Origin of the sequence: Pseudomonas sp. SJZ079, assembly GCF_007993865.1 — a bacterium.
Lineage (GTDB): Bacteria > Pseudomonadota > Gammaproteobacteria > Pseudomonadales > Pseudomonadaceae > Aquipseudomonas.
Genome location: NZ_VIUH01000031.1, coordinates 1 through 52,249 on the forward strand (window position 1 = coordinate 1; position 52,249 = coordinate 52,249).

Consider the following 52,249-nt stretch of genomic DNA (forward strand, 5'->3'; position numbering starts at 1 on the left):
AAACTGCAAACCTTTCCGGTGGACCGCCACCGCCGATTCAATCCTCGAAAAGTTGCATCGACTTTGTTCGCGTATTAGCGGGACAGAACACTAGCAGGCCGTTGAAAAATGTAGCGGACGACGGCTAGGCAAGGCGAAAGCGGCCTAAACAGTGCAGCTTACCTGTTGTAAATGAGCATTTTGAGGTCGATTTCAACGCTGCACAGCCTAGCGCAGTAGTTTTCAACGGCCTGTTAAGGGCTGGCCGCGGTCCAGACGCTCCGTATAATGAATGCATAACGCCATCGTGAATGGCTCAATTCGGACTCGTTATGACTGAACAGCAACCTATCGCCGTGCTCGGCGGCGGCAGCTTCGGCACCGCAATTGCAAACTTGTTGGCCGAGAACGGCCAGCGCGTGATGCTGTGGATGCGTGACCAGCAGCAGGCTGAGGCCATCCGCCTCACCGGTGAGAACCCGCGCTACCTTAAAGGCATCAAAATTCACCCAGGCGTCGAGCCCGTCACCGACCTGCCAACCACCTTGAGCGCTTGCCAGATGGTGTTTGTAGCATTGCCCTCCAGCGCTCTGCGTCAGGTGTTGCAGCCGCTGGCCGAGCAACTTAGCGGCAAGCTGATGATCAGCACCACCAAGGGCATCGAAGCGAAGAGTTTCAAGCTGATGAGCCAGATACTCGAGGAAGTCGCCCCGCAGGCGCGGGTCGGGGTACTGTCCGGGCCGAATCTGGCGCGCGAAGTCGCCGAGCACGCGCTGACTGCTTCGGTGATTGCCAGCGAGGATGAGGAACTGTGTCTGCGCGTACAGGACGTGCTGCACGGTCGCACCTTCCGCGTGTATGCCAGCGGCGACCGCTTTGGCGTGGAGTTGGGCGGGGCGCTGAAGAACGTCTATGCGATCATCGCCGGCATGGCTGCGGCGTTGGGCATGGGTGAAAACACCCGCAGTATGCTGATCACCCGTGCACTGGCGGAGATGACGCGCTTTGCCGTGCAGCTGGGCGCCAACCCGATGACCTTTCTGGGGCTGGCCGGGGTCGGCGATTTGATCGTCACCTGCTCCTCAGCTAAGAGTCGCAACTACCAAGTTGGCTACGCCCTGGGCGAAGGCTTGAGTCTGGAGGATGCAGTGCAGCGCCTGGGCGAGGTGGCGGAAGGGGTCAACACAATCAAGGTGCTGAAGGCCAAGGCCGAGGAAATAGATGTCTACATGCCCCTGGTTGCCGGGCTGCATGCCATTGTGTTTGAAGGCTGCACCCTGGACCAGGTAATCGAAGCGCTGATGCGTGCCGAGCCGAAGACCGATGTCGACTTTATTCCAACTACGGGTTTTTAACCCCGTGCTAATGCGTTATCAGGGAGAGTGTCATGAGCGAACAGAATAAAGAGTTGGAGCGCGAGTCCATCCTGCTGCGGATTCTCTGGATGGTGCTATTCGCCATCGTTTGGCAACTGGCCGAGGTGGTGCTAGGAGCTGTGGTACTGCTGCAACTGGGCTATCGGCTGTTTTACGGGGCGCCGAATGCCGGCTTGCTCGGCTTTGGCGACAGCCTGAGCCAATATTTGGCGCAGATTGGCCGTTTCGGCACGTTCAACAGCGATGAAAAGCCGTGGCCGCTTGCCGACTGGCCAACCCCTCAGCCGCCACAAGGCGAGGCGGCGCATGCGGTGCCGCCGGCTGCGCACCCCGTGCGTGACGAAGAACCTAAGCTGTGAGTGCTGTGCAGTGAGGCTCTGGCTGCTGCGGCATGGCGAAGCGCAGGCTCAGGCGCGCAGCGATGCCGAGCGCGAACTGACCGCGCATGGCCGGACGCAGGTTCGCCAAGCGGCGAGCCTGCTGCAGGGCCGCGCGCTCGGCGCGATCATGGCCAGCCCTTATGCGCGAGCCCAGCAAACCGCCACGCTGGTGCACGAGGTGGTGGGTTTCAGCGGTGCTATACAGACGGTGCCCTGGTTGACGCCCGATAGCGATCCGCGTGAGGTGTTAGCCCAGTTGGCTCATTTCGATAGCGGCGACCTGCTGCTGGTGAGTCATCAGCCTCTGGTCGGGGCCTTGGCGGGGCTGTTGATCAACGGCCACCGGCAACAACCGCTAGCCATGCACACCGCCAGCCTGGCTGAGCTGGAGGGTGATGATCTGCTCGCCGGCTTGATGGATCTGCGCAGTCTGATCCACCCCCATCACTGAACGAAATAGCGCTACACAGCGAAACATTTCTTAACTTGCGGCTCATCTTTGTGCATGGAATAGTCAGCCGAGCAATTGCTTGGTTGGCCCCCATAAGAACTACAAAGGAGGAAGCCCTGTGGCTAATGCGATTCGTTTGCCGCTTGAAGTGTTTTACGAACGCGAGACCCGTCATCCGAATAAACGCTACATGGTGCAACCTCTGCCGGATGGTCGCCTGCAAGAGTTGAGTTGGGCCGAGGTCGGCGAGCAAGCACGCCGCGCCGCCAACTGGTTGCGCAGCCGAGAGCTGCCACAAGGCAGTCGCATCGCAATCATCTCGAAGAACTGTGCCCACTGGATCGTTGCCGATCTCGCGATCTGGATGGCTGGGCACGTGTCGGTGCCGCTATACCCGAACCTCACCGCCGAGTCGGTGCGCCAAGTGCTTGAGCATTCCGAGGCGGCGCTGGTCTTTGTCGGCAAGCTGGATGACTGGCCAAGCATGGCGCCGGGCGTTCCCGACACGCTTCCCTGCGTTGGCCTGCCGCTGCGCCCGCATGCTGAGTTCAGCTATCTGTGGGATGACCTGCAGGCCTGCACGCCGATTCAGGATGACCCCAAGCCCGCGGCCAATCGGCTCGCCACCCTCATCTATACCTCCGGTACCACCGGCACGCCAAAGGGTGTGATGCACCACTTCAGCAACCTGGGTTTCGCCGCCAGTCATGCCACCGAGCTGTTTGGTGTCGCGGAAGAGGACCGGGTGCTGTCCTATCTGCCGCTGTGTCATGTGGCCGAGCGCATGTTTGTCGAGTTGGCGTCGATCTATGGTGGGCAGACGGTGTTCTTCGCCGACAACTTGGATACTTTTCTAGAGGACCTCAAGCGCGCGCGCCCGACGATGATTTTCGGCGTGCCGCGTATCTGGACCAAGTTCCAAATGGGCGTGTACAGCAAGATGTCGGCGGAAAAACTCGACTTCCTGCTCAAGCTGCCGTTGATCGGCCGTTTGGTGGGCAAGAAAGTCTTAGCCGGGCTGGGCCTGGACGCCGTGCGCTATGCGCTATCTGGTGCCGCCCCTGTACCGGAGGCCTTGCTCGACTGGTACAAGCGCCTCGGTCTGGATGTGCTTGAGGTGTATGGCATGACCGAGAACTGCGGCTATTCGCATGTCTGTCGACCAGGTCAATACCGGCAAGGCTGGATCGGCCAGAACAGTCCCGGGGTCGAGGTGCGAATCGCCGCAGATGGTGAGGTGCAGGCACGCAGCGGCGCGACCATGCAGGGGTATTACAAGGACCCGCAGAAGACCGCGGAAACCATCACCGACGATGGCTTTCTGCGCACTGGCGACAAGGGGGAGCAGGATGCCGCGGGCAACCTGCGCCTGACCGGACGGATTAAGGAAATTTTCAAGACCAGCAAGGGCAAGTATGTTGCCCCAGCCCCGATCGAGAACCGTCTGGCGGTACATTCGCGGATCGAGCAGGTCTGCGTGGTCGGCGATGGCCTGGTGCAGCCGATGGCCCTGTGCGTGCTCTCCGAGGTCGGTCGCCAGGAGGCCGCCAACGGCGCCCGTGGCGAGTTGGAAAAGAGCCTCAAGGTGCTACTGGCCGAGGTCAATGCGACGCTCGACAAGCACGAGCGGTTACAGGGGCTGGTGCTGGTCAAGGACGCCTGGTCGGTAGACAACGGCTTCCTGACGCCCACGCTGAAAATCAAGCGTAACGTGGTCGAGGGTACCTACGCTCCGCGTTTCGCCGAATGGCTCGAGAATCGTGAAGCAGTGCTGTGGAGCCAGTAACCTGTTCTCGGACCCGCTTAGGCCTTCGGCTTAGTGGGTCCGAGAACAGCAGCGTGGCGTTCTTGGACTTTCCGGCGACCTACTTTAGAAGGATTTCCCATGAGCCTGTGGCGGCAAACTCCGAATATCGAACAACTCAATGCGACCCTGAAGAACACCATCGGCGAGCAGCTGGATATTCGCTTCGAATCCTTCGATGCAGAGTCCATCAGCGCCAGCATGGTGATCGACTCGCGGACTCATCAGCCCTATGGCCTGCTGCACGGTGGTGCCTCGGTTGTGCTGGCGGAAACCCTTGGCTCGACCGCCAGCTACCTGTGCATCGATACCAGCAAGTTCTATTGCGTGGGTTTGGAGGTGAACGCCAATCACCTGCGCGGCCTGCGCAACGGGCGAGTCACGGCAGTGGCACGGCCTATCCATCTGGGTCGGACCACGCATGTCTGGGATATTCGCCTGAGCGGCGAGGATGGCAAATCCAGCTGCATCTCGCGCTTGACCATGGCCATTGTGCCGTTGGGCGATAAGCCCTTGCCGACGCACTGAGCGTTATCCTCTGAGTGCATGCCAGCCTGCGGGGAGGGCAGGCTGGCGTGCTTCCCATCACCTTTGGCCGTAGTGCCTTCATTCACTGGCGGTTTTGTCATTGCCGCATGGGCGCCGCTGCCGGACAATTCCCCGGTCTTCCCCTATAAGTCCGCCGTCATGCCCCAGCCTGTGTTTTTCGCCCACGCCAATGGTTTTCCTTCGGCCACCTACGGCAAATTGTTTGCTGCCTTGGCGCCCGAATATGGGGTGCAGCATTTGCAGCAGCATGGCCACGACCCGCGCTTTCCGGTGAATGAGAATTGGGCCAGTCTGGTCGAGGAGTTGCTGCATCACCTCGAACAGTGCGACGCCCCGGTATGGGGCGTCGGCCACTCCCTCGGTGGGGTGCTGCATTATCATGCGGCCTTGCTCCGACCCGAGTTGTACCGCGGCGTGGTGATGCTCGATTCACCGGTATTGACCCTGGCCGACCGGATCGTCATCCGGGCTGCCAAGCGCTTTGGCTTTATCGACCGCATTACCCCGGCCGGGCGCACGCTTGGTCGGCGTGAGGAGTTCAGCGACCTGGTCGAGGCGCGGCGCTATTTCGCCGGCAAGACCCTGTTCAGCCGCTTCGATCCCGAATGCCTCGATGCCTACGTGCAACATGGTTTGCAAGATAGCGGCGCAAGCCTGCGCCTGCGTTTCGATGCCGCCACGGAAATCAGCATCTATCGCAACGTGCCGCACACCAGCCCGGGTCGGCCGCAACAGCTACAAGTGCCGCTGGCCATGGTGCGCGGTCGGCACAGTCGGGTGGTGTTGCCGCACCACAGTCGATTGATTCGACGCATGCCCAGAGGCGAGTACTTAACCCTGCCGGGTGGGCATATGTTTCCGTTGGAGCGCCCGCAGGACACCGCCGAGCTACTCAAGTCGTTGTTCAAGCGCTGGGATGGCCAGCAGCCTGCCGAGGAATCAGCATGACAGTGACGTTTGAAGAGGTACGTCTGAGCCTGCCGCATATCGAACTGGCGGCGCACCTGTATGGCCCAGAAGATGGCCAGCCGGTCATTGCCTTGCACGGTTGGCTGGATAACGCCGCCAGCTTTGCCCGCTTGGCCCCCAAGTTGCCGGGGCTGCGCATTGTTGCTCTGGATTTCGCCGGACATGGTCATTCCGATCACCGTCCCGCCGGCGCCAGTTACGTGATCTGGGATCACGTTCACGATGTCTTGCAGGTAGCCGAGCAGTTCGGCTGGCAGCGTTTTTCCTTGTTGGGGCATTCGATGGGGGCCATCGTCTCGGTGCTGTTGGCGGCTGCGCTCCCTGAGCGGGTCGAGCGTCTGGCGCTGATCGATGGCCTGATTCCCTACACCGGCGAGCCGGACAGTGCGCCACAACGGCTGGGCGAAGCACTCAAGGCGCAGATGGCGCTGGCCGGCAAGCGTAAGCCGGTGTACGCCGAGTTCGAGCGGGCGGTCGAGGCGCGCATGCGCGGCGTTGGCGCGGTCAGTCGCGAAGCCGCCGAGTTGCTCGCGCAGCGCGGTTTGATGCCGACGCGTGGCGGTTACACCTGGCGCACCGACAGCCGTTTGACCCTGCCTTCGCCCATGCGCCTGACCCGGGCCCATGCGGCGGCGTTCGTTGAGCAACTGCAGTGCCCGGTCAATCTGGTGCTGGCGGAGCAGGGCATGCTCTTGGCGCAGCCCAGGTTCAAGGAGTTGCTGGCAGATCGACCGATCATCCAAAATCGCTTGCCGGGGGGGCATCACCTGCACCTGGACGATGAGGAGGGTGCGCAGTTGGTAGCAGACTGTTTCAATAGTTTCTTGCGCCCGTCTTGACTTGCCGGAGGCAACTGCGGAAGGTTGGGCTCAATGGAATGGAGAGCCCTATGATTGATCTTTACACCGCAGCGACCCCCAATGGCCACAAGGTGTCGATCGCTCTGGAAGAGCTCCAGTTGCCGTACAGCGTGCAGGCACTGAGCTTTGACAAGCACGAGCAGAAAGCCGCAGATTTTCTGAAAATCAATCCCAACGGGCGTATTCCCGCCATAGTCGACCGCGACAATGGCGACTTCGCCGTGTTCGAGTCCGGCGCCATCCTCATCTATTTGGCCGAGTTGACTGGGCAGCTGATGCCGCACGATGGCAAAGGCCGCTCGTTGGTCATGCAGTGGCTGATGTTCCAGATGGGCGGCGTCGGCCCGATGCAGGGGCAGGCCAACGTGTTCTTCCGCTATTTTCCGGAAAAACTGCAAGGCGCCATCGACCGCTACCAGCATGAAACGCGACGGCTTTACGAGGTATTGAATTCGCGGCTGGGCGAAGCCGAGTACCTGGCCGGCGACTACAGTATTGCTGACATCGCGACGTTCCCCTGGGTACGCATCCATGACTGGGCGGGCGTTTCGCTTGAGGGCCTCGAGCATGTGCAACGCTGGGTCGCGGCGCTGGAACAGCGTCCGGCGGTGCAACGCGGCTTGCTGGTGCCGCGCCGTGAAGAGGATGAAGAGCAGCTGGTCAAGGCCGCTCAAATGATGTTGATTCGATGAGGCCGTGCATGCGTTGGTTCAGTCTGTTTAGTGGGGTTTTGCTGAGTGGCATGGTGCTGGCGGCAGAGCCGGTCGGCAGCCACGATCTGGAAGTGCTGCCGCGCTTTCCTGGGAGCAAGATAGTCGCCTTCAGCGAAGAAGCGGAACAGGAGAGGCTTTATCCGCAAGGCACTATCCGGCGTATCAGTGGCCGCTTGCGCTATGAGTATGAACTGCCGCTACAGGGGCAGTTCACCGCGGTGACCTATGAGTTACCGAAAACCCATTCGGCCGATGAAGTCTTCACCGTCGCCCGTGAGACCCTGCAGGCGCAAGGCGCCGAGTTGCTGTACTGGTGCCAGGGGCGTGAGTGCGGCGCGAGTAGCCTGTGGGCCAACGCGGTGTTCGGCAAATCGATCCTCTATGGCTCCGATGATCAGCAAGCCTATGTTCTCATGCGCTTACCTGAGCCCCGGCAGAACAGCGTGCTGGCGCTCTACAGCATCACCCGCGGCAATCGTCGCGCCTACCTGCATGCCGAGCTGTTGGTGGCCAACGCTCCGCTGGCCGAAGTGTTGCCGACACCAGCCACCCTGCTGCGTCAGTTAAAGAGCAACGGCGAGTTGCGCTTGCCCAAACAGGTCGAGCCGACACCGGCCTGGGCCACCTTGCTGGCGCGTAGCCTCAACCTCGATAGCACCTTGCGCGTCAGTCTGGCCGGTGTGCAGGCCGAAGCCTGGCGTGAAGCGTTGGTCGAGCAACGGGTGCGGGCCGCACGACTTGAATTGGGCGATGCCGAGTCTGTGGGGTTGCGCATCAGCGTGCTGCGTTAACCGGGCAGCCTGGCGGATAATGCCGATGTAGTCCCCCAAAGCACCGGCTTGCCTATTGGCTGCGTAGGCCGGTTCGCTTGCCTCGTTCTGCCCGCTAGGGCTGTTTGTCTCTTTCTCTGCTGGAGCCGTATGAATGTTCAATAACGACCGCTTGCTGGTGCAGATTCTGCTCCTCGGGCTACTCGGCGCGAGCCTGTGGGTGCTCGCGCCGTTCTGGTCGGCATTGTTTTGGGCGGCGGTACTGTCTTTCGCCAGTTGGCCGTTGATGCGCACCCTGACGCGCTGGCTGAAGGGCCGCCAAGCCGCTGCTGCAGCCTTGTTGACCGCTGGCTGGACAATCCTGGTCGCGGTGCCTTTAGTGCTACTTGGCTTCAACCTGGCCGACCACATTCGCGAAGCCACGGCCTTGCTCAAAAACCTGCAGGTCGCCGGCCTGCCGCCACCGCCGAGTTGGCTTGAAGGCTTGCCATTCGTGGGCGAGCGCCTACTGGGGTTGTGGCAGACCATCGATCAGCAGGGCGCTGCGTTCTTCGATACCGTGCGGCCGTACCTCGGCCAGGTCGGCAACTGGCTGTTGGCGCGTAGCGCTCAGGTCGGCGGCGGTATGCTGGAGCTGGCCTTGAGCCTGATTCTGGTGTTTTTCTTCTACCGTGACGGCCCGCGTTTGGCCGCATTCGTGCACAGTCTGCTGGATCGCCTGATTGGCGGGCGCGCCGAGCATTACCTGGAGCTGATCGCCGGCACCGTGCAACGGGTGGTCAATGGGGTGATAGGCACTGCTGCGGCCCAGGCTCTGCTGGCCTATATCGGCTTCATGATCGCCGGGATCCCGGGTGCGCTTTTACTGGGCTTGATGACCTTTGCCTGCAGCCTGATCATGGTCCCGCCACTGATCTGGGGCCCCGCGGTACTGTGGCTGTTCTGGCAGGGCGAGGTGGGCATGGCAGTCTTTCTCGCCGTGTGGGGCTTCCTGATAATCAGCGGGGTCGACAATATCCTCAAGCCTTACCTGATCAGCCGCGGCGGCAACCTGCCGCTGGTGGTGGTGCTGCTCGGGGTGTTTGGCGGGATTCTGGCTTTTGGCTTCATGGGCTTGTTCCTCGGCCCCACCGTGCTCGCCGTCGCCTACAGCCTGCTCAGTGACTGGGTGGCGGGTAAGGCGCCGCCAGCCAGCCCTTCATCAGAGGATCAAGTCCGCTGATTCAAGGGCCAATGTCCGGCCCGCGTGTGAGCCGCATTTGTCTCGCGCGCAAGGATGTTGGCGCCCGTTTATGGCGTGTTGGAGGGGGCAGTACGCCATGGCGCTTTCAGGAGACTCAGTGATCGCCGCGTTCGTACCTATCCAGCGTGTCGCGGGCGATCTGCCGGCCAAGCATGATCAGCTCCGGTGCGCGATAGAACTCGAAGAACCGGCAGGCGCGCTTGGGCACGTTGATCAGGATATCGGGCGGGTAGCCGGCAATCTTGTACTGGGCCAGTGAGGTCTGCATCACCTCGAAACTCTGGTTGATCAACTCGAGCAAGGACGCCGGACCGCTCATGTCGGCGACTCGCGAGCCGCTGGCGGACTTGGTCGCAGCAGCACTTTCCGTTGAGTCGGCAGACTGCTGAGGCGCAGTTGCGGCGGCATGCTGTTGCTGGCTATGAGCCTCTACGATCGGGCTGGCGACTTCTGTTTCTTCCATCAGCAACAGTTCATCGTCCTCGCCCTGCTTGCGACGGAACGAGGGCAGGCGTGAGCCGAGCGAGGCCATCAACAGGTCGAAGCGGCCTTTCAGCGCCGGTGGCCGTTCGATGACCGGCAACTGGTAGTGGCGCTGGTTGTTCGAGTTGAGGTTGACCGCGATAATCAGGTCGCAGTGACTGGACACCACCGGCACGATCGGCAGGGGGTTGAGCAGGCTGCCGTCGACCAGCATGCGCTTGCCCTGGATCACCGGGGTGAACAGGCTGGGAATTGCCGCCGAGGCGCGCATGGCTTGGTGCAGGCAGCCCTCCTGGAACCAGATCTCCTGTTGGTTGGTCAGGTCGGTGGCCACCGCCGTGAAGGGAATCGGCAGGTCTTCGATATTGATCTCGCCGAGGATCTCGCGAATGTGACCGAAGACTTTCTCGCCGCGAATGGCGCCGAGGCGAAAACTTACATCGAGCAGACGCAGCACATCGAGATAGTCCAGGCTTTCGATCCATTCGCGGTATTGTCTGAGCTTGCCGGCCGCGTAGATGCCACCGACCACCGCGCCCATGGAGCAGCCCGCGATGCAGGCGATGTCATAACCGCGCGCTTCCAGCTCTTCAATTACGCCGATGTGCGCATAACCCCGCGCGCCCCCCGATCCCAGGACCAGTGCTACCCGTTGAGCCATTTATTAATCCCCCGTAACGCATTGTTTTATCAACATACGCGCGCCAGTCGCTGGCGCCAAGACGGCATTTGCTAGAATGCCGCCGCCTGTCGACCAGTTAAGTGAGATTTCATGAGCGAGCCCATCCGTTTGACCCAGTACAGCCACGGCGCTGGCTGCGGTTGCAAGATTTCCCCCAAGGTGCTGGACGTGATCCTGGCCGGCAGCGGTGCGCAGAATCTCGACCCCAAACTGTGGGTTGGCAATGCCTCGCGCGACGATGCGGCGGTTTATGCCATCGATGGCGAGCGCGGCGTGGTCTCGACCACCGACTTCTTCATGCCCATCGTCGACGATCCCTATGACTTCGGGCGGATCGCCGCGACCAACGCGATCAGCGATATCTATGCGATGGGCGGCGATCCGCTGATGGCCATCGCCATTCTCGGCTGGCCGGTCAATCTGTTGCCCGCAGAAGTTGCCCGCGAAGTGATTCGCGGCGGCCGCGCCGTGTGTGACGAGGCGGGCATCCCGCTGGCTGGCGGACACTCCATCGATGCCCCGGAACCGATCTTCGGCCTGGCCGTCACCGGTCTGGTGGAAAAGCGCCACATGAAGCGCAACGACACCGCGCAGGTCGGCGACAAGCTGTACCTGAGCAAACCGCTGGGGATCGGCATCCTCACCACCGCCGAGAAAAAAGCCAAGCTGCGCAGCGAAGACGTCGGCCTGGCACGCGACTGGATGTGCACCCTGAACAAACCCGGCAGCCGCTTCGGCAAACTCGCCGGGGTGACCGCGATGACCGACGTGACCGGCTTCGGCCTGCTCGGTCATCTGGTCGAGATGGCCGATGGCAGCGGCCTGACCGCACAGATCGAGTTCGCCAAGGTGCCGCGTCTGGGCAGCGTCGACTATTACCTGGAGCAGGGCTGCGTCCCTGGTGGCACCCAGCGTAATTTCGACAGCTACGGCGAGAAGATTGCGCCCTTGCCCGAAGCGCACAAACTCTTGCTCTGCGATCCGCAAACCAGTGGCGGTCTGCTGGTCGCGGTGACGGCCGACGGTGAGGCGGAGTTTCTCGCGGTCGCCAGCGAACTGGGGCTTTCCCTGCAACCCATCGGCCAGATGCTCGAGCGACAGCGTTTTGCGGTCGAGGTGCTGTGATGCGCGACAATACCGACGATTACCGCAGCATCTTTCTTAACGACACGCCGATGATGGACGCGCGCGCCCCGGTTGAGTTCGACAAGGGCGCCTTTCCCCACGCGATTAACCTGCCGCTGATGGACGACATCGAGCGGCAAAAGGTCGGCACCTGCTATAAACAGCACGGCCAGCAGGCGGCCATTGCGCTTGGGCATCAGTTGGTCAGCGGTGAAACCAAGGCCGCACGGATCGAGGCTTGGGCGGCGTTTGCCCAGGCCAACCCAGAGGGTTACCTGTACTGCTTTCGCGGTGGCCTGCGTTCGCAGACCGTCCAGCAATGGCTAAAAACCGAGGCGGGTATCGCCTATCCGCTGGTGCTGGGCGGCTACAAGGCGATGCGTAGCTTCCTTCTGCAAACCACCGAGCAGGCAGTCGCACAATGCGATTTCGTGCTGGTGGGCGGCATGACCGGTACCGGCAAGACCGAGGTGATCGCTCAGCTCGATAACAGCCTGGATCTGGAGGGGCACGCCAATCATCGCGGTTCCAGCTTTGGCAAACGTGCCACCGCGCAGCCGCAGCAGATTAATTTCGAGAACGCCCTGGCCATCGACATCCTGAAAAAGCGTGCGGCGGGCATGCAACAGTTCGTGCTCGAGGATGAAGGGCGGATTATCGGTAAGTCCTCGCTACCCTTGGAGTTGTACCAGGGCATGCAGGACTACCCTCTGGTGTGGCTGGAGGACAGCCTGGCCGGGCGCGTCGAGCGCATTCTCAAGGATTACGTGATCGACCTGTGTGCCGAGTTCATCGCCTTGCAGGGCGAAGAGTCGGGCTTCAAGGCGTTTTCCGAGCGCCTGCAACAGAGCCTGAAAAATATCCTCAAACGTCTGGGTGGCGAGCGTTATCAACGCCTGGCGGCGATCATGGATCAGGCCCTGCTGGAGCAGCAGAGTCATGGGGTGGTCGACCTGCATCGCGGTTGGATCGAGGCCCTGTTGGTCGAGTATTACGACCCCATGTATGCCTACCAGCGTGAGAACAAGGCGGGCCGGATCGAGTTCGTTGGCGAACAGGCCGCGGTGGTGGAGTTTCTCCGTCAGCGAGTCCAGTTATAAGGAGCTGGCACTTTTCCATCATATGCGCGTCATACTGAGTCACAGTACGTGGTCATTTATCCATTCGAAGGGTATGAGATATGAAAGCCTGGATCTGCTTGCCGTTAATCGCTTTGCTGCTGGCCGGCTGTGCCGGTAAAACCGTCTATCGTGACAGCTGTGCCAATCAGCTGAATGCCGCCTGGCAAGAGCTCGACCTGGCCAAGGCGGAAGGCTTTGCCGGCACCGTGAGTTACTCGAAGGCCTTGTCGCTGCTCACCGCGGCGAAAACCCAGCAACAGTTCGAGGCCTATAAGGGCTGCACCAGCAAAGCCGAGCGGGCGCGTTTCTATATCCGTGAATCGCGCGCGGGGCGCTGATGCAACTCGATTTCAGTAGCCTGACACCGCTGGATGCCTACCGTTGGCTCGCGTCCACTGTGACCCCCAGGCCCATCGCCTGGGTGTCCAGCGTGTCTGCAGACGGTATCAGCAATCTCGCCCCCTTCAGCTTCTTCCAGGTGATCAGTGATGAGCCGCCGACGCTGATGGTCAACGTCAACACGCGCGCTGACGGTGGCTTCAAGGACACCCTGCGCAATGTGCAGGCAACCGGGGAGCTGGTGATCCAGCTGGTGTCCTTCGCTCAAGCCGAGGCGATGAATGCCAGTGCCGCGGCCTTGCCCCATGGCGTCAGCGAGTTCGAGCGTTGCGGGATTGCCAGCTTGGCCGGCCAGCGGGTTGCCGTGCCGCGTGTCGCTGGGGCCGCCGTGGCTTTCGAGTGTCGCTTGGCGGAAGTCCAGCCCTATCCGCGTCATGCACCTAACAGTCACCTGATCTTCGCCGAAGTACTGCTCGCTCACCTGGACGATGCAGTGCTCAACGAGAAAGGTCGGATTGACCCCTACAGCCTCGATCTGGTAGGGCGCCTGGGTGGAACCTCCTACACCCGCACCCGCGATACCTTCGAGATGAGCCGCCCAGGCTGAAGCTGCCCTGAGTCCGTCACTGAGTCTGTACAGCCAGCTTGGTTTGACTGAGCTGACTGAACAGGACAGCTAATACCCCCCTACTTGCTGCCAGGCTGCGTCTGACCGTCTCCCCGGTTACTTCGCTACAGCCGCAAATATTCCACGTTGCCGGGATTAACTTTTCAGCAGTCGAGTCGATAACCCAGAACGATGAGCTAAAAACGACATTCGATTAGCTGAAAGCACCAATCGGACGGTCAGCTAGCTTGTTCTCTGTACAGCTATGCACATATGTTGCCGGCTGGGATTCGAGCGACATTACGCCGTTTGGTAGTCATCTTGGCAAAGGGGTGGAAAGCATGTGGAACGTCCTGCAACGGCGCGTCGCCAGTTTGAGTACGGCAAAGAAACTGGCATGGGGTTTCGGTGTCGTACTCTCGCTCACGGCGGTGGTTGCGGCCACGGGCTTCTCCGCGCTGCGTGACGTGGGTCAGCGTTCGGCGCTGCTGGAACGGATGAGTTCGATCAATAGCCAGGTGCTGCAGATCCGCCGCAGCGAACAGGACTTTGCCCTGACTGGCGACATGCAGCACGCCAAGCTGTTGCACGAACAGGCTCAGGCCATCCTCGAGCGCAGCGCGGCCTTGCAGGCAGAATTGCCCGCCGCTGAGCGGCCGTTGCTGGATGAAGTGGCGGCTGCCGTTGCCGAGTATCAGGCGGCGTTCGACCGTTACGTGGAGCAGACCGATAGCATGGGCCTGTCCCTGGATGCGGCCAACTGGTTGGTGGTCAGTTCATCCAACAGTCTGGATTTGCTCAAGGACGGCTTGTCGGAAGACGGTGTCGACCTGCTTAAAAGCAGCCTGGGCGAAGAAGGCGCCGAGTCGGTGGCGCAGGCGGGTCAGATCAGCAGCATCCATCAATTATTGCTGGAGGCGCTCGATCAGGCGCGCGTGCTTCTGGAGCAGAGTCGCCGCTCAAGCGAAGCCGCGCAGACCGAGATCAAACAAGCGCGCGATGCGCAGAAACTGGCCAGTGAGCTGCGTGATGCCATGAGTGATCCGGGTTATTCCTCGGTGCTGGGGGACGTCATCATCGGCATCGACTCCTTCAACGAGCGTCTGGCCGAGTACACGCGTCACCTGCAACAGCAGAAGCAGGAACATGCCCAGTTGGTGATGCAGGCCGAACGCATCGTGGCGCTGGTAGGCGAGGGCTATACCAAGCAGAGGGCCGGCATGAAAGCCCAGTTACAGACCAGTTCCTGGCTGATTTTCCTGGCCGCGGCCCTGGCCCTGATGATTGGCCTGCTGGCCACCCTGACCATTACCTTGTTGATCGTGCGTCCGCTCAAGCAGGTGATCCAGCATGCCCGTAATATCGCCGATGGCGACCTCAGCGTTGACATCGAGGTGCAGCGCACTGATGAAGTAGGACAGCTGCTGACAGCCATGCAAGCCATGTCGCTCAGCCTGCGTGAGATGGTTGGCCGCTTACAAGGGGGCGTGACGCAGATTTCCGCCTCGGCGCAGTCGCTGTCAGCCTTGACTGAGCAGACGCGCCAGGGTGTGAATGAACAGAAAGCGGAAACCGATCAGGTGGCCACCGCGATGAGCGAGATGACCGCCACGGTGCATGATGTCGCGCGCAACGCCGAGGCTGCCGCCGGCTCTGCCGAAGAAGCAGACAAGCGGGTCACCAGTGGCGCCGAAGTGGTGCAACAGACGTTAGCCCGGATCAACCAGTTAGCCGCTGCGATGGCCACCACCACTCAGAGCATCGAGCAGCTAAGCGAAGACGCTCAACGCATCGATTCGGTTCTGGATGTAATCAAGAGCGTGGCCGAGCAGACCAATTTGCTGGCCCTCAACGCGGCCATCGAGGCGGCCCGTGCCGGCGAGCAAGGCCGCGGTTTTGCGGTAGTAGCCGACGAGGTACGCGCCCTGGCCAAGCGCACGCAACAGTCCACCGCGGAAATCGAGGGGTTGATCGCCACCCTGCGTGAAGGCGTGCGCCGCTCGGTCGAGGACATGAGCAAGAGCGGTGTTCTGGTTGAACAGACGGTACAGGATGCCAATCAAACCGAGGGGGCACTGAAAGGCATTGCCGGTTCGGTGACGCAGATATTCGAGATGAACCAGCAGATTGCGGCGGCGGCGGAACAGCAGAGTGCGGTGGCGGAGGAGATCAGTCGCAGCGTCACCCTGATCCGTGATATCGCCGACCAGTCTTCCACGGCGATGGATGAGTCAGCAGGTTCGAGCATCAAACTCGCGGAGCTGGGTGTTGAACTGCAAGGTATGGCAGGGCATTTCCGTCTCTGAGGCAGGTTTCCTTCACAGTTTCATGAGTAAAGGTTACAGGGCGCTTTGCCCGCTTCGCGCTGACCAGTAGCATCGACCCACTTGCATAAGGAGTGGGCGATGCGTACGAAACTGGAAGCCTGTCAGGGTGCGGTGAACCAGGTGCTGCTGGGTAAGGAAGCGCAGGTGCGGTTGGCGCTGACCTGTTTGCTGGCGCGCGGCCACCTGTTGATCGAAGATCTGCCCGGTATGGGCAAAACCACCCTCAGTCACGCCCTGGCCAAGGTGCTCGGCCTGAGCTTCCAGCGTATCCAGTTCACCTCCGACCTGTTGCCAGGGGACATCCTCGGCACCTCGGTGTTCGATAAGGACAGCGGGCAGTTCGTCTTTCATCCGGGGCCGATTTTCGCCGAGTTGGTGCTGGCCGATGAGATCAACCGGGCCACACCGAAGAGCCAGAGCGCCTTGCTCGAAGCCATGGAGGAGGGCCAGGTGACCATCGAGGGCGCGACCCGACCGCTGCCCGAACCGTTCTTTGTGATCGCCACACAGAACCCGGTCAGCCAGGGCGGTACCTTCGCCTTGCCAGAGTCCCAACTCGACCGTTTCCTGATGCGCCTGTCGCTCGGCTATCCCGCCAAAGCCGCTGAGAAGGCCTTGTTGCTCGGCGACTCGCGGCGCTCGCTGTTGCCGCGGCTGGAAGCGATCTCCAGTCACAGTGAACTGGCCTCGATCCAGGCCGAGGTGCCGAAAATACGCGCCAGTGATGCTCTGGTCGATTACGTGCTGCGTCTGGTCGAGGCGACGCGCAGCCAGCCGCAATTCGCCTGGGGCCTGTCGCCACGTGCCAGCCTGGCCTTGCTGGCAGCCGCCCGGGCCTGGGCCTTGCTGGCCGAGCGCGACTATGTGATTCCCGAGGATGTGCAGGCGGTGCTGCCCTCGGTGGTCGGCCACCGCCTGCGCGAGCGGGCCGATCCGAGCGGGCATGGTGGCGGGGCGTTGGTGCAGTGGTTGCTGCGCGAGGTGCCGGCACTTTGAGTCGGCTGTTCAGGTCGCGCTGGAGTCGCTGGCTGGCACGGCGCATTCCCGCTGCCGCCAGTGTGCGCCTCACGCAACGGCAAATTTTCATCATTCCCAGCCAAGTCGGGGCGGCGTTCGCCCTGGCATTGGCCCTGATGCTGCTGGCGGCGATCAACTACCAGAACAGCCTGGCCTACGGCCTGACCTTTTTGCTCGGCTCGGTGTTCATCGTCGCCATCCTGCACACCTACCGCAACCTGGCCGGGCTGGTGCTCAAGGCCGGCAGCGCGGGTGCGGTGTTCGTCGGTGAGCAGGGGCGCTTTCGGTTGCGCCTGGAAAGCACGCAGCGGGCACATCAGGCGATCGCCCTGGGTTGGCCGCCGGGTGTCTTGCAGGTGCACGACGTGCCCGCCGAAGGCGTCAGCGAATGCGAGCTGAGCATTGCCACCCAGCGCCGTGGCTGGTTGCGCCCCGGGCGGCTGCGCGTCGAGAGCCGCTTCCCCCTGGGGATTCTGCTGGCTTGGAGCTGGGTCGACCTGGATCAGGCGCTGCTGGTCTACCCGCGGCCGCTGGCCGGCGAGTTGCCGCTGACCGCCGGTGCGGATGACGATCAGCAGGAGCAGGGCACACGCGCACAGGGGCAGGGTACGGACGACTTCCAGGGGCTGCGCGACTACCAGCCGGGAGACTCGAAGCGGCGCATGCACTGGAAGGCGTACTCGCGGGGGCAGGGGCTGCTGGTCAAGGACTTCGCCGTGCTCAGCGGGCGTGACCTGAGTTTGGACTTCGACGCGCTCACGGGCGATGTCGAGCTGCGTCTGTCGCGGCTCTGTCATTGGGTGCTGCAGCTGAGCGAGCGACAGCAGCCGTTTGCCTTGCGCTTGCCCGGTTGCCTAGTGGCGCAGGACAGTGGCGAACAGCATCGCGATGCCTGCCTGCGCGTCCTGGCGCTGTTTGGCAGTGCGCCATGAGTGCTCCAATCGGTATTCCACGTGTCAGCCTGAGTTGGCTGCTGGTCGCCCAGGCCCTGGTGATCATCCCTCACCTCGCGCATTTGCCGATGTGGATCATCGCCCTGTGGCTCGGCTGTGCGGGTTGGCGTATTCAGATTTTCCGCATGCGTGCGCGCTACCCCAATGCCTGGGCCAAGGCAGGGCTGATGCTGGGCGCGGCGGTCGGCGTGTTCGTTTCCCGGGGCAGCCTGATCGGTTTGGACGCCGGCGTGGTGCTGTTGATTGCCGCATTCATTCTTAAAATGCTGGAAATGCACACGCGCCGCGATGCCCTGGTGCTGATCTTTCTCGGCTTTTTCGCGGTGGTCACCGCCTACCTGTTCGATGACAGCATTCAGCTGGCCTTATTCAGTCTGTTGCCGGTGACGACGCTGTTGGCGGCGCTGATCGGCTTGCAGCAAAGTGGCCTGGCCATGCGTCCCTGGCCGACGGCCCGGTTGGCCGCAGGGTTGCTGGTGCAAGCGCTGCCGCTGATGTTGCTGTTGTTCGTGTTGTTTCCGCGGCTGGGGCCCCTGTGGTCGATGCCAGCGCCGCACAGCAAAGGTGTCACCGGCCTGTCCGACAGCATGGCACCGGCGGACATCGCCGAGCTGAGCCGCTCGGCGGCCTTGGCCTTTCGTGCCAGTTTCGACGGCGCGGTGCCGCCGCGTGATCAGCTGTATTGGCGTGCCCTGACGCTCGAGCGTTTCGATGGCCGGCGCTGGTCGCAGGCCAGCGCCGCGCAATTGCCCCTGGCGCCGGCTTGGGACAAACGCGGGGAGCCGCTGCGCTACAGCATCGTCATGCAGCCGAGCTCGCAGCGCTGGCTGTTTGGCCTGGACGTGGCCGAAACCACGCTCGATCAAGCGCGGCAGATGAACGACTTCCGTCTGCAACGGCAACAGCCGGTCGAGCGCTCCTTGCTCTATCAGGTGACATCCTGGCCCCAGGCACTACGTGAGCCTGCGGGTACCGCTACGGGTTTGCGCCGTGCCCTGCAGCTGCCGGCTACGGGGGATCCGCGCAGCCGGGTCTGGGCCGCTGAACTCAAACGGCGCTATCCGCAGCCCGAAGAGTTGGTGCAGGCGTTGCTCGGTCACTTCAATCGTGAGCCTTATGGCTACACCTTGCGCCCGCCACAGCTCGGGGTGAACAGCATTGATGATTTCCTCTTCGACACCCGCAATGGTTTCTGCGCGCATTACGCTGGCGCCATGACCTTCGTGCTGCGCGCGGCGGGCATTCCAGCACGGGTGGTGGCGGGATATCAGGGCGGGGAATACAACCCGAGCGGCAATTACCTGCAGGTGCGCCAGTTCGATGCCCATGCCTGGGTCGAGTACTGGCAAGCCGCCAGGGGCTGGGTGAGTGTCGATCCAACCTTCCAGGTGGCTCCGGAACGTATCGAACAAGGGCTGGAGCAGGCGCTGGCCGATGAGCAGAGCTTTCTCGAAGACTCGCCCTTTTCGCCACTGCGCTACCGCCAGTTGGGCTGGCTGAATCAGTTGCGCCTGAGCTGGGACAGTCTTAACTACGGCTGGCAGCGCTGGGTGCTGGGCTATCAGGGCGCGCAGCAGCTGGAAACCTTGCAACGCTGGTTTGGCCGTATCGATGCACGCTGGTTGGCGCTCTGCCTGGTTGGTGGCGGCGGGCTGCTGTTGAGCCTGTTGGCGCTTTGCTTATTCAAGCCCTGGCAGCGCGAGCGCGACGTACAACGCCGCTTGTTTCAACGTTTCGAGCAGCTACTGGCCCGGCATGCGGTGCGCCGCGCACCGGGCGAGGGTGCGCGTGCCTATGCCGAGCGTGCGATACAGGCACTGCCCGAGCAGGCGCAGGCGATACGCGCATTCGCTGCAGCCTATGAGACGCAGCAATATGCCGGTGGCGACGCCTCTCCGGCGGTCTTGCGCGAGCATCTGCGGGCATTACGCCGCGCGTTGCCGTGGCGCTTTACGACTGGTGGACGGGAGTAGCGATTCAGGCGTTGCTCGCGACGGGCGTCCGGTTAATCCAGTGTGGTTTTCAGCACGACAGGTTATCCGTGTGCAACGCTGCGACCAACGGGCAGGACACATTGCCTTTGCGCGTATGGCAGGCGCACACAAGCTCTGACAGCGCAGCCTCTATGCGCAACAGGTCCGCCAGTTTCTCCCGTACGTCCTCAAGCTTGTGTTCAGCCAGACGGCTGGCTTCCTCGCAGTGGGTGCCATCCTCCAGTCGCAGTAATTCGGCGATCTCCTCCAGGCTGAAACCGAGCCGCTGCGCCGACTTGATAAAGCGCAGCCGCGTCACATCCGTTTCGCCATAACGACGAATGCTGCCATAGGGCTTGTCCGGCTCGGGCAACAAGCCCTTGCGCTGATAGAAGCGAATGGTTTCCACGTTGACTGCCGCGGCCTTGGCGAAGGCGCCGATGGTCAAGCTTTCAGGTTTGCTGTGCATGGCGCTTGAATCCGTACATGACTACGGACTTAACCTTAAGCCATCGATCAAACACGCGAAAGGATGAGCCGATGGCTGAATCGAAACGTACGCGTGGGGTTCTCCTCGGCGGAGGTCTGGCGGCGATTCTCGCGTCGACCTGCTGCCTGGGGCCGCTGGTGTTGCTCGCATTGGGCTTCAGTGGCGCCTGGATCGGCAATCTCACGGTGCTGGAACCCTACCGGCCGCTGTTCATCGGCGCGGCGCTGGTGGCGTTGTTTTTCGCCTACCGGCGCATTTTTCGCCCGCCACCAGCCTGCGAGCCGGGTGAGGCCTGCGTGATCCCGCAGGTGCGAACGACCTACAGGTTGCTCTTCTGGATTGTGGTCATGGTGGTCGTGGTCGCGCTCGGCTTTCCCTATGCCGCGCCTTGGTTCTATTGATTGGAGCCCACTATGAAAAAGTCATTTGCCTGCCTCGCTCTCATTGCCTGGGTTTCCCCGGCATGGGCCGCCTCCCAAACCGTCACGCTATCGGTGCCTGGCATGACCTGCGCCGCCTGCCCGATCACGGTCAAACACGCGCTCTCCAGGGTCGAGGGGGTGAGCGCGATCAAGGTGAACGTCGAGAATCGCGAAGCCATCGTCACCTTCGATGACAGCAAGACCAACGTGCAGGCGCTGAGCAGGGCGACCGAAAACGCCGGCTACCCGTCTTCGGCTAAGGAGTAGCCATGGCAAGCCCGAAGACCTTGATGCGGGTCGGCGTGGTGGGCAGGGTGCTGCTGCACGCCGATTCTGATCATCCTACTGGGGCTGATCGGCCTGCCTGCGCTTACCGGGTTTATCGGCTTGGTCCTCCATGCCATCTGGCGCAAACGCGAAGCCCAAGCGGGTCGTACACCGACTGCAACTGGACAAGACCATGATTGAAATCAGCGTAGAGGGGATGACCTGTACGGCCTGCGCCACGCAGATCGAAGCGGCATTGCAGCAGCTTGTCGGAGTGAGGCAGGCCTCGGTGTCCTATACCGAGCGCAAAGCGAGGGTACTGACGCAGGCGGGTGCCAACCCTGGGCGAATACTCGCTGCCATCGCCGCATTAGGTTATCGAGCCGCTGTCGATGAGGCCGCCACCGTCGGTAGTGCGGAGCCAATCGCTCGCCCTGACAAGGACGACAGTCGCTTGCATATCGCCGTGATCGGTAGCGGCGGCGCCGCCATGGCGGCTGCCCTCAAGGCGGCTGAAGCCGGAGCCAGGGTCACCCTGATCGAGCGCGGCATCATTGGCGGAACCTGCGTCAACGTCGGCTGTGTGCCGTCGAAAATCATGATTCGCGCGGCGCATGTGGCCCATCTGCGCTGCGAGAGTCCGTTCGACGCTGGATTGCTCGCCACGCCGCCGATCATCCTGCGTGGTCGGCTGCTGGCGCAGCAACAGGCGCGTGTGGACGAGCTGCGCCACGCCAAATATCAAGGCATTTTGCACAGCACCCCGGCGATCAGCGTGCTGCGCGGAACAGCCCGCTTCCAGGACGGCCACACGCTTCGCGTGGAACTGGTCGAGGGTGGCGAGCGCATCCTTGCCTTCGACCGTTGCCTGGTGGCCACCGGTGCGAGCCCAGCCGTTCCGCCGATTCCCGGCCTCAAGGACACGCCGTACTGGACCTCCACCGAGGCCCTAGTGAGCGATGCGATTCCCACCCGCTTGGCCGTTATCGGTTCCTCAGTGGTCGCGCTGGAGCTGGCACAGGCCTTTGCCCGCTTGGGTAGCCAGGTGACGATCCTGGCGCGCCACACGCTGTTCTACCGTGAAGACCCGGCCATCGGCGAAGCGCTGACGGCGGCCTTGCACATGGAAGGCATCGAAGTGCTGGTGCACACGCAAGCCAGCCAAGTGTTCCATGACAATGGCGAGTTCGTTCTGAGTACCCACCGCGGCGAGTTGCGTGCCGACCAACTACTCGTCGCCACCGGGCGCACGCCCAACACCCTAGACATGAATCTGCAAGGCGTCGGGGTGAAGCTGGATCAGCGCGGTGCCATCCAAGTCGACCAGGGCATGCGCACCAGCGCAGCGGCCATCTATGCGGCCGGCGACTGCACCGATCAGCCGCAGTTCGTTTATGTAGCGGCAGCAGCCGGCACCCGTGCGGCGATCAATATGACCGGCGGCGAGGCGAGCCTCGATCTCGTCCTCATGCCCACCGTGGTCTTCACCGACCCACAGGTCGCCACCGTTGGCTACAACGAGGTGCAGGCGTACCAGGCCGGGTTCGAAACCGACAGCCGTACCTTGAGCCTGGATCATCTGCCGCGCGCGTTGGTCAACTTCGACACCCGTGGTTTCATCAAGCTGGTGGCCGAAGCGGGCTCCGGTCGCCTGCTGGGCGTGCAGGCGGTGTCTGCCGAGGCGGGAGAGTTGATCCAGACCGCCGCCCTTGCCATTCGGGCGCGCATGACGGTGCAGGAGCTGGCCGACCAGTTGTTTCCCTACCTGACCATGGTCGAGGGGTTGAAGCTCGCGGCGCAGACCTTTTTCAAGGACATCAACCAGTTGTCCTGCTGTGCGGGTTAAGCGGTAAAAGTGCTCGCAGCATGTCGAGCCCCGTCAGGCTCGGGTTAGCCAAGACAATCCGGCTCGCCTAGTGCTTGACCTGGGAACATGGTCCAAGGATGAGCGGAGAGCTGTGTTGCACTGATGACCTGTAACTGGCCGTCAGTTTCCACAGGTACTCAAGCTATCGCTCTTGGAAATCACCTCATGAAGCCAAACGAACTGTAGAAATTTCAGCGTCGTGTGTGTCCTGCCTGCCAAGCCGCCATCGATCTGGTCAAACGTATTGCCTGCACCCCGTGTGCGGTCTCGGTGCTTGCTATGAACGACATCAGCATCGCGAAACGGGCCCGGGATTTGGGCGTTCGTTCGGTGCCTGGCTGATGTTCCTCCCTGGGCTGATGATGAGTCAGGATAAGTAGTCGACAAGGCGGTAAGTGATCCGCTTGGCCGACGACGAGCATCACCCCCGCTGAAACGAGCAGTGGCAGGCGTGTTCATCCCGCACGTCAGCCACTTGACGCTGCTGCCGTTTTCCCCTGTCAATTGACCGAAGCACCACTTTGCTGGGCTACCTCCGGGCTGCAGCTATCCCCTAAGATCACCCTCGCATTCCAGTCTTGAGGTAGGTATGACTTTTTCCGAGTTGCTCCAGGCCGTTCGTGCCAACCCACAGTCGGTGCTGATCCCTGCTGCATGGGGCCAGGGGCGGGCCAGTTTCGGTGGTTTGATGGCGGCGCTGGTCTATGAAGCCATGCGCGGCGAGGTGCCGACAGGACGCCCGCCGCGCTCGTTGGCCATCACCTTTGTCGGCCCGGCCGAACCCGATGTGCCGGTGAGTTTCCAAGTCGAGGTACTGCGCTCGGGTAAAGCGGTCAGTCAGGTACTCGGGCGCGCGGTGCAGAACGGCCAGGTGGTGACCTTGATGCAGGGTAGTTTCGGCGCCGCGCGCGAGTCGAGCATCGATGTGGCGCCCTTGTCAGCCCCGGTAATCAAGGCGGCAGAAGAATGCCAGGAGCTGCCCTACCTGCCCAAGGTGACCCCGGAATTTACCCGGTTTCTGGCGATGCGCTGGGGCATCGGCGGCATGCCCTTTACCAACAACCCTTCGCGGGAGATGGGCGGCTGGGTGCGCTTGCGTGATGAGACCGAAGCACAGCCGGTCAACGAAGCGCATCTGTTGGCTCTGGTCGATGCCTGGCCACCGGCGGTGCTGTCGCACTTGCGCTCGCCAGCACCGGGTAGCTCGTTGACCTGGACCATCGAGTTCATTCAACCAGTGGCCGAGTTGACTACCCTCGATTGGTGCCACTATCACGCGCAGATCGAAAGCGCGCGTGACGGTTACGGGCACATCGCCGCGGCCCTGTGGACGGCGCAAGGCGAACTGTTGGCGATCAGCCGGCAGACCGTGACGGTATTCGGCTGAGCCTTGGCTTGACCACTCCTGAGCCCGCCTGGGCTGACCCTGGCGGCGCTAAAGCTTGAGCTGGCGAATGGCCTGAGTCAGTTGCCCGGCCAGAGCCGCCAGCTCGCTGCTGGTGGTGGCGGAGTCGATCGTCTGTTGCACCGTCCGTTCGGTGACATCGCGGATGCTGACCACCGCACGGTTCATTTCCTCGGCCGCCTGGCTCTGTTGCTCGGCGGCCACGGCAATCTGGGTATTGCTCTCGCGCATTTGGCTGACTGAGGCGGTGATGGCCGCCAGCGCATCAGCGGCTTCATGAGCTTGCTGCACACAGCCATCGGCCTTCAGCGAGCTCGCCTGCATGAATTCCACGGCATCGTTGGTGCCGTTTTGCAGGCGGATGATCATTTGGGTGATCTCGTCGGTCGACTGCTGGACGCGCTTGGCCAAATTGCGCACCTCATCGGCCACTACCGCAAAGCCGCGGCCCATCTCTCCGGCGCGCGCCGCCTCGATGGCAGCGTTGAGGGCGAGCAGGTTGGTTTGTTCGGCGATACCGTGAATCTCCTGCACCGCGCCACTGATTTTCTGGCTGTCGGCCGCCAACTGCTGAACCATCTGGGCCGTCTGTTGCACGCCGTTGGACAATCCGGCAATGGATTCTCCGACCCGGCTGACCACCTGCCGACCGGCACCGGTCAACTGTTCGGCGGTTTTCGACTGGTCACGGGTCGTGGCGGTGTGCTGGGCGATATGCTGCACAGTGGCAGACATCTGATTGATCGCCGTGGCGGCCTGCTCGGTCTCGCTCTGCTGCTCGAGCATGCCTTGGCGCACCTCGCGCATGCTGCTCGCCAGTCGATCGGCGCGGTCGTCCAGGCGAGTCGCTGCTTGCGCCACGCTGCCCACCACCGATTGATAGCTTGCCTGCATGGCGTTGAACGCCGTGGCCATTTGCCCGACTTCGTCGCGGCAATCGAGCGGCACCCGCACGGCTAGGTCACCGCTTTTCTCTACTTTGAGCAGCACGTCTTTGAGGGTATTGAGGTGGGTCAGCAGGAAGCGAATCAACAACTGCGAGGCGGCCAGCAGAGCCAGCATCAGCAGGGCGACAACCAATGCATAGCGTGGCGCACGCTCACTGAAGACTTGCAGCAGACTGGGCGCCAGGGCCAGCACGGCGAGGCGTTGGCCCTGGCCGAGGTCGATGACCTCGGCGCCAATCGAACTAGTCTGGGTCGACAGTGGGTTTTGCTCCAGCGCGACCCAGCCTCGGGCGCGGCTCAAGGCGCCGCCCTGGTTATTCGGCAGCGCAGGAGTCTCGCCTTTGGCAAAGCGCAACAGTGTCGGATCGCTCGGCAGTGCCTGTCCTTCGGGCCAGGCGCTGAGCAGTGTGGCGTGGCGCTGAGCCGCGCTCTGGGCGGCGTCGACCCGCACCTGCCACTCCAGCTAAAGGGCATACAGCACCAGCAGTGTGCTGGTCACGAAGGCCACGGCGTTGACGGCCCAGAACTTGTATTTGAGGGAGAGGTTACGAATCCATGTGCCCATGTTGTCTTCTTCTGATCGTGGCAATAACCGCAGTGGCAAGGTGCCGGCATTGTTGTGCGGATCACCCACTGGCGGCTTGACCTATATCAAGGCAGTGTTGGATTCGCGTAGGGCATGGCGCGCCGGGGGCTGAAGAAGAGGGGGGGTAGGCTTCAACCCTGATCGCTGTCGGCCGCCACCTCGACGATAGTTGGCAAGCCGAAGAACTGTCGGGCGCATGCCGTGCTGTGCTCGGCCAGGCTTGCTTCGCTCTCGTTGCGGTGTAGCGCCACTTCACGCAGGACTTCACGCAAGAATGCCGGTTCATTGCGACCACTCTTGGGTTTCGGTCGCAGGCTGCGCGGTAGCAGGAAGGGCGAGTCACTTTCCAGCATCAATCGGCCAGCGGGGATCTCCCGGACCAATGGGTGCAGGTGGGTGCCACGGCGCTCGTCGCAGATCCAGCCGGTGATGCCGATATGCAGGTCGAGATCGAGGTAGTTGAACAGCGCGCGTTTCTCCCCGGTGAAACAGTGCACCACCGCCGCGGGCAAACGATCGCGGTAGTCGCGCAGTATCTCCAGCAGGCGCTGATCGGCATCGCGTTCGTGGAGAAACACCGGCATCTGCAGTTCCACTGCCAGCGCCAGTTGTTCTTCCAGGACTTTTTCCTGCTGTGGGCGTGGCGAAAAATCGCGGTTGAAATCGAGGCCGCATTCACCGACGGCACGCACGCTCGGCTCGGCCAGCAACGCCTTGAGTTGACCCGCGCTATCGCTGTTCCAGCTGCTGGCATCGTGTGGGTGGATGCCGGCGGTGCTGAACAGACGTTGGCGGTCTTCGTCCAGCTGGCGGCACAGCTCCAGCGCCTGCTCACTCTCCGCCAGGCTGGTGCCAGTTAGCAGCAATTGGCAGACACCGGCGGCGAACGCACGGGTGAGCAGTGCTTCACGCTGTTCGGCAAAGCTGGGATGGGTCAGATTGACGCCGATGTCGATGAGTTGCATGGTGTCACCTCTGGTCTGGGGCAGGCAGCATAACAGAGCTTTTGTATTACAAATAAAACCAATAAATACAATAAGATAGGGTTGGTTATTAAGGCTTTGTAATAACTTTGGCTGGCGTCCAGAGCCCGGCTGTGCGAACCTCCGCGCCCCGCGCTCCTGGAACTTGTTGAGCGTAGCCATACTCTCAGTCGATCAGCTTCGCCCAAGGCGAGCCGACCCTGCCTTGGAGACTCGATGTCGCGATCGCTGCTTGCGCTTTGCCTGTTGCTAGTGGGGCTGCTGCCGTTGCCGGCCGCTGCCCGCCTGGCCGGGCCGCCAGAAGTCGGGCCGCCGACAGCGGTGCGCGACTTGGCGAGCATCCGCAGCAGCGGTGAATTGCGGGTACTGGTCAACCAGAGCCGCAACAGCTCGGGCGAGGTCAAAGGTCAGAGCATCGGTGTGGAATATCACCGTCTGCGCGCATTCGAACAGTACCTCAACCGTAAAGCCGGCGATGGTCGCGCGCTGAAACTGAAGATTATTCCAAAAGCCAAAGATCAATTGCTCGGTGCGCTGCAGCGCGGCGAGGGCGATCTGGTGGCGCCTGGCGAGCTGCTCACCGTGCCCGGCGGCAGTAAGGTCAGTGCCAGCGCGGCCATTCGCAGCAAGGTGCCGTTGATTATCGTGGCGCGCCAGGGCGACCGCCGCTACCAGCGTTTGGAACAACTGGCCGGACGTAGCGTGGCGTTACCCGCCGGTAGCGCGGCAGGCGAGGCACTGCGCCTGGTCAACCAGAAACTGATCCAGCGCAAATTGCAGCCCATCATCGTCGAGTGGGTCGATCCGAGCCTGGCCATCGAGGATGTGCTGGAGATGGTCCAGGCCGGTATCTACAGCGTCACGGCGGTTGAACAGCCGATTGCCGAGCGCTGGGCCAAGGTGATGCCGAAGCTCCGTCTGGAGCACCACCTGGTGCTGGCCAATAACGGCGGCATGCGCTGGTATGTACGCCGGGACATGCCGATGTTGCGTGCCAGTATCGACCGCTTCTTCAGCAGCTATCGCAGTCCGGCCGACCAGGATGCGGCCTTCCAGCGGGTCTATCGACGCTTATACAAGGTGCACTACCCGCTGGGCCGGGCCGAGCGTCAGCGCCTGGAAAAACTGCGTCCAGTTTTGCAGCGTCATGCCGAGCAGAACAACTTCGATTGGCTGACTCTGGCAGCGCTAGCGTTCAAGGAATCGACCCTTAATCCTGCCGCCCGGGGGGCTGGTGGCGCTACCGGGTTGATGCAAATCACCCCGGCGGCGGCGAGCAGTGTCGGCGTCGGTAATATCGCGGCGCTGGAGAACAACGTTCAAGCCAGCGCCAAGTACCTGGCGATGATCCGTCGTGGCTATTTCAACAGTCCTCAGCTGAATGAGCGGGAGCGCATGGCGTTCGTGCTGGCAGGCTACAACTTGGGCCCGCAGCGCGTGCAAAGCATGCGTGCAGAGGCTCGGCGGCGCGGTTTGAACCCTAATCAGTGGTTTTTTCAGGTCGAACGGATCGCCATGGAGCAAGTTGGCATGGGCGTGGTCAGCTATGTGAACAGCGTCAACAAGTACTACGTGGCGTATAACCGTGAGCGCTATTTGCTTGAACCGCAGGAAGCCAAGGCAAGCAAATGAAAATCTAATTTATCGATGTTTTATAGCAATATTTTGTAATTTTAATATCGATTAATTGATTTATCCTGTGCGCCATTCCCCCACATAAACAAGGAACGCCGCACATGAGCACACTGACTAAAACCGTTATGGCCACGCAAGCAGGCTATGGCCTGACCATTCTGCGGATTATCGCCGGCGTGACCTTCGTCGCACACGGTTCGCAGAAACTCTTTGGCTGGTTTGGCGGCTACGGCCTGGCCGGTGTCGGCCAGTGGATGGAAAGCATCGGCTTGGCGCCCGGTTACCTGATGGCGTTGATGGCCGGTAGCGCCGAGTTTTTCGGCGGCTTGGCGTTGATCCTTGGCTTACTGGCTCGACCGGCTGCCGCGGTGCTGGCGCTGACCATGCTGGTGGCGATTGCCTCCGTGCACTTGGCCAATGGTTTCTTCATGAGTAATAACGGTTATGAGTTCGCCCTGGCATTGCTGGCCATCAGCCTGGCGGTGCTGAGCGAAGGGGCTGGCAAACTGTCGCTGGATCAGCGCATCGCCAGCTAGCCATTCGCCTGCTCATTGCGAAGACTAAGGCCCGCCCCGCGCGGGCCTTAGTCATTTCAGGAGGCGGGTTGCTTGCGCGCAGCCGCGAGTTGCTCGGCGGCATTCAGGCGCATGCGCTCATGCTCGTCGAAGCGCTGCTCGGCCAGTTGCTCGATGGCCTTGACTCTGTCACCGGTGCTCAGGCCCTGGTTGGCAGCGATCCGGCTTTTCTCCCTGAGGTAGCTGTCCAGGCGCTTGCTCCAGGCCTGGCGTTTCTGATCGAGTGCTTCCAGGCGCTGAGTGGCCTCGCCGCCGACCAGTTGCTGACGTAACTGACGGATTTTCTCCGAACGGGCACCTGCGGCCTGCAACTGGGCGGTCTGTTGGCGCAGTTGGTTTTGCAGTTGCGGCAGCAGCAGGTCCTGCATCTCCTCGGGCAGGCTATTGCGCAGGCGATCGACCGCCGCCGCTTTGCCGTCGTCATCCAGGCCGGCATCTTGCTGAATCGCCAGGCGTTGCAGGGTGAATTGGTTATAGGCCTGCTCGCGAGCGAAGAAAACCTGCTGCACCTCAGTGCTGAATAGGCGCGCGCGCAAGGCTTGCACCGCTGCCTCGCGTTGGCGCAAGGCGGCTAAATCGGCCACTTGTGGCAGATCGCGCTCCAGCAGCACCAGTTCGCGTTTGTAGTCGAGGTAGTGCGCCAGCAGAGCCAACGCCTGATCGCGGGCAGGGCCCTGCAACTGGTTGACGATATAGGCCTGCAGGCGCTCGACACTGGCGCTTACGGGTTCTTCGCCGATGCTGGCGAGGAAGTAATCGTAAATCCGTCGGATATCTTCGCTGATCAGCAGGTTGCCGGCGGCGTCGATGTGAAACGCGCCATCCACCTCGGTGCCGCTAAAGGAGGTGGGCAGCGCCTTGAGCGGCTTGACCGGTGTTTTTACAACCGGCGTCAGAGCCACTTCCGTGGCTGTTTCACTGTGCTGTGGGGGGATTCTGGTTGTGGATGAGGCCTGTTTGAGCGTGTCGGTAGTGCTTACAGGATCGAGATAGAGCAGCACCGCAACGCCGCTAACGAAGACCATGGGTGACAGCAACAGTAGTTTTTTCACGGTATTTTTCACTGATTGGACGGTAGGCATCTGGTGTACTGCGCATGGGCTGAATGGGGCCCAGCCGGGCCCCTACACCTAGCGCTACAGCCCGTCGTTTTTCAGGCGATTGGCGTGTTGCCGGTAGACGCTCACCGGGTCGGTCTCGAACCAGCTGGTCAGCCCGAAGCTCTGATTGACTTCGTCGAGGTGGTTCATCCGGTAGTCGTCGCGGATCACCTTGCCCATGTGTGAGCTGCAACGACTCACCAGGCCATCGTTGGCCTCGCCATTGAAGGTCAGGGCCGTGGCGCCGAGCAGCAGGTCGCTCGGATCGAGGATATTGGTCACCGGGCTGGTGCCGCTCCAGGAGTAATAGCGCACGCCGTTGACGCTATAGGCGCCTTCGCCGCATGCACTGGTTGGCAGGCCTTGTGGGTACTTGGCATTGAACTGCGCCGCGCCAACGCTGTTGAGGGACTCCAGTGCGCCCAAGGCGTTTTGCGGGGAGGTGCTGGAGCTACCGGAGAGGAAGTTGATCAGGCTGCCGAGACCGTTGACGATGCCCGAGAGCAGGGCTTCGCCGGCAGAGCCAGGCGGTACCTGACGGATAAAATCGGCTGCGGCCGAGCCTTTATGCGGTGCGCCCACGCTGGTGGCCGACGCGACCAGCTGCGGGCTGACTGCGGCGACGTAACGAATGGTCGGGCCGCCATGGCTATGGCCGATCAGGTTGACCTTGGGCTTGCCACTGATCGCGACAATTTCTTCGACCTGTTCCAGCAGTTCCTCGCCACGTGCTTCCGAGGTATTCAGCTGGCTGACCTCTGTGGTGTACACGCTGGCACCGTCACGGCGCAGGGCCGAAGAAATGCCGTACCAGTAGTCAATGCCGAGGATGCTGTCGAACCCCAGCATGCCGTGGGACAGCACAATAGGGTATTTGGTCTGGGTGTAGCTGGAAGAGCCGAACCAGCCGGCTTGAGTCTGGGCGGAAGCCAGCAGTCCGGCTCCCAGGCAGAGGGCGAGCAGAGTCTTATTGTTGTTCATTGGCGCTCTCGAAGTGAATTGAGTCGGGCAGTCAGTGCAATCCTTGCGGCCACCACGCCCGTCCCGGGGCGCATACATCGGCCAGCGGTGTAGCGCAGGAACCGTGCCATTGCTCCTGCTGCCAGCGGGGAGCGCTCTGGAACAGGTACTTGAGTGCCAAGTGTGCGGAGTACCAGGCAGTCAGGGCGGACGCCTGTGTTACGCGGCGAAACGTCAGGGCGACTCCTTAGGCCGCAGTGGCCACTGCTGCAACTGCCGATAGTGGCTGCCATGGGCGCTCTGCTCGGAGGCGAACAGGGCAAAATGGCTGACTGGCCAATCGAAAGATGGGGTGGCATCGGCTGGCAGGCGTGGGCAGCGCCGCAGCAGGCTCAGGTGGGCGCGGAACGGGCGGTCATCCAGGTTGATGCCAGTGTCCAGCAGCGTGTCGCGCAAACCCTGAGCCAAGTCCTGCAATGCCTCGGGTGGCTGGTTCGGCGCCAGATACAACAGGCCACTGTTGAACCGCCCGAGATGATCCAGGTGCAGATCGAACGCGGGCACTTGCACGGATGCCGCGAGGCTTAGCAGTGTGGGCAGCTGAGTAAGTGGCTGTTGTCCCAGAAACACCAGCGTGAGGTGCAGATTAGCCGTCGCGACCGGGCGGCCTTGCAACTGCAGGTCGTCGCGCCAGGTGGTGATTGCCTCGGCCAGTCGAGGGGGGCAGCGCAGGGCAAAGAATAAGCGTAAAGCATCGTCGTTCATGACTACCGGCTCGGCTGTGGACTGCCGTCTTGACAGTATTGCGCAGGCTTCTCTAGGATGCTGCCCATGCGCCGATTTAAACAGCTACTTGCGGGGCGCCGAGCCACTTGTTCGATACAAGGCTCTGAGAAGACTTCCACGGAGGCTTCGAAATACCGCTAAAGCGCTGGTTCGGTGTCGCCTCTCACCGCTGCCCAGCGGGATTCCTGAGGCGGAGACATGACATGAGCTGTCCCCAATCGCTGATTCGCCTGACCCCGATTACCTCGGGGCGGATTCAACGCAACCCCAAAATTCTTCTTGGCGGCAGCCATCAACCGACCCTGCTGCGCTATCTCGACGGCTGGCCGATGCGTTGGGGCGGCCGGCGCACCTTTCTGATTCAGTTCGTGCATGACGGCGAGTCGCTAGCGCGCTTTGCCAGCGACAGTTTCGATTTCGCCGTGCTGCAAGCACCTTGCGCCGAACGTTTGCACGACAGCGTGCGGGATCTGATCCGGGTGGCCAAGCAGGGGCTGATTACCCGACGCTGATCTGGCTGGGGTCGACTTAAAGGTACTCGATCGCGATCACATACCAGGCTTTCTCGCCGGTCGGGGTTTGCACGCGCACCTCGGCATCCAGGGCCTTGCCGACCAGGGCGCGGGCCAGTGGCGAGTCGATGCTGATCAAGTTCTGTTTCAGGTCCAGCTCGTCGGGGCCGACGATGCGGTAGCGTGACTCGCTGCCGTCGTCGTCTTCGAGGGTGACCCAGGCGCCGAAGTAGACCTTGTTCGCATCGGTTGGCCGCGCGCTGACCACCTTGAGGTTCTCCAGACGCTTGGTCAGAAAACGCACGCGGCTGTCGATTTCGCGCAGCATCTTCTTGCCATAGGTGTACTCGGCATTTTCCGAGCGGTCGCCTTGCGCCGCCGCTTCGCTGACCGACTGCGTGACCTGTGGGCGGCGCACGTGCCACAACTCGTGCAGCTCGGCGCGCAGGCGTGCCTCGCCTTCGGGGGTGATCAGTGGGGTGCCGGCGCTGCGGGGGGGGCGATAGCGGCTCATGAGACTGCTGAGTAACCGAGAAAACGCGAGTCTAACAAGATCATCCCTCGCGCAGCACGGTCAAGGGGCTGCTGTTCAAGGCGCGTCGAGTGCCCAGTACGCCGGCACCGCCTATCAGCAGTGCGCCGATCAACGGCAACAGCAGCAGCCAGGGGTGTGGCTGCCAGGTCAGGTCGAAGGCATAGCGATAGAGCAGAAAGCTGATCAGCTCACAGCCAATTGCGGCCAATACGCCGCTGACGGCGCCGAGCAAGCCAAACTCAGCCTGCCTGGCCTTGATCAGCAACCTGCGTTCGGCGCCCAGTGCGCGCAGCAGGGCGCCCTGACGGATGCGCTCGTCCAGGGTGGCCTGCAGTCCGGCAAACAATACGGCCAGGCCGGCGGCGAGCACGAACAGCAGGACGTATTCGATGGCCAGGGTGACCTGGGCGAGAATGCTGCGCAGCTGGGCCAGCACGGCCTCGACTTGCAGCAAGGTGACCGTTGGAAAGGCGCGGGACAGCTCGACCAGTTGCCGCTCCTGCTGTTTCGGCAGGTAGAAACTGGTGAGGTAGGTCACCGGCAGATCCTGCAGGGTGCCCGGCTCGAAGATCATGTAGAAGTTGGGTTGAAAGTTGTTCCAGTCGACTTCGCGCAGGCTGGTGACCCGGGCATCGCGGTTGATCCCGCCGACACTGAAACTCAAGCGATCGCCCAGCTTGAGTTGCAGGCTCGCGGCCAGTCCCGACTCCACCGAGACCCCTGGCATTTCGCTGGCCTGGGCACTGTTCCACCAACTGCCGGCGCTCAGCGGGTTGTCCCGCGGCAGTTCGGCGGCCCAGGTCAGGCTGAGGTCGCGCTGGATCGCGCGCTCGCCCTGGGAATCCTCGCTGACGATTTGCCGTACCGGCTCACCGTTGATCATCACCAGGCGACCCGGCACCACTGGGTAGAGCGATGCCGGTACAGGCGAAAGCTGGGCGAGGCGGGCGGCGAACGCGTCTTTATCGGCCGGCAGTATGTTCAGGGCGAAATGATTGGGCGCATGTTCGGGTAATTGCGCTTGCCAGCTGTCGAGCAACTCGCCGCGCAGCAGGGCGATCATCGCCATGGCCAGCAGAATCAGGCCGAACGCCAGGGATTGCCCGGCTGCCGCCAGGGGGTGACGCAGCAGTTGGCCCAGCCCCAGGCGCCACGGTAGTGCCGCGCGCGCCAGCAGACGACGCAGTCCCTGAAGACTGAACAGCAGCAGCGCACCCAGCAACACAGCAGCCAGGAGGCCACCGCCGAGCAGGGTGACGGTCAATTGCAGGTCCAGGCTCAGGCGCCACATGATCAGTCCCAATGCCAGCAGCGCGGTGCCATACACCAGCCATGAGCTGGGCGGTACCGGCAGCAAATCCCGCCGTAGCACGCGCAACGGCGGCACCCGGCCAAGGGCGGCCAGTGGCGGCAGGGCAAATCCCGCAAGGGCGACCAGGCCGGTGGCGATGCCGGCCAGCGCCGGGGTCAAGCTGCCCGGCGGCAGTTCGGCGGGCAGCAAACCCTGTAACAGGTAGAACAATAGGCTTTGCCCGAGCCAGCCCAGCAGGGCGCCGACCAGGCTGGCACTCAGGCCCAGCAACGCCAGTTGCAGGCTGAACAGACTCAGCGCCTGCCGGCGCGACAGACCCAGGCAGCGCAACAGGGCGCTGGCATCGAAGCGCTTGGCGGCAAAGCGCGCGGCGCAGAGCGCCACGGCGACACCGGCGAGGAGCACGGCGGCGAGACTGGCGAGGTTCAAGTAGCGCTCGGCACGGCCCAAGGCGTTGCCCACCTGCCGGTTGCCGTCGTGGGCATCCTCGAGGCGCTGGTGGGCCTCCAGGGTTGGGCTGATCGCCTCTCGGTAGGCCAGCAGCGCTTCGGGTGTACCGCGCCAGAGTTCGCGGTACTTGACCCTGCTACCGGGCTGCACCACGCCGGTCGCGGGCAAGTCTTCCAGGCGCATCAGCACGCGCGGGGTAAAACTGTAGAAATCACCGGCGCGATCCGGCTCGTAGGTCAGCACGCGACTCAGCCGCAAGGTCTTGGCGCCGACCTCAATGCTGTCGCCCACCTTGAGGTTCAGCGCGGCGAACACCCGTGCCTCGGCCCAGGCCTCGCCGGGTTGCGGGCCTGGACCTGGTTGTTCGGTTGCGTAAGGCGCCGCGGCACTTTTCAGTTGCCCGCGTAATGGGTAGGCACTGTCGGTCGCTTTGACACTGGCCAACTGGATGCCGGCATCGCTGGCGATCACGCTGGAAAATTCGACGGTCTGGGCGTGCTCAAGCCCCAGTCGTAGGCCGCTGCCGATCTGCTGTTCTGCGGCTGGCGAGCTGCCGCTGAGCAGCAGGTCGGCGGCGAGAAACTCGGAAGCCCGCAGCAACATGCCGTCGCTCAGGCGCGCACTGAAGTAACCGATCGAGGTACTGGCCGCGACGGCGATCAGCAGCGCAAAGAACAGCACCCGTAGCTCACCTGCACGTGCCTCGCGCCACAGTTGCCGGGTCGCCAGCGAGAGCAGGCGGGAGAAGGGCAGGCGGGCCATCAGGGCTCGACCCGATCGACCAAGCGGCCGCCTTCGAGACGGATCAGGCGCTGGCAACGATGCGCCAGGCGCTCGTCGTGGCTGACCAGCACCAGCGTCGCGCCACGTTCCTGGTTCAGTTCGAACAACAGGTCGCTGATGCGCTCGCCGGTGTGACTGTCGAGATTGCCAGTGGGTTCGTCGGCGAACAGCACATCGGGCTCGGCGGCGAAGGCGCGGGCGATGGCCACGCGTTGCTGCTCGCCACCCGACAGTTGGCGCGGGTAATGGGTCAGGCGCTGGCCGAGTCCGACCCGCACCAGCAGGGCGCGAGCGCGTTCGCGGGCATCGGCATGGCCTTCCAGCTCCAGCGGCAACATGACGTTTTCCAGGGCGTTGAGGCTGTCGAGCAACTGGAAGGACTGAAAGACGAAGCCGACGTGCTCGGCGCGCACCCGGGCCCGCTGATCCTCATCCAGTGTGCCCAGGTCGTGCCCGGCCAAGGTGACGCTGCCATCACTCGGCAAGTCGAGGCCGGCGAGCAGGCCGAGCAAGGTGGATTTGCCGGAGCCCGAACTGCCGACGATGGCCAGACTGCCGCCAGGGTTCAGGTCGAGCGAGAGGTCATGCAGTATGGTCAACTCGCCTTCCGCGCTGGGAACCACTTTGCTAAGGTTCCGCGCAGTGAGAATGCTTGAGTTCATGGAGAGTCCAATGCGTGCAGGGTTAATCAGCGTCGCCCTCGGCCTGCTGCTATGGGCGCAGGGCGCACTGGCAGGTACCGTGCTGGTAGTCGGCGATAGTATCAGCGCGGCTTTTGGCCTGGATAGCCGCCAGGGTTGGGTCGCTTTGCTGGAAAAACGCCTGGCTGAGCAGGGTTTCGAGCACCGCGTGGTGAACGCCTCGATCAGTGGCGATACCAGCGCAGGCGGCGCCGCGCGGTTGTCTGGGCTACTTGCCGAGTACCGGCCGGACCTGGTGATTCTCGAGTTAGGGGGTAATGACGGGCTGCGTGGCCAGCCACCAGCGCAATTGCAACAGAATCTTGCCGCGATGATCGACGAGTCGCGTGCCAGCGGCGCCCAGGTGTTGTTGTTAGGTATGCGACTGCCGCCGAACTATGGTGTGCGCTACACCACGGCATTCGCTCAGGTGTTCGAGACCCTGGCCGAGGAAAAACAGGTGCCGCTGGTACCGTTTTTTCTCGAAGGTGTCGGTGGCGTCCCCAGACTGATGCAGCGTGACGGCATTCACCCAGCCCTGGACGCTCAGCCGATACTCCTGGATAACCTCTGGCCGGCCCTGAAACCATTGCTCTGAGGCTTTTCCGCGTACGGTCTTTCGGCTAATGTGGCGGCCCCGCCCAGGAGCCCTCGATGCCGCGTCTCGCTTGGTCTTTATATGCCTATCAACTGATCGAACCGGACGAGCAGCTGGATCTGTTTGCCTGTCGTGAGGTTCGCCTGCATTTGGTTGCGCGTCAGCTTGAACTGGGTGGTTTTGCCGATCGGACCCTCTGTGGCGGCTTGTTGCCGGCCAAGCCGCGCTGGCGGGAGCTGGCTAAACCATTGCTGCGTGATAAGCGGTTGTGCCCCGGTTGTCGTGCAACATTCGATGCCCAGCGTCGCGGAGATCGGCCATTTTGGCCAGGCTGCTGATGCCTCCCGAAGTATCGAATGCGGGTGTACAATTGCGCTCTTATAGATCAGCCATTCTCGTCAAGGATTTCCGGATGTCGTTGCGTGTTCCTGCCGTCGCCCGCTGCTTGTCCCTCACCACGCTTGTGTCCATGGGCGCCGCTGTTGCCATGGAGCTACCTTTGCCGCCTCCTGGTGAAGACATTGTGGGTCAGGTCCAGGTAATCAAAGCCAAATACGAAGACACCTTCGCCGATCTTGCCGCAGCCAATGATCTGGGTTACCTGGAAATGGTCGCGGCCAATCCGGGGGTCGACCCTTGGTTGCCTGGCGAAGGTACGGAGATCATCCTGCCGACCCGCTTTATCCTGCCGCCAGGGCCGCGTGAAGGGGTGGTGATCAATCTCGCCGAGTACCGCCTGTATTACTTCCCGAAAGGGCAAAATGTCGTACACACCTATCCGCTGGGGATTGGCCGTGAGGGCTGGGGTTCGCCAGTCGCCAATGCGCAGATCACTGCGAAAACCCCTAATCCGGGCTGGTCCCCGCCGCAGTCAATTCGCGACGAACATGCCGCCGATGGCGATCCGCTGCCGGCTTATGTGCCGCCGGGCCCTGATAATCCACTGGGGCCTTACAAGCTGACATTGTCGGTACCGGGTTACCTGATTCATGGCTCCAACAAGAAGTTCGGCATCGGCATGCGCGTGAGCCATGGCTGTTTCCGCATGCTTAACAATAATGTCGTGCAACTGGCTGGCATGACGTCTGTGGGCACCTCGGTAAGGATCATGAACGAGCCTTATAAGTTTGGTCTGAGTAATGGCAAGGTCTACCTGGAAGCTCACCAGCCGCTTGATGACACGGGCGAATCGTCGATTGTCGATAAGCACACTGCGGTGATCAATGCCCTGCTCAAGCGTGAAGATCTGGGCAATCAAGGTCTGGATTGGGACATGGTGCGCGAAGTGGTCGCCGCCGAAGATGGTTTGCCAGTGGCAATTGCCGAGTCGAATGCGGCACTGGCCAGTCGCGAAGCCGATAGTTTCTGATTTCGCAACAGCCTGATAGAACCCGCTGCGCGTCAACGCCAGCGGGTTTTTTATTACCTGGTTTGTTACGGAACAATCTTCCAGGCAATAAAAAAGCCGCCCCCTTTTGAGGGGCGGCTTTAGTTAGCCTTGAGGGGCTATTACTTGCGGCTGGCTTTTTCCAGCATACGCATAGCACGCTCATTGGCTTCGTCAGCAGTTTGCTGAGCCTTCTGAGCAGCAGCCATAGCTTCATCAGCCTTGCGGTAGGCTTCATCGGCACGGGCTTGAGCGCGAGCAGCAGCGTCTTCGGTAGCAGTCAGACGTGCTTCAGTTTCTTTGGACATGCTGCTGCAACCGGTAGCCAGAACTGCGGCCAAAGCCAGAGCAGAGAATTTCAGAACGTTGTTCATCGTGTTCCCCTAAAGGTGTAATTTTCCATTAAAGCAGTTCCCAAACGATAGGAAATCAGCCGGCGTACATACTACCCATAAGTTTTAGTAAGTAAATGCAGACGACGCAAGCGCAGCATGTTTTTTTCACAATACCGGGCGCGTAACAGCGAACCGGGAATGTTTGTATAAAAAATAGACAGATTTGACTGTTTTGGCGTCGTTGCATCGTCGACCTCGGTGTCCATCTAATGCCAACAAACAGGCGACCAGGTCCGCACCTTAGGGGACACAATCTGTATTGGCGGATTTTATTTCTGCTGTGCTGGCGAGCATGCTCACTAACGCATAGATTCGTGGTTTCTGTCAGATCTGAAGCTGCAAGTCGGGAGATGAGATGCGTATTGCCGTATTGACGTTCGAGGGCTTCAACGAGCTGGACTCCTTTGTCGCTGCCGCTCTGCTCAACCGAATGCGCAGCCAGGGTTGGCAGGCGCAGATAACCTGCCCGAGCGAGTACGTCACTTCAATGAATGGCGTACGGGTCCAGGCCCAGCAACTATTGGAGTTCGCCAATGAAGCGGACGTAGTGCTGTTCGGCAGCGGTATGCAGACCCGCGCGATTGCTGAGGATCGTGGAATTCTCCAGCGCTTGCAGCTTGATCCGCAGCGTCAGTTGATAGGGTCACAGTGTTCGGGCACCTTGCTGATGGCCAAGCTCGGACTGCTGGGCGAGCTACCGGCTTGCACCGATCTGACCAGCAAGCCTTGGGTGATCGAGGCGGGCACCCGCGTGCTGGATCAGCCGTTTTATGCCAAGGGTAATCTGGCTACCGCCGGCGGATGCCTGTCGGCGCCCTATCTGGCGGCCTGGGTGATCGCCAAGTTGGCGGGCGAAGGCGCGTGTGCCGAGGTGCTGCATTACGTCGCGCCCGTGGGCGAGAAACAGGCATTCGTTGAGCGGTCGTTGGCTGTGGTTCGTCCCTACCTGTGAGCAGAGTGCGATACGTGGGCTGGGGGAGTTTCAGGCATTAACCTAGCGCGCAAATATCCTCACCTCATGCTTTAGAACTGCCCCAGCGCAACCATCATCCCAACCAGGCCGACAGCCAAACCAACGCATGAGACGTAAACCGCCTCACGCGACGCCAGGTGCCACGGCTGGCGTGGGCATTTCCCCAGGCTTATCAGCTTGACCACTGGCCAACCCAGCCAATAGAGCAGGGTGCCGAACAGGATATCCAGCAAGACATAGCCGATACAGCGAGCGGTGAGTTCGAGGAGGGTGTCGATGGCTATTGTCTCTGCTTAATGTCGAGGTCGAGGAAACATCGGTGAATTAAATGAGGGGCTGTTGGGCGTCGGTCAGGCGCCGGAATTAAACCAGAACTCAACTTCGTCAGTTTCTTCGTTAAATTCGGCGGCATGTTCGACCCCGGCCGGCACGTGATACCAGTCGCCAACCCGGTAGGTGGTGGTGGCGCCGTCAATGCTCAGGATCAACGCGCCGCGGGTGATAACCCCGTAATTGTCGGTTTCATGGGTGTGCGGGGGAATTGAGGTACCGGCGGGGTACGAGGCAAATAGCACATCGCTGTCTTTGGCTTCGAGTTTGTACGCGTCAAAGCGACCGTCGTACAAAGGCAGCGATCTGATTTTTTCAGGGTATTGTCCAGCCACTGTGTTGCTCCTTTTTATGTGACATTTTGGTTTCTTGCGGTAAAGCGAGCTGAACCACCTATCAAGGTTTGTTTGCCCCGCGGTTCAAGGCTGCATGTTCGGCCAGCTCTGTCTGGATGAAAGCGCTGATCATCGCTCGGTATACCTGTTCGGTGATGCGCGGGTCTGCACCCAACTCACGGGACAATGCCGTCACTTTAACAATGACCTGTTCGACCCGCTGGGGGGCTTGGACATCATCAGTGGTTTTTTTGAAACGTGCGGCCGCAGCGACATAGGTGCCACGCTCTGCCAACAGGGTTACCAGCTGGCGGTCGATACGATCGATAGTTGCGCGCACCTGCTCGAGTGAATTGCAGTTAACTTCCATATTGCATCTGGCTCCTTATAAGTCGCGTTAACTGGCGGTCAGTTGATGACGACAGTCCTACAGTGTTTTTTATGACGCGAGCGCTGGCAACTGTCAGACCAGTTCCTCGCGTGCAGCGCTGTGTTCCTCGGGGGCAGGGAAGGGCTTGGCAAAGGTAAAGGCCTGTGCGGATGGGCCTTCTGCGGTCAGTGTTTGCAGTGCGCTCTTGGCTTGTTCAATCGTCGGCAGATGCCCTGCGGGCACCCACCATAAAGCCAGTGTCGGCGCGCTGGGTTTGTCGAACCACTGTTGCTTGTCCTTCAGGACGCTCAGGTGATCGCCTGTGTAAACGTAGTTTTTCAGCGATTCAACCGAATCCCATACGGACAGGTTGACGATGACCAGCTCGTCATCGAAAACCTTAAGTGCCGTTGCATCGCCTTCCGCTGTTTGCAATCGCCAAACAAACCCGGGGCTGGTTTCTGCCAGTTGGTTTATATGCTCGAGTTGTTCGACAAAGCCTTGCATGACTGGCGAGTCGAGTGTGGCCTTGGCCCTGGCGATGTTGACTTGGGCCAAGTGGTAGTTGCGGGTCATCTGCTCATCCTTGAGTGGGTTCAATCTAGGTTCAAATTCGTCTGCAGAAACTGGCTGCAGTACTGCTCCTGATCTCTACAGGCTTGTCAATTCGCTTCAGCCAAGTTCGAACGTGGTCACGCCGAACACCCGGTTCATGGGTAATGCGGGCGGTTGTCCTCGGTACATGCGCGCTGTCTCGAACGAGACGAACATGTTGTGCCTCTGGGCCATCTCGATCGCCGCCGAATTCACTGCCGGCGTATCCAGGAAAACCGGCGCTCCGACTGGCACCTCTGCCTTCAGGGCTAAAAACAGCGGTTCTGCCAACTCGGCAGTGTCGGCGAATAACGGGCCTATTTTGTAGCCCGAGCGGCATCTGCGCAGAACGCCATAACCGGCCAACTGGCGATCGCGGAGGATGCCAAGTGCGGTACTTTCGGGTTGCTGAGTCCAGCACCTGAGAAACTGCCTGCGGGGTTCGGGAAAGAACGCCCGGTCGTAAGCACATACCGCCTCGATGGACACGGCGGATAACGGCACGATGTCCGCATCTTCATGGCGGCATCCGCCTCCAATGCCCTGGTAGCGGACATTGGCATGCGCCCAGGTAAACCCGGACTTCATGTAGTTGTCTTGTTGGGCGACCACACCATCGAGGCCGATAGTACGACCCTTGAGGTACTCAAGACCGGCATTCCAGATCTGCAGGCCGTAGCCCTTGCCGCGATGCTCGGGCTTAACGATGTAAAAACCCAGAAACCCAAAGGTGGCGCCATACCTCACGACTGAAATCACCGAAACCGGCTCATCGCCCAGTACTCCGATCAGAAAGCCACTGGGGTCGGCCGCATAGAAGCACTCGGCGTCGTACAACCCAGGATTCCAGCCCTCTATCGCCGCCCAGTCGATGGCAATATCCAGCTCTTGTCGGGTCATCGTTCGGATGAGGTAGTCAGGCGTTTGCACGATTCACTTCCGGTGGGTATGGCTGATTGGCGGTTAACAGCCGAAATCTGAAGTTCGACGCTATGCGATCTTTCCTGCGCTGTCTATTCAGACTCAAGGCCGGAAGGCACAACTGGAAAGTTGGGTGATCTTCAGCCATGGAACAGCCCAGAGCGTCTGGGCCTTCTCATGGGGCTGGCAGGTCAACGCTGCAGTTCAGGCAAGTCCCGGTACAACTCCAGGGCCTGTGGATTGGCCAATGCATCGGTGTTTTTTACCGCTTTGCCGTGCACCACATTGCGCACCGCGAGCTCGACAATTTTGCCGCTGATGGTGCGCGGGATATCGCTCACGGCGATGATCTTGGCCGGCACATGTCGCGGCGTGGTGTTGGCGCGGATCACCTGGCGGATGCGGCTTTGCAGTTCGTCGGTGAGTGGCACGCCGTCGCGCAGGCGGACGAACAGTACCACGCGCACGTCGCCCTTCCAGTCCTGGCCGATGGCGATGGATTCCAGCACCTCGTCGACCTTTTCCACCTGGCGGTAAATTTCCGCCGTGCCGATGCGCACGCCACCGGGATTGAGCACCGCGTCGGAGCGGCCGTGGATCACCAGACCGCCGTGCTCGGTTTCCTCGGCGTAGTCGCCATGAGCCCAGACGCCGGGGAAGGTGTCGAAGTAGGCGGCATGGAATTTCTCGCCGTTCGGGTCGTTCCAGAAACCTACCGGCATCGAGGGGAAGTGCTGGGCGCAGACCAGTTCGCCTTTCTCGCCCTTGACCGGCTGGCCGGCGTCGTTCCACACCTGCACATCCATGCCCAGACCCTTGCATTGCAACTCGCCGCGCCACACCGGCAACAGCGGGTTGCCCAGCACGAAGCAGGAGACGATGTCGGTGCCGCCGGAAATAGACGACAAGCACAGGTCGGCTTTGATCTCGCGGTAGACGTACTCGAAGCTCTCGTGGGACAGCGGCGAGCCGGTGGAGAGGATGGCCTTGAGGCGCTGCAATCTGTGCGTGCTACCCGGTTTGGCGCCGGCTTTCTCCAAGGCGGCCAGGTATTTGGCGCTGCTGCCGAAGATGCTGATGTCCTCCGCGTCGATCAGGTCGATCAAGCGTTCGGCGCCTGGGTGGAAGGGGGAGCCGTCGAACAGTACCAGCGTGGCGCCCAGGGCCAGGCCGGAGACCAGCCAGTTCCACATCATCCAGCCGCAGGTGGTGTAGTAGAACAGGGTGTCAGTAGCCGACAGGTCGCTGTGTAGGCCGAGTTCTTTGACGTGTTGCAGCAGCACGCCGCCGCTGCCGTGAACGATGCATTTAGGCACGCCGGTGGTGCCACTGGAATAGAGGATGTACAGCGGATGGTCGAAGGGCACCTGGGTGAACTCGGGGTCGCCGCCGGGCTGATAGAACGCTTGCCAGAGTGCGACCTGGGCGCCGGTGGTGAAGTCTGCGAGCTTGGCTTCTGGTCGGGAGTAGGGCACGACTATCAACTGCTGAAGCGACGGCAGGCGTTCGAGAATTTCGTTGAGTTTGCCGGTCAGGTCGAGGTTCTTGCCGGCGTAGCGGTAGCCGGCGCAGGTGATCAACACCTTGGGCTCGATCTGGCCGAAGCGGTCGATCACTCCCTGGGTGCCGAAGTCCGGCGAGCAGGACGACCAGGTGGCGCCGAGGCTGGTGGCGGCGAGCATGCCAACCAGGGTTTGCCAGGTATTGGGCATAAAGGCCGCGACCCGGTCGCCCAGGCCGACGCCCGCGGCTTTCAGGCTGCGCTGCAGGCCGGCAACGTGGGCAGCCAGCTCGGCATAGCTCAGCTGCTCGCGGCTACCGTCCTCGCCGATGGCGACCAGCGCCGGGTGAGCGTCACGGCGACGCAGCAAGTGTTCGGCGAAATTCAGCGTGGCGCCAGGGAACCAGTGGGCGCTGGGCATGGCGGCGCCCTCTTGCAGTACGGCACTGGGCTGCTGGCTAAAGCGGATCTCGAAGAATTCGATAATGGACTGCCAGAATGCCTCGCGCTGCGCCACGCTCCAGGCATGCAGCGCAGGGTAGTCGGCCAGATGCAGGTGATGCCGCTGGTTGACGAAGTGGCGGAAAGCGTCCATCCGGGTTGTAGCGATGCGCTCGGCGGAAGGTGCCCACAAGGGTGGTCGCATGTCGACTCCTCGCTCGATTCGGCCTATTGATCGTCGATAAGCCCGATACTGGACACGTTAGCCTACTGTTCGGCGCTGGCCTTGAACTTCAGCGACCTCTATTTCTCGGATGACGACCTTGGAAGGGCTGTGCCTGCTGTATTCCAATTATGGGCTAAACGCATAGAGGCTGAGCCTCGGGCCTTACAGGCTGTAAAAAGCCTGACGGCAGCAACATGCTGCCTTCGCAGGGCTTCACCCCATCAGCCTGCTGGCGAACGCACTCTGCCGTCTGGATGCAATCCGGGGCAGCGGCGAACTGTCCGTCGGTTTGCCCCAGGCTACACCTAGGTAGAGCTTAGGCGCTGGCTAGCTTGGTCCTGGCCACACGCGAGCCATTGGCCTTGCCCAGCAGCGCGCAGATGCGCTGGCCGGCGGCGATCAATTGCTCCAGGTCGATGCCGGTTGTGATGCCAAGGCCATTCAACAAGTACAGCACGTCTTCGGTCGCGACGTTGCCGGTGGCGCCCTTGGCATAGGGGCAGCCACCCAAACCCGCGACCGAGCTGTCGAATACGCCGATACCTTCCAGCAGGCTGGCGTAGACATTCGCCAGGGCCTGGCCATAGGTGTCGTGGAAATGTCCGGCCAGTTGGTCACGAGGGATGTCGCGGCCGACCACTTCGATCAATCTACGCGTAGCGCCGGCGGTGCCGGTGCCGATGGTGTCGCCGAGGGATACCTCGTAACAGCCCATGGCGAACAGCTCCCTGGCCACACTGGCAACTTGCTCAGGCGCCACAGCGCCTTCATAGGGGCAGCCGAGCACGCAGGAGACATAGCCGCGCACGCGGATGCCGTGTTGTTTGGCAGCGTCCATCAGCGGCACGAAACGTTGCAGGCTCTCGTCGATCGAACAGTTGATGTTCTTCTGCGAGAAGGCTTCGGTGGCGGCGGCGAACACCGCGACTTCCTTGACTCCGGCCTGCAGTGCGGCTTCGAAGCCTCTGAGGTTGGGGGTCAGCCCGGCGTAGGTGACGCCAGGGCGTTGCTTGATCTGTGCGAACACCAGTTCGCTACCGGCCATCTGCGGCACCCATTTGGGCGAGACGAAGCTGCCGACTTCGATATAGGAGAGGCCGGCGGCGGACAGGTCATCGACCAGGCGCACCTTGTCGGCCACGCTGATCGGTTGTTGCTCATTCTGCAGGCCGTCGCGCGGGCCGACTTCGACCAAGCGCACCTGTTGGGGGAGATTCATATGCACTTCTCTGTAGGGGTAGCCCGGATGCAATCCGGGGGCAAAATACCTGGTCAATCCCGGATTGCATCCGGCCTACGCGAGGGCTGTTGTAGCGAAAGACGGTAGGGTGGGTTGAGCCTGCGATACCCATCCTACGCAGTCAATTCAGCATTCGACAGCACCGAGCCGTCAGGCTTCGTCCAGCTCCACTAGTACGCTGCCTTCGCCAACCATCTCGCCTTCGCTGCAATACAGCGCCTTGACGGTGCCGGCATGCGGCGCACGGATGCTGTGCTCCATCTTCATCGCCTCTAGCACGACCAAGGCGGTGCCGGCCTCGACCTGCTGGCCGGTTTCAACCAGCACGCGGACAATGCTGCCGTTCATCGGTGCGGTCAGGCCGCCGTGATGCTGATGGCTGGCCTCGACGGCGGCGATCGGGTCGATGCGGCTGACCGCGTGCAGCTCGCCATCCCACTCGAAGTACAGGGTAGCGCCTTGGCGAATCGCCATGTGGCGACGCTGGACTGCTGTAGCAGTCAGCTTGCTGGCGATGCTGTGAGCATGAAGCTGATCGCCAGCAGGCTGGCTCCTGCACAACAGCGTTTCGCCTTGCAGGCGGGCCTCGCCATTAAGTTTCACCGTCTGCTCGCTGCCATTGCAGTGCAGGCTGATCGAGCGCTCGTTGGGCAGGCCGGCGCGCCAGCCGCTGCTGGCTGCCCAGGGCGAATGGGCATCCTCGTGTGATTGCCGAGCCGGTTCACTCTGCACGAACGCTTCGCCAGCCAGTTGCCAGAACGCGGCGGATAATTCGCCTGGTGGCGGCAGCAGTTGCGCTTCGTGGCGCGGGATAAAGCCGGTATCCAGCTCGGCCTCGGCGAAGGCCGGGTGGGCCAGCACGCGACGCAGGAACGCCAGGTTGGTCTTCACCCCGCCGACGCAGGTCTCATCCAGCATGGCCAGCAGGCGCAGGCGCGCCTCCTCGCGATTGTCGCCCCAGGCGATCAGCTTGCCGAGCATCGGGTCGTAGAAGGGCGACACCTCGTCGCCCTCAGCCACGCCCGTGTCTACTCGGCGGCCTGGGCCAGCGCTGGCCTCGCGATACAAGGCCAGGGTGCCGGTGGACGGCAGGAAATCGTTGTCCGGGTCTTCGGCGTACAGGCGCACTTCGATGGCATGGCCGATCAGCGGCACCTGATCCTGGGTCAGCGGCAATGCCTCGCCACGGGCGACACGAATCTGCCAGGCCACCAGATCCAGGCCGGTGATGGCCTCGGTGACCGGGTGCTCGACCTGCAGGCGGGTGTTCATCTCCATGAAGAAGAAGTCGCCGCGTTCGTCCAGCAGGAACTCCACTGTGCCGGCACCGACATAGCCGATGGCCTGAGCAGCCTTCACCGCTGCCTCGCCCATGGCGCGGCGCAGTTCCGGGGTGAGCCCGGGTGCCGGCGCTTCCTCGACCACCTTCTGGTGGCGGCGCTGGATCGAGCAGTCGCGCTCGTTCAGATACAGGCAGTGGCCGTGCTGGTCGGCGAACACCTGGATCTCCACGTGGCGTGGCTTGAGTACGTATTTCTCCACCAGCATGCGCGAGTCGCCGAAGGACGACTTTGCCTCGCGCTGGGCGCTGGCCAGGGCCTCGGCCAGTTCGCTCTCGCGCTCGACCACCTTCATGCCCTTGCCGCCGCCACCGGCGGTGGCCTTGAGCAATACCGGGTAGCCGATGACTTCCGACGCGGCGCGGAAGGTCTCCAGATCCTGCGCCTCGCCGTGATAGCCAGGCACCAGCGGCACGCCGGCGGCCTCCATCAGCGCCTTGGCCGCGGACTTGCTGCCCATGGCGTCGATGGCGCTGGCGGGCGGGCCGAGAAAGATCAACCCGGCGGCCTCGATGGCGCGAGCGAAACCGGCGTTCTCCGAGAGAAAGCCGTAGCCGGGGTGAATGGCCTGGGCGCCGCTGGCCCTGGCCGCTTCGATCAGCGCGTCGATGCGCAGGTAACTGTCGGCCGGCTTGGCGCCGCCCAGGTCGATGGCCATATCGGCCTCGCGCACATGGCGGGCGTTACGGTCGATGGCGCTGTGCACCGCCACGGTCTTGATGCCCATGGCCTTGGCGCTGTGCATCACCCGGCAGGCGATTTCGCCGCGGTTGGCCACCAGCAGAGTATCGATGTGCTTGCTCATGCTTATTGCTCCTGCCGGAGGGATTGGCGTTTATCGAGCCAGCTGCAGCACTGAACGGTATGGAGCACTAGATCGCTAGGAATAGTCATTGTTGCTCCTGCCAGCTGGGTTTGCGTTTGTCGAGGAAAGCGCGCAGGCCTTCCTGGCCCTCCGGGCTGACGCGGATACGGGCGATGGCGTTCTCGGTGTAACGGCGCAAGGCTGGGGTGAGCACGCCACTGCCCACTTCTCTGAGCAGGTTTTTGCTCGCCTGCATGGCCTGCGGGCTATTCAGCAGCAGGTTGGCGGTCCAGGCAGCGGTCGCCTGGTCGAGTTCCTCGGCGGGGTAGCACTCGGCCAGCAGGCCCAGTTGCTGCGCGCGCTCGCCGCTGAAACGTTCGGCAGTCAAGGCATAACACCGCGCCGCGCGTTCGCCGATGGCCTGCACGACGAAGGGGCTGATCACCGCCGGGGCCAAGCCGATACGCACCTCGGACAGGCACAACTGCGCGTCCATGGCGCCGATGGCCATGTCGCAGCAGGCGATCAGACCCAGCGCGCCGCCGAAGGCCGCTCCCTGCACCACGGCCAGGGTGGGAATCTTCAGCTGATACAGGTTGTGCATCAACTCGGCCAACTCGCGCGAGTCCGCCAGGTTGGCGTTGTAATCCAACGCGGCGGACTGCTGCATCCAGGCCAGGTCGGCGCCGGCCGAGAAATGCTTGCCGCGCCCACGCAGGATAAGAAAGCGCAGATCCTTGTCGGCCTGCACCTGATCCAGGGCGAGGATCAGCTCACGGATCATCTCGGCGTTGAAGGCGTTGTTCTTGTCCGGGCGGTTGAGCCATAGGGTGGCGACGCCGCGCGGGTCTTTGTCCAGTTGAATGGTGCTGAAATCGGTCATGGCGGTGGACTCGAAATGTTCGCAGGCTCTAGGTGGGAGGGGCTTTAGCCGCGAATTTTGTTTTGCCTGTCGCGGCTGAAGCCCCTCCCACGGATTACATCCTGAATACGCCGAAAGTAGTCGGCTCGATCGGCGCATTGAGGCTGGCGGACAACGCCAGGCCGAGCACGTCGCGGGTCTGCGCCGGGTCGATGACGCCGTCATCCCACAGTCGCGCGCTGGAATAGTAGGGGTGGCCCTGGCGCTCGTACTGTTCGAGGATCGGCTGCTTGAGCTTGGCTTCCTCCTCGGCGGAGAAGTCATGGCCGGCGCGTGCCGCCTGCTCGTGTTTGACCTGCACCAGCACGCCGGCCGCCTGCTCGGCGCCCATCACGCCGATCCGCGCATTCGGCCACATCCACAGGAAACGCGGATCGTAGGCGCGGCCGCACATGCCGTAGTTGCCGGCGCCGAAGCTGCCGCCGATGATCACGGTGAACTTCGGCACCTTGGCGCAGGCCACGGCGTTGACCAGCTTGGCGCCGTGCTTGGCGATGCCGCCGGCCTCGTACTTCTGCCCGACCATGAAACCGGTGATGTTCTGCAGGAACAGCAGGGGAATGCCACGCTGGCAGGCTAACTCGATGAAGTGCGCGCCTTTCTGCGCCGATTCGGCGAACAAGATTCCGTTATTGGCGAGGATCGCTACTGGGTAGCCCTGAATATGGGCGAAACCGCAGACCAGGGTGGCGCCGAACAGCGCCTTGAACTCATCGAACACCGAGCCGTCGACGATGCGCGCGATCACCTCGCGCACATCGAAGGGCTGCTTGGCATCGGCCGGAATCACGCCATAGAGTTCTTCGGCGTCGTACAGCGGGGCGATCGGCTCGCGGTTGTTGAGCACGCCGAACTTGCGCCAGTTGAGGTTGGCGATGCTGCGGCGGGCCAGGGCCAGGGCGTGATCGTCGTTCTCGGCGTAGTGGTCGGCCACCCCCGAGGTCTTGCAGTGCACGTCGGCACCGCCGAGATCCTCGGCGCTGACCACCTCGCCGGTGGCGGCCTTCACCAGCGGCGGGCCGGCGAGGAAGATGGTCGCCTGTTGGCGCACCATGATTGCCTCGTCGGCCATGGCCGGCACATAGGCCCCGCCGGCGGTGCAGGAGCCCATAACCACGGCGATCTGCGGGATGCCCATGGCGCTCATGTTGGCCTGATTGAAGAAGATCCGCCCGAAGTGTTCGCGGTCCGGAAACACCTCGTCCTGGCGCGGCAGGTTGGCGCCGCCGGAATCGACCAGGTAGATGCACGGCAGACGGTTCTGCTGGGCGATGGCCTGGGCGCGCAGGTGCTTCTTCACGGTCAGTGGGTAGTAGCTACCACCTTTCACCGTGGCGTCATTGGCCACGATCATGCACTCGACGCCTTCGACCCGACCGATGCCGGCGACCACCCCGGCAGCCGGCACTTCTTCGCCATACACCTCATGGGCGGCCAACTGGCCGATCTCGAGGAACGGCGAGCCGAGGTCGAGCAGGCGGTTGATCCGCTCGCGTGGCAGCAACTTGCCGCGTGAAATATGCCGGTGCTGGGCTTTCTCGCCACCGCCTTCATGGACGCGGGCGAGGAGGGCGCGCAGGTGATTGACCTGAGTGAGCATGGCCGCGCTGTTGGAGGCGAACTCCGGCGAACGGGTATTGATCTTGGTATGCAGGATGGCCATCTGGGGCGCTCCGTCGAATTGGGCATGTTTCGTAGGAGCCAGCTTGCTGGCGATCCGGGGTAAAAGCATCGCCAGCAAGCTGGCTCCTACAAAGGGCTCGACTACTTGGTCTCGTTGAACAGCTCGCGGCCGATCAGCATGCGGCGGATCTCGCTGGTGCCGGCGCCGATCTCGTAGAGCTTGGCGTCGCGCAGCAGGCGACCAGTGGGGAATTCATTGATGTAGCCGTTGCCGCCGAGAATCTGGATCGCATCCAGGGCCATCTGCGTCGCGCGTTCGGCGCTGTAGAGGATCACCCCGGCGGCGTCCTTGCGCGTGGTTTCGCCACGGTCGCAGGCCTGGGCCACGGCATACAGGTAGGCGCGGCTGGCGTTGAGCTGGGTGTACATGTCGGCGACCTTGCCCTGGATCAGCTGGAACTCGCCGATGCTCTGGCCGAACTGCTTGCGGTCGTGGATGTAAGGCACTATCACGTCCATGCAGGCCTGCATGATGCCGATCGGGCCGCCCGACAACACCACGCGCTCGTAATCCAGGCCGCTCATCAGCACTTTCACGCCGCCGTTGAGCACGCCGAGGATGTTCTCGGCCGGTACTTCGACGTCATCGAAGAACAGCTCGCAGGTGTTCGAGCCGCGCATGCCCAGCTTGTCGAACTTGCTGCCGCGGGAGAAACCTTTCGAGTCGCGCTCGACGATAAAGGCGGTGATGCCGTGCGCGCCTTTTTCCAGGTCGGTCTTGGCGTAGATCACATAGGTGTTGGCGTCCGGACCGTTGGTGATCCAGGTCTTGCTGCCGTTGAGCACGAAGTGGTCGCCGCGTTGTTCGGCGCGCAGCTTCATCGACACCACGTCGGAACCGGCATTCGGCTCGCTCATCGCCAGCGCGCCGATGTGCTCGCCGCTGACCAGTTTGGGCAGGTACTTGGCCTTCTGCTCGGCGGTGCCGTTGCGATTGATCTGGTTGACGCACAGGTTGGAGTGGGCGCCGTAGGACAAGCCGACCGAAGCCGAGGCGCGGCTGATTTCTTCGAGTGCCACCACATGGGCCAGATAGCCGAGGCCCGAGCCGCCGTACTCCTCGCTGACGGTGATGCCGAGCAGACCCATGTCGCCGAACTTCTTCCACATGTCGACCGGGAACAGATTGTCACTGTCGATGGCGGCGGCGCGTGGCGCCAGTTCGGCGGCGACGAAGGCCTGGACCTGATCACGCAGCATGTCGATGGTTTCGCCGAGGGCAAAGTTGAGGGACGGATAGCTCATGGTTCCACCTGTCTTAATCGTTCTGAGGTTTAGGCTGTAATGCCTTGTTTCTTATCAGTTTCAGCTAGTGCGCTTAGGCAGCGTTCTTCGGCTGTGTCCAGTTCCAGCTGCATCTGTTGAATGTCCAGCAGCTGCTGCTGCAGCTGGCTGCGACGTTCGGCAATCTTGTGCATGAAGGTTTCCAGCTGCTTGCGATTGCCATGCACCGGGTCGTACAGCTCGATCAGTTCCTTGCACTCGGCCAGGGAGAAGCCGATGCGCTTGCCGCGCAGGATCAGCTTCAGGGTGACCTTGTCCTTGCCGCTGTAGATGCGCTCCTGACCACGCCGCTCGGGGCTGAGCATGCCTTGCTCCTCATAGAAGCGAATGGCGCGGGTGGTGATGTCCAGCTCGCGGGCCAGGTCGGAGATGCTGTAGGGAGCAGCCATGGAAATCGTCTCGCTCATTTACCTTTACGTTAACGTAAGGCTGGAAAAGCATTAAGTCAACAGGCAAGAAGGGGTGAGTGAGCTCTTGATTTTGTCGGCTAAATGAATGAAAGACTTTATGTAATAGGAGCTTATGTCATAACGCTAAGCTGAAATATAAAGAGCGGCGGCGCGGCTCGCTGACAAGGCCGGCATGACGCCATTAAGTCCGGAGGGGGTGGAAGGTCAAAATAGAATGGAATTGACGCGCTGGTTGCCTTGCCCCAGCTAAGCCCTGCTATTGCCAGATTCTACCGGTGCTGCTTTGTTTGACTCTTCCTTCAGGAATCTTCAGCTGAGTGAATAAGTATTCCTCAAATGACGCCTGATAGTGCTGCGCAGTAATGGCTTTTGGAAGCGCAGCGTGGGGATTCCATGCGCACTTGGACACCCAGTCCACGAACACTTGGACAGCGATTCCACGCTGACTTGGACACTCATTCCACGGCCCCTTGGACAC

At 61.9% G+C, this 52,249-nt stretch carries 50 protein-coding genes and 2 pseudogenes; 30 read left to right on the forward strand and 22 right to left on the reverse strand.

Annotation, left to right across the window (positions count from 1 at the left end):
* The first annotated feature begins 311 nt into the window (after nucleotides 1–311).
* The 10 genes from FBY03_RS20290 to FBY03_RS20335 all read left to right on the forward strand — a co-directional run bounded on the left by FBY03_RS20290 (nucleotide 312) and on the right by FBY03_RS20335 (nucleotide 9,073).
* On the forward strand, nucleotides 312–1,334 hold the full coding sequence (locus tag FBY03_RS20290; protein ID WP_147174161.1) for an NAD(P)H-dependent glycerol-3-phosphate dehydrogenase: 1,023 nt from the start codon (nucleotides 312–314) through the stop codon (nucleotides 1,332–1,334).
* 32 nt (nucleotides 1,335–1,366) lie between these two features.
* Nucleotides 1,367–1,714, forward strand: coding sequence for a DUF4389 domain-containing protein (locus FBY03_RS20295; protein WP_147174162.1), 348 nt, complete (start codon nucleotides 1,367–1,369; stop codon nucleotides 1,712–1,714).
* A gap of 10 nt (nucleotides 1,715–1,724) precedes the next feature.
* Entirely contained in the window at nucleotides 1,725–2,186 is a 462-nt protein-coding gene (gene sixA / locus FBY03_RS20300; RefSeq protein WP_147174163.1) for a phosphohistidine phosphatase SixA, read from the forward strand.
* 118 nt (nucleotides 2,187–2,304) lie between these two features.
* Nucleotides 2,305–3,972, forward strand: a complete 1,668-nt coding sequence (locus FBY03_RS20305; protein ID WP_147174164.1) for an AMP-binding protein — start codon at nucleotides 2,305–2,307, stop codon at nucleotides 3,970–3,972.
* Between the two features lie 99 nt (nucleotides 3,973–4,071).
* Nucleotides 4,072–4,518 carry a hotdog fold thioesterase gene (locus FBY03_RS20310; RefSeq protein WP_147174165.1) on the forward strand — a complete coding sequence of 149 codons (447 nt, stop codon included), beginning with the start codon at nucleotides 4,072–4,074 and terminating at the stop codon, nucleotides 4,516–4,518.
* Between the two features lie 159 nt (nucleotides 4,519–4,677).
* Entirely contained in the window at nucleotides 4,678–5,487 is an 810-nt protein-coding gene (locus FBY03_RS20315) for an alpha/beta fold hydrolase (RefSeq protein ID WP_147174166.1), read from the forward strand.
* On the forward strand, nucleotides 5,484–6,347 hold the full coding sequence (locus FBY03_RS20320; RefSeq protein WP_147174167.1) for an alpha/beta hydrolase: 864 nt from the start codon (nucleotides 5,484–5,486) through the stop codon (nucleotides 6,345–6,347). The genes FBY03_RS20315 and FBY03_RS20320 overlap by 4 nt, the downstream gene beginning before the upstream one ends.
* A gap of 50 nt (nucleotides 6,348–6,397) precedes the next feature.
* Complete coding sequence (locus FBY03_RS20325; protein ID WP_147174168.1) at nucleotides 6,398–7,060, forward strand: glutathione S-transferase family protein; 663 nt, start codon at nucleotides 6,398–6,400, stop codon at nucleotides 7,058–7,060.
* A gap of 8 nt (nucleotides 7,061–7,068) precedes the next feature.
* On the forward strand, nucleotides 7,069–7,872 hold the full coding sequence (locus FBY03_RS20330; RefSeq protein WP_147174169.1) for a DUF4892 domain-containing protein: 804 nt from the start codon (nucleotides 7,069–7,071) through the stop codon (nucleotides 7,870–7,872).
* Nucleotides 7,873–8,005: 133 nt separating this feature from the next.
* Nucleotides 8,006–9,073, forward strand: a complete 1,068-nt coding sequence (locus FBY03_RS20335; protein ID WP_147174170.1) for an AI-2E family transporter — start codon at nucleotides 8,006–8,008, stop codon at nucleotides 9,071–9,073.
* 115 nt (nucleotides 9,074–9,188) lie between these two features.
* Here the strand turns inward: FBY03_RS20335 and FBY03_RS20340 are convergent, their stop codons facing one another.
* Entirely contained in the window at nucleotides 9,189–10,238 is a 1,050-nt protein-coding gene (locus tag FBY03_RS20340; protein WP_147174171.1) for a patatin-like phospholipase family protein, read from the reverse strand.
* A gap of 111 nt (nucleotides 10,239–10,349) precedes the next feature.
* Between FBY03_RS20340 and selD the strand changes: the two genes are divergently transcribed.
* The 9 genes and pseudogenes from selD (at nucleotide 10,350) to FBY03_RS20380 (ending at nucleotide 19,721) form a co-directional block, all read left to right on the forward strand.
* Nucleotides 10,350–11,384, forward strand: coding sequence for a selenide, water dikinase SelD (gene selD / locus FBY03_RS20345; protein WP_147174172.1), 1,035 nt, complete (start codon nucleotides 10,350–10,352; stop codon nucleotides 11,382–11,384).
* Nucleotides 11,384–12,484: a tRNA 2-selenouridine(34) synthase MnmH gene (gene mnmH, locus FBY03_RS20350; RefSeq protein WP_147174173.1), complete on the forward strand. Its 1,101-nt coding sequence runs from the start codon at nucleotides 11,384–11,386 to the stop codon at nucleotides 12,482–12,484. Before selD ends, mnmH begins: the two co-directional genes overlap by 1 nt.
* 80 nt (nucleotides 12,485–12,564) lie before the next feature.
* Nucleotides 12,565–12,843 carry a hypothetical protein gene (locus FBY03_RS20355; RefSeq protein ID WP_147174174.1) on the forward strand — a complete coding sequence of 93 codons (279 nt, stop codon included), beginning with the start codon at nucleotides 12,565–12,567 and terminating at the stop codon, nucleotides 12,841–12,843.
* On the forward strand, nucleotides 12,843–13,451 hold the full coding sequence (locus FBY03_RS20360) for a flavin reductase family protein (protein WP_147174175.1): 609 nt from the start codon (nucleotides 12,843–12,845) through the stop codon (nucleotides 13,449–13,451). The genes FBY03_RS20355 and FBY03_RS20360 overlap by 1 nt, the downstream gene beginning before the upstream one ends.
* Before the next feature lie 1,280 nt (nucleotides 13,452–14,731).
* A pseudogene (locus tag FBY03_RS23600) lies at nucleotides 14,732–14,902 on the forward strand (HAMP domain-containing protein); the annotation flags it as partial.
* 348 nt (nucleotides 14,903–15,250) lie between these two features.
* Nucleotides 15,251–15,757, forward strand: a pseudogene (locus FBY03_RS23605) (methyl-accepting chemotaxis protein); the annotation flags it as partial.
* A gap of 99 nt (nucleotides 15,758–15,856) precedes the next feature.
* Nucleotides 15,857–16,774 (forward strand): MoxR family ATPase, encoded by a 918-nt coding sequence (locus tag FBY03_RS20370; protein ID WP_147174177.1) that lies wholly within the window; start codon nucleotides 15,857–15,859, stop codon nucleotides 16,772–16,774.
* Nucleotides 16,775–16,779: 5 nt separating this feature from the next.
* The gene (locus FBY03_RS20375) at nucleotides 16,780–17,727 is read left to right on the forward strand and encodes a DUF58 domain-containing protein (protein ID WP_371920801.1); all 948 of its coding nucleotides are present in this window, start codon (nucleotides 16,780–16,782) and stop codon (nucleotides 17,725–17,727) included.
* Entirely contained in the window at nucleotides 17,724–19,721 is a 1,998-nt protein-coding gene (locus FBY03_RS20380) for a DUF3488 and DUF4129 domain-containing transglutaminase family protein (protein ID WP_147174179.1), read from the forward strand. Before FBY03_RS20375 ends, FBY03_RS20380 begins: the two co-directional genes overlap by 4 nt.
* A gap of 49 nt (nucleotides 19,722–19,770) precedes the next feature.
* Here FBY03_RS20380 and merR read toward each other — a convergent pair whose 3' ends face one another.
* On the reverse strand, nucleotides 19,771–20,190 hold the full coding sequence (gene merR / locus FBY03_RS20385) for an Hg(II)-responsive transcriptional regulator (protein ID WP_147174180.1): 420 nt from the start codon (nucleotides 20,188–20,190) through the stop codon (nucleotides 19,771–19,773).
* Between the two features lie 71 nt (nucleotides 20,191–20,261).
* Between merR and merT the strand changes: the two genes are divergently transcribed.
* From merT to FBY03_RS20410, 4 genes are all read left to right on the forward strand, one after another.
* Complete coding sequence (gene merT, locus FBY03_RS20390; RefSeq protein WP_147174181.1) at nucleotides 20,262–20,612, forward strand: mercuric ion transporter MerT; 351 nt, start codon at nucleotides 20,262–20,264, stop codon at nucleotides 20,610–20,612.
* A gap of 12 nt (nucleotides 20,613–20,624) precedes the next feature.
* A complete protein-coding gene (gene merP / locus FBY03_RS20395; protein ID WP_147174182.1) occupies nucleotides 20,625–20,900 on the forward strand; it encodes a mercury resistance system periplasmic binding protein MerP in 276 nt (91 codons plus the stop codon).
* 193 nt (nucleotides 20,901–21,093) lie between these two features.
* Nucleotides 21,094–22,746, forward strand: a complete 1,653-nt coding sequence (gene merA, locus FBY03_RS20405) for a mercury(II) reductase (protein WP_147174183.1) — start codon at nucleotides 21,094–21,096, stop codon at nucleotides 22,744–22,746.
* Nucleotides 22,747–23,356: 610 nt separating this feature from the next.
* Nucleotides 23,357–24,154, forward strand: a complete 798-nt coding sequence (locus FBY03_RS20410; protein WP_147174184.1) for an acyl-CoA thioesterase II — start codon at nucleotides 23,357–23,359, stop codon at nucleotides 24,152–24,154.
* Between the two features lie 48 nt (nucleotides 24,155–24,202).
* Here FBY03_RS20410 and FBY03_RS20415 read toward each other — a convergent pair whose 3' ends face one another.
* Together FBY03_RS20415 and FBY03_RS20420 are read right to left on the reverse strand one after the other, a co-directional pair.
* Complete coding sequence (locus tag FBY03_RS20415; RefSeq protein WP_371920802.1) at nucleotides 24,203–25,420, reverse strand: methyl-accepting chemotaxis protein; 1,218 nt, start codon at nucleotides 25,418–25,420, stop codon at nucleotides 24,203–24,205.
* A gap of 416 nt (nucleotides 25,421–25,836) precedes the next feature.
* Nucleotides 25,837–26,670: a TatD family hydrolase gene (locus FBY03_RS20420; RefSeq protein ID WP_147174185.1), complete on the reverse strand. Its 834-nt coding sequence runs from the start codon at nucleotides 26,668–26,670 to the stop codon at nucleotides 25,837–25,839.
* A 234-nt stretch (nucleotides 26,671–26,904) separates the two neighbouring features.
* On the opposite strand from FBY03_RS20420, the gene FBY03_RS20425 reads away from it, so the two are divergent.
* Together FBY03_RS20425 and FBY03_RS20430 are read left to right on the forward strand one after the other, a co-directional pair.
* Entirely contained in the window at nucleotides 26,905–28,320 is a 1,416-nt protein-coding gene (locus FBY03_RS20425; protein WP_147174186.1) for a transglycosylase SLT domain-containing protein, read from the forward strand.
* 104 nt (nucleotides 28,321–28,424) lie between these two features.
* A complete protein-coding gene (locus tag FBY03_RS20430; protein WP_147174187.1) occupies nucleotides 28,425–28,859 on the forward strand; it encodes a DoxX family protein in 435 nt (144 codons plus the stop codon).
* 56 nt (nucleotides 28,860–28,915) lie between these two features.
* Here FBY03_RS20430 and FBY03_RS20435 read toward each other — a convergent pair whose 3' ends face one another.
* The 3 genes from FBY03_RS20435 to thpR form a co-directional block, all read right to left on the reverse strand.
* Nucleotides 28,916–29,950 carry a lipase secretion chaperone gene (locus tag FBY03_RS20435; RefSeq protein WP_178090730.1) on the reverse strand — a complete coding sequence of 345 codons (1,035 nt, stop codon included), beginning with the start codon at nucleotides 29,948–29,950 and terminating at the stop codon, nucleotides 28,916–28,918.
* An 84-nt stretch (nucleotides 29,951–30,034) separates the two neighbouring features.
* Nucleotides 30,035–30,979: a triacylglycerol lipase gene (locus FBY03_RS20440; RefSeq protein WP_147174189.1), complete on the reverse strand. Its 945-nt coding sequence runs from the start codon at nucleotides 30,977–30,979 to the stop codon at nucleotides 30,035–30,037.
* Nucleotides 30,980–31,192: 213 nt separating this feature from the next.
* A complete protein-coding gene (thpR, locus tag FBY03_RS20445) occupies nucleotides 31,193–31,723 on the reverse strand; it encodes an RNA 2',3'-cyclic phosphodiesterase (RefSeq protein WP_147174190.1) in 531 nt (176 codons plus the stop codon).
* 224 nt (nucleotides 31,724–31,947) lie between these two features.
* Between thpR and FBY03_RS20450 the strand changes: the two genes are divergently transcribed.
* Nucleotides 31,948–32,256 carry a class I SAM-dependent methyltransferase gene (locus FBY03_RS20450; RefSeq protein WP_147174191.1) on the forward strand — a complete coding sequence of 103 codons (309 nt, stop codon included), beginning with the start codon at nucleotides 31,948–31,950 and terminating at the stop codon, nucleotides 32,254–32,256.
* 16 nt (nucleotides 32,257–32,272) lie between these two features.
* Here FBY03_RS20450 and greB read toward each other — a convergent pair whose 3' ends face one another.
* The 3 genes from greB to FBY03_RS20465 are packed head-to-tail and all read right to left on the reverse strand — an operon-like array spanning nucleotide 32,273 to nucleotide 35,998.
* Nucleotides 32,273–32,770 carry a transcription elongation factor GreB gene (gene greB / locus FBY03_RS20455; RefSeq protein WP_147174192.1) on the reverse strand — a complete coding sequence of 166 codons (498 nt, stop codon included), beginning with the start codon at nucleotides 32,768–32,770 and terminating at the stop codon, nucleotides 32,273–32,275.
* 40 nt (nucleotides 32,771–32,810) lie between these two features.
* A complete protein-coding gene (locus tag FBY03_RS20460; protein WP_147174193.1) occupies nucleotides 32,811–35,315 on the reverse strand; it encodes an ABC transporter permease in 2,505 nt (834 codons plus the stop codon).
* Nucleotides 35,315–35,998, reverse strand: a complete 684-nt coding sequence (locus FBY03_RS20465) for an ABC transporter ATP-binding protein (RefSeq protein WP_147174194.1) — start codon at nucleotides 35,996–35,998, stop codon at nucleotides 35,315–35,317. Before FBY03_RS20465 ends, FBY03_RS20460 begins: the two co-directional genes overlap by 1 nt.
* Before the next feature lie 10 nt (nucleotides 35,999–36,008).
* On the opposite strand from FBY03_RS20465, the gene FBY03_RS20470 reads away from it, so the two are divergent.
* The 3 genes from FBY03_RS20470 to FBY03_RS20480 all read left to right on the forward strand — a co-directional run bounded on the left by FBY03_RS20470 (nucleotide 36,009) and on the right by FBY03_RS20480 (nucleotide 37,983).
* The gene (locus tag FBY03_RS20470; protein WP_147174195.1) at nucleotides 36,009–36,614 is read left to right on the forward strand and encodes an arylesterase; all 606 of its coding nucleotides are present in this window, start codon (nucleotides 36,009–36,011) and stop codon (nucleotides 36,612–36,614) included.
* 56 nt (nucleotides 36,615–36,670) lie between these two features.
* On the forward strand, nucleotides 36,671–36,952 hold the full coding sequence (locus tag FBY03_RS20475) for a hypothetical protein (protein WP_147174196.1): 282 nt from the start codon (nucleotides 36,671–36,673) through the stop codon (nucleotides 36,950–36,952).
* 74 nt (nucleotides 36,953–37,026) lie between these two features.
* Complete coding sequence (locus FBY03_RS20480) at nucleotides 37,027–37,983, forward strand: L,D-transpeptidase family protein (RefSeq protein ID WP_147174197.1); 957 nt, start codon at nucleotides 37,027–37,029, stop codon at nucleotides 37,981–37,983.
* 140 nt (nucleotides 37,984–38,123) lie between these two features.
* On the opposite strand, the gene oprI is transcribed toward FBY03_RS20480, so the two are convergent.
* Nucleotides 38,124–38,375 (reverse strand): outer membrane lipoprotei OprI, encoded by a 252-nt coding sequence (gene oprI, locus FBY03_RS20485; protein ID WP_025166192.1) that lies wholly within the window; start codon nucleotides 38,373–38,375, stop codon nucleotides 38,124–38,126.
* Nucleotides 38,376–38,751: 376 nt separating this feature from the next.
* Here oprI and FBY03_RS20490 point away from each other — a divergent pair, with 376 nt between their 5' ends.
* Nucleotides 38,752–39,348, forward strand: a complete 597-nt coding sequence (locus FBY03_RS20490; protein WP_147174198.1) for a DJ-1/PfpI family protein — start codon at nucleotides 38,752–38,754, stop codon at nucleotides 39,346–39,348.
* Between the two features lie 371 nt (nucleotides 39,349–39,719).
* Here the strand turns inward: FBY03_RS20490 and FBY03_RS20495 are convergent, their stop codons facing one another.
* The 11 genes from FBY03_RS20495 to FBY03_RS20545 form a co-directional block, all read right to left on the reverse strand.
* Nucleotides 39,720–40,034, reverse strand: coding sequence for a cupin domain-containing protein (locus FBY03_RS20495; protein WP_147174199.1), 315 nt, complete (start codon nucleotides 40,032–40,034; stop codon nucleotides 39,720–39,722).
* 61 nt (nucleotides 40,035–40,095) lie between these two features.
* Nucleotides 40,096–40,404 (reverse strand): chorismate mutase, encoded by a 309-nt coding sequence (locus FBY03_RS20500; RefSeq protein ID WP_147174200.1) that lies wholly within the window; start codon nucleotides 40,402–40,404, stop codon nucleotides 40,096–40,098.
* Nucleotides 40,405–40,497: 93 nt separating this feature from the next.
* Complete coding sequence (locus FBY03_RS20505; RefSeq protein ID WP_147174201.1) at nucleotides 40,498–40,980, reverse strand: DUF3291 domain-containing protein; 483 nt, start codon at nucleotides 40,978–40,980, stop codon at nucleotides 40,498–40,500.
* A 96-nt stretch (nucleotides 40,981–41,076) separates the two neighbouring features.
* A complete protein-coding gene (locus FBY03_RS20510) occupies nucleotides 41,077–41,928 on the reverse strand; it encodes a GNAT family N-acetyltransferase (protein WP_256678008.1) in 852 nt (283 codons plus the stop codon).
* A gap of 182 nt (nucleotides 41,929–42,110) precedes the next feature.
* Nucleotides 42,111–44,066 carry an acetoacetate--CoA ligase gene (locus tag FBY03_RS20515; protein ID WP_147174202.1) on the reverse strand — a complete coding sequence of 652 codons (1,956 nt, stop codon included), beginning with the start codon at nucleotides 44,064–44,066 and terminating at the stop codon, nucleotides 42,111–42,113.
* Nucleotides 44,067–44,403: 337 nt separating this feature from the next.
* On the reverse strand, nucleotides 44,404–45,306 hold the full coding sequence (locus tag FBY03_RS20520; RefSeq protein ID WP_147174203.1) for a hydroxymethylglutaryl-CoA lyase: 903 nt from the start codon (nucleotides 45,304–45,306) through the stop codon (nucleotides 44,404–44,406).
* 171 nt (nucleotides 45,307–45,477) lie between these two features.
* On the reverse strand, nucleotides 45,478–47,472 hold the full coding sequence (locus FBY03_RS20525) for an acetyl/propionyl/methylcrotonyl-CoA carboxylase subunit alpha (RefSeq protein ID WP_147174204.1): 1,995 nt from the start codon (nucleotides 47,470–47,472) through the stop codon (nucleotides 45,478–45,480).
* A gap of 85 nt (nucleotides 47,473–47,557) precedes the next feature.
* Nucleotides 47,558–48,355, reverse strand: a complete 798-nt coding sequence (locus FBY03_RS20530) for a gamma-carboxygeranoyl-CoA hydratase (protein WP_147174205.1) — start codon at nucleotides 48,353–48,355, stop codon at nucleotides 47,558–47,560.
* A 94-nt stretch (nucleotides 48,356–48,449) separates the two neighbouring features.
* A complete protein-coding gene (locus tag FBY03_RS20535; protein WP_147174206.1) occupies nucleotides 48,450–50,057 on the reverse strand; it encodes a carboxyl transferase domain-containing protein in 1,608 nt (535 codons plus the stop codon).
* Between the two features lie 101 nt (nucleotides 50,058–50,158).
* Entirely contained in the window at nucleotides 50,159–51,322 is a 1,164-nt protein-coding gene (locus FBY03_RS20540) for an isovaleryl-CoA dehydrogenase (RefSeq protein ID WP_147174207.1), read from the reverse strand.
* 29 nt (nucleotides 51,323–51,351) lie between these two features.
* Complete coding sequence (locus FBY03_RS20545) at nucleotides 51,352–51,750, reverse strand: MerR family DNA-binding transcriptional regulator (RefSeq protein ID WP_147174209.1); 399 nt, start codon at nucleotides 51,748–51,750, stop codon at nucleotides 51,352–51,354.
* Nucleotides 51,751–52,249 lie beyond the last annotated feature (499 nt).

Bases quoted from the DNA above. Each gene is read 5' to 3' on its own strand.
- FBY03_RS20440 (WP_147174189.1), bottom strand. From the start codon at position 30,979: ATGAACAACAATAAGACTCTGCTCGCCCTCTGCCTGGGAGCCGGACTG.
- oprI (WP_025166192.1), bottom strand. From the start codon at position 38,375: ATGAACAACGTTCTGAAATTCTCTGCTCTGGCTTTGGCCGCAGTTCTG.
- FBY03_RS20335 (WP_147174170.1), top strand. From the start codon at position 8,006: ATGTTCAATAACGACCGCTTGCTGGTGCAGATTCTGCTCCTCGGGCTA.
- FBY03_RS20370 (WP_147174177.1), top strand. From the start codon at position 15,857: ATGCGTACGAAACTGGAAGCCTGTCAGGGTGCGGTGAACCAGGTGCTG.
- FBY03_RS20295 (WP_147174162.1), top strand. From the start codon at position 1,367: ATGAGCGAACAGAATAAAGAGTTGGAGCGCGAGTCCATCCTGCTGCGG.
- FBY03_RS20290 (WP_147174161.1), top strand. From the start codon at position 312: ATGACTGAACAGCAACCTATCGCCGTGCTCGGCGGCGGCAGCTTCGGC.
- FBY03_RS20310 (WP_147174165.1), top strand. From the start codon at position 4,072: ATGAGCCTGTGGCGGCAAACTCCGAATATCGAACAACTCAATGCGACC.
- FBY03_RS20330 (WP_147174169.1), top strand. From the start codon at position 7,069: ATGCGTTGGTTCAGTCTGTTTAGTGGGGTTTTGCTGAGTGGCATGGTG.
- FBY03_RS20530 (WP_147174205.1), bottom strand. From the start codon at position 48,355: ATGACCGATTTCAGCACCATTCAACTGGACAAAGACCCGCGCGGCGTC.
- FBY03_RS20315 (WP_147174166.1), top strand. From the start codon at position 4,678: ATGCCCCAGCCTGTGTTTTTCGCCCACGCCAATGGTTTTCCTTCGGCC.
- FBY03_RS20460 (WP_147174193.1), bottom strand. From the start codon at position 35,315: ATGGCCCGCCTGCCCTTCTCCCGCCTGCTCTCGCTGGCGACCCGGCAA.
- FBY03_RS20450 (WP_147174191.1), top strand. From the start codon at position 31,948: ATGAGCTGTCCCCAATCGCTGATTCGCCTGACCCCGATTACCTCGGGG.
- FBY03_RS20475 (WP_147174196.1), top strand. From the start codon at position 36,671: ATGCCGCGTCTCGCTTGGTCTTTATATGCCTATCAACTGATCGAACCG.
- FBY03_RS20320 (WP_147174167.1), top strand. From the start codon at position 5,484: ATGACAGTGACGTTTGAAGAGGTACGTCTGAGCCTGCCGCATATCGAA.
- merP (WP_147174182.1), top strand. From the start codon at position 20,625: ATGAAAAAGTCATTTGCCTGCCTCGCTCTCATTGCCTGGGTTTCCCCG.
- FBY03_RS20545 (WP_147174209.1), bottom strand. From the start codon at position 51,750: ATGGCTGCTCCCTACAGCATCTCCGACCTGGCCCGCGAGCTGGACATC.
- FBY03_RS20465 (WP_147174194.1), bottom strand. From the start codon at position 35,998: ATGAACTCAAGCATTCTCACTGCGCGGAACCTTAGCAAAGTGGTTCCC.
- FBY03_RS20525 (WP_147174204.1), bottom strand. From the start codon at position 47,472: ATGAGCAAGCACATCGATACTCTGCTGGTGGCCAACCGCGGCGAAATC.
- FBY03_RS20470 (WP_147174195.1), top strand. From the start codon at position 36,009: ATGCGTGCAGGGTTAATCAGCGTCGCCCTCGGCCTGCTGCTATGGGCG.
- FBY03_RS20420 (WP_147174185.1), bottom strand. From the start codon at position 26,670: ATGCAACTCATCGACATCGGCGTCAATCTGACCCATCCCAGCTTTGCC.
- selD (WP_147174172.1), top strand. From the start codon at position 10,350: ATGAGCGAGCCCATCCGTTTGACCCAGTACAGCCACGGCGCTGGCTGC.
- FBY03_RS20520 (WP_147174203.1), bottom strand. From the start codon at position 45,306: ATGAATCTCCCCCAACAGGTGCGCTTGGTCGAAGTCGGCCCGCGCGAC.
- FBY03_RS20325 (WP_147174168.1), top strand. From the start codon at position 6,398: ATGATTGATCTTTACACCGCAGCGACCCCCAATGGCCACAAGGTGTCG.
- FBY03_RS20430 (WP_147174187.1), top strand. From the start codon at position 28,425: ATGAGCACACTGACTAAAACCGTTATGGCCACGCAAGCAGGCTATGGC.
- FBY03_RS20540 (WP_147174207.1), bottom strand. From the start codon at position 51,322: ATGAGCTATCCGTCCCTCAACTTTGCCCTCGGCGAAACCATCGACATG.
- FBY03_RS20360 (WP_147174175.1), top strand. From the start codon at position 12,843: ATGCAACTCGATTTCAGTAGCCTGACACCGCTGGATGCCTACCGTTGG.
- thpR (WP_147174190.1), bottom strand. From the start codon at position 31,723: ATGAACGACGATGCTTTACGCTTATTCTTTGCCCTGCGCTGCCCCCCT.
- merR (WP_147174180.1), bottom strand. From the start codon at position 20,190: ATGCACAGCAAACCTGAAAGCTTGACCATCGGCGCCTTCGCCAAGGCC.
- greB (WP_147174192.1), bottom strand. From the start codon at position 32,770: ATGAGCCGCTATCGCCCCCCCCGCAGCGCCGGCACCCCACTGATCACC.
- FBY03_RS20410 (WP_147174184.1), top strand. From the start codon at position 23,357: ATGACTTTTTCCGAGTTGCTCCAGGCCGTTCGTGCCAACCCACAGTCG.
- merT (WP_147174181.1), top strand. From the start codon at position 20,262: ATGGCTGAATCGAAACGTACGCGTGGGGTTCTCCTCGGCGGAGGTCTG.
- FBY03_RS20505 (WP_147174201.1), bottom strand. From the start codon at position 40,980: ATGACCCGCAACTACCACTTGGCCCAAGTCAACATCGCCAGGGCCAAG.
- FBY03_RS20480 (WP_147174197.1), top strand. From the start codon at position 37,027: ATGTCGTTGCGTGTTCCTGCCGTCGCCCGCTGCTTGTCCCTCACCACG.
- FBY03_RS20355 (WP_147174174.1), top strand. From the start codon at position 12,565: ATGAAAGCCTGGATCTGCTTGCCGTTAATCGCTTTGCTGCTGGCCGGC.
- FBY03_RS20380 (WP_147174179.1), top strand. From the start codon at position 17,724: ATGAGTGCTCCAATCGGTATTCCACGTGTCAGCCTGAGTTGGCTGCTG.
- FBY03_RS20500 (WP_147174200.1), bottom strand. From the start codon at position 40,404: ATGGAAGTTAACTGCAATTCACTCGAGCAGGTGCGCGCAACTATCGAT.
- merA (WP_147174183.1), top strand. From the start codon at position 21,094: ATGATTGAAATCAGCGTAGAGGGGATGACCTGTACGGCCTGCGCCACG.
- FBY03_RS20425 (WP_147174186.1), top strand. From the start codon at position 26,905: ATGTCGCGATCGCTGCTTGCGCTTTGCCTGTTGCTAGTGGGGCTGCTG.
- FBY03_RS20535 (WP_147174206.1), bottom strand. From the start codon at position 50,057: ATGGCCATCCTGCATACCAAGATCAATACCCGTTCGCCGGAGTTCGCC.
- FBY03_RS20515 (WP_147174202.1), bottom strand. From the start codon at position 44,066: ATGCGACCACCCTTGTGGGCACCTTCCGCCGAGCGCATCGCTACAACC.
- FBY03_RS20340 (WP_147174171.1), bottom strand. From the start codon at position 10,238: ATGGCTCAACGGGTAGCACTGGTCCTGGGATCGGGGGGCGCGCGGGGT.
- mnmH (WP_147174173.1), top strand. From the start codon at position 11,384: ATGCGCGACAATACCGACGATTACCGCAGCATCTTTCTTAACGACACG.
- FBY03_RS20490 (WP_147174198.1), top strand. From the start codon at position 38,752: ATGCGTATTGCCGTATTGACGTTCGAGGGCTTCAACGAGCTGGACTCC.